General features: G+C 66.3%; 54 protein-coding genes and 1 tRNA gene (2 of these 55 cut by a window edge). 34 read left to right on the top strand and 21 right to left on the bottom strand.

From position 1 onward, the window contains the following. Positions 1-49: the final stretch of an HP1242/YdcH family protein gene (locus PSA7680_RS02435; RefSeq protein WP_085867140.1), read on the top strand. The gene continues 194 nt to the left of window position 1, outside the view; the window shows 49 of its 243 coding nt (coding positions 195-243); its start codon lies beyond the left edge, outside the window; the stop codon is at positions 47-49. Between the two features lie 155 nt (positions 50-204). On the opposite strand, the gene PSA7680_RS02430 is transcribed toward PSA7680_RS02435, so the two are convergent. After that, entirely contained in the window at positions 205-1,608 is a 1,404-nt protein-coding gene (locus tag PSA7680_RS02430) for a helix-turn-helix domain-containing protein (protein WP_085867063.1), read from the bottom strand. Between the two features lie 67 nt (positions 1,609-1,675). Beyond that, positions 1,676-2,890, bottom strand: a complete 1,215-nt coding sequence (locus PSA7680_RS02425) for a multidrug effflux MFS transporter (RefSeq protein WP_085867062.1) — start codon at positions 2,888-2,890, stop codon at positions 1,676-1,678. Positions 2,891-3,107: 217 nt separating this feature from the next. Here PSA7680_RS02425 and PSA7680_RS02420 point away from each other — a divergent pair, with 217 nt between their 5' ends. The 6 genes from PSA7680_RS02420 to PSA7680_RS02400 all read left to right on the top strand — a co-directional run bounded on the left by PSA7680_RS02420 (position 3,108) and on the right by PSA7680_RS02400 (position 8,503). Continuing rightward, positions 3,108-4,640, top strand: a complete 1,533-nt coding sequence (locus PSA7680_RS02420; protein ID WP_085867061.1) for an acyl-CoA carboxylase subunit beta — start codon at positions 3,108-3,110, stop codon at positions 4,638-4,640. Between the two features lie 10 nt (positions 4,641-4,650). Continuing rightward, positions 4,651-5,013: a hypothetical protein gene (locus tag PSA7680_RS02415; protein WP_085867060.1), complete on the top strand. Its 363-nt coding sequence runs from the start codon at positions 4,651-4,653 to the stop codon at positions 5,011-5,013. Between the two features lie 36 nt (positions 5,014-5,049). Next, a complete protein-coding gene (locus tag PSA7680_RS02410; protein WP_275936509.1) occupies positions 5,050-5,460 on the top strand; it encodes a DUF6497 family protein in 411 nt (136 codons plus the stop codon). Positions 5,461-5,641: 181 nt separating this feature from the next. Then, the gene (locus tag PSA7680_RS19055) at positions 5,642-5,776 is read left to right on the top strand and encodes a hypothetical protein (protein ID WP_275936508.1); all 135 of its coding nucleotides are present in this window, start codon (positions 5,642-5,644) and stop codon (positions 5,774-5,776) included. 48 nt (positions 5,777-5,824) lie between these two features. Further along, positions 5,825-6,184 (top strand): hypothetical protein, encoded by a 360-nt coding sequence (locus PSA7680_RS02405; protein WP_085867059.1) that lies wholly within the window; start codon positions 5,825-5,827, stop codon positions 6,182-6,184. A gap of 288 nt (positions 6,185-6,472) precedes the next feature. Further along, the gene (locus PSA7680_RS02400; RefSeq protein ID WP_085867058.1) at positions 6,473-8,503 is read left to right on the top strand and encodes an acetyl-CoA carboxylase biotin carboxylase subunit; all 2,031 of its coding nucleotides are present in this window, start codon (positions 6,473-6,475) and stop codon (positions 8,501-8,503) included. 19 nt (positions 8,504-8,522) lie between these two features. On the opposite strand, the gene PSA7680_RS02395 is transcribed toward PSA7680_RS02400, so the two are convergent. Continuing rightward, positions 8,523-8,987 (bottom strand): DUF4174 domain-containing protein, encoded by a 465-nt coding sequence (locus tag PSA7680_RS02395; RefSeq protein WP_085867057.1) that lies wholly within the window; start codon positions 8,985-8,987, stop codon positions 8,523-8,525. A gap of 136 nt (positions 8,988-9,123) precedes the next feature. Between PSA7680_RS02395 and scpA the strand changes: the two genes are divergently transcribed. Continuing rightward, a complete protein-coding gene (scpA, locus tag PSA7680_RS02390; RefSeq protein ID WP_085867056.1) occupies positions 9,124-11,256 on the top strand; it encodes a methylmalonyl-CoA mutase in 2,133 nt (710 codons plus the stop codon). 111 nt (positions 11,257-11,367) lie between these two features. Here the strand turns inward: scpA and PSA7680_RS02385 are convergent, their stop codons facing one another. Next, the gene (locus tag PSA7680_RS02385) at positions 11,368-13,908 is read right to left on the bottom strand and encodes a PAS domain-containing hybrid sensor histidine kinase/response regulator (protein WP_176244064.1); all 2,541 of its coding nucleotides are present in this window, start codon (positions 13,906-13,908) and stop codon (positions 11,368-11,370) included. Positions 13,909-13,964: 56 nt separating this feature from the next. After that, positions 13,965-14,495 (bottom strand): putative pterin-binding protein, encoded by a 531-nt coding sequence (locus tag PSA7680_RS02380; RefSeq protein ID WP_245824416.1) that lies wholly within the window; start codon positions 14,493-14,495, stop codon positions 13,965-13,967. 187 nt (positions 14,496-14,682) lie between these two features. Here PSA7680_RS02380 and PSA7680_RS02375 point away from each other — a divergent pair, with 187 nt between their 5' ends. From PSA7680_RS02375 to PSA7680_RS02315, 13 genes are all read left to right on the top strand, one after another. After that, positions 14,683-15,303 carry a response regulator transcription factor gene (locus PSA7680_RS02375; RefSeq protein ID WP_176244063.1) on the top strand — a complete coding sequence of 207 codons (621 nt, stop codon included), beginning with the start codon at positions 14,683-14,685 and terminating at the stop codon, positions 15,301-15,303. Positions 15,304-15,396: 93 nt separating this feature from the next. Then, a tRNA-Arg gene (locus PSA7680_RS02370) sits at positions 15,397-15,473 on the top strand. A 392-nt stretch (positions 15,474-15,865) separates the two neighbouring features. Then, positions 15,866-17,041, top strand: coding sequence for a substrate-binding domain-containing protein (locus PSA7680_RS02365; RefSeq protein WP_085867053.1), 1,176 nt, complete (start codon positions 15,866-15,868; stop codon positions 17,039-17,041). 75 nt (positions 17,042-17,116) lie between these two features. After that, on the top strand, positions 17,117-17,881 hold the full coding sequence (locus tag PSA7680_RS02360) for an ABC transporter ATP-binding protein (protein ID WP_085867052.1): 765 nt from the start codon (positions 17,117-17,119) through the stop codon (positions 17,879-17,881). Further along, a complete protein-coding gene (locus PSA7680_RS02355; RefSeq protein WP_085867051.1) occupies positions 17,874-18,596 on the top strand; it encodes an ABC transporter ATP-binding protein in 723 nt (240 codons plus the stop codon). The genes PSA7680_RS02360 and PSA7680_RS02355 overlap by 8 nt, the downstream gene beginning before the upstream one ends. Then, a complete protein-coding gene (locus PSA7680_RS02350; protein WP_085867050.1) occupies positions 18,596-19,627 on the top strand; it encodes a branched-chain amino acid ABC transporter permease in 1,032 nt (343 codons plus the stop codon). Before PSA7680_RS02355 ends, PSA7680_RS02350 begins: the two co-directional genes overlap by 1 nt. 1 nt (position 19,628) lies before the next feature. Beyond that, positions 19,629-20,687, top strand: a complete 1,059-nt coding sequence (locus PSA7680_RS02345) for a branched-chain amino acid ABC transporter permease (protein ID WP_085867049.1) — start codon at positions 19,629-19,631, stop codon at positions 20,685-20,687. Beyond that, entirely contained in the window at positions 20,684-21,469 is a 786-nt protein-coding gene (locus tag PSA7680_RS02340) for an alpha/beta fold hydrolase (RefSeq protein WP_085867048.1), read from the top strand. The genes PSA7680_RS02345 and PSA7680_RS02340 overlap by 4 nt, the downstream gene beginning before the upstream one ends. After that, positions 21,466-22,062, top strand: coding sequence for a TetR/AcrR family transcriptional regulator (locus tag PSA7680_RS02335; protein WP_085867047.1), 597 nt, complete (start codon positions 21,466-21,468; stop codon positions 22,060-22,062). The genes PSA7680_RS02340 and PSA7680_RS02335 overlap by 4 nt, the downstream gene beginning before the upstream one ends. Then, positions 22,059-22,838 (top strand): enoyl-CoA hydratase/isomerase family protein, encoded by a 780-nt coding sequence (locus tag PSA7680_RS02330; RefSeq protein ID WP_085867046.1) that lies wholly within the window; start codon positions 22,059-22,061, stop codon positions 22,836-22,838. Before PSA7680_RS02335 ends, PSA7680_RS02330 begins: the two co-directional genes overlap by 4 nt. After that, positions 22,831-24,321 carry an AMP-binding protein gene (locus PSA7680_RS02325; protein WP_085867045.1) on the top strand — a complete coding sequence of 497 codons (1,491 nt, stop codon included), beginning with the start codon at positions 22,831-22,833 and terminating at the stop codon, positions 24,319-24,321. Before PSA7680_RS02330 ends, PSA7680_RS02325 begins: the two co-directional genes overlap by 8 nt. Continuing rightward, a complete protein-coding gene (locus tag PSA7680_RS02320) occupies positions 24,314-24,670 on the top strand; it encodes a MaoC/PaaZ C-terminal domain-containing protein (RefSeq protein WP_085867044.1) in 357 nt (118 codons plus the stop codon). Before PSA7680_RS02325 ends, PSA7680_RS02320 begins: the two co-directional genes overlap by 8 nt. Then, a complete protein-coding gene (locus PSA7680_RS02315; RefSeq protein WP_085867043.1) occupies positions 24,664-25,038 on the top strand; it encodes a hotdog family protein in 375 nt (124 codons plus the stop codon). Before PSA7680_RS02320 ends, PSA7680_RS02315 begins: the two co-directional genes overlap by 7 nt. Before the next feature lie 237 nt (positions 25,039-25,275). On the opposite strand, the gene PSA7680_RS02310 is transcribed toward PSA7680_RS02315, so the two are convergent. From PSA7680_RS02310 to PSA7680_RS02300, 3 genes are all read right to left on the bottom strand, one after another. Continuing rightward, positions 25,276-26,898, bottom strand: coding sequence for a L,D-transpeptidase family protein (locus PSA7680_RS02310; protein WP_085867042.1), 1,623 nt, complete (start codon positions 26,896-26,898; stop codon positions 25,276-25,278). A gap of 526 nt (positions 26,899-27,424) precedes the next feature. Beyond that, the gene (locus PSA7680_RS02305) at positions 27,425-28,015 is read right to left on the bottom strand and encodes a L,D-transpeptidase (RefSeq protein ID WP_085867041.1); all 591 of its coding nucleotides are present in this window, start codon (positions 28,013-28,015) and stop codon (positions 27,425-27,427) included. Positions 28,016-28,109: 94 nt separating this feature from the next. Beyond that, the gene (locus tag PSA7680_RS02300) at positions 28,110-28,778 is read right to left on the bottom strand and encodes a TIGR02466 family protein (RefSeq protein WP_176244062.1); all 669 of its coding nucleotides are present in this window, start codon (positions 28,776-28,778) and stop codon (positions 28,110-28,112) included. 177 nt (positions 28,779-28,955) lie between these two features. On the opposite strand from PSA7680_RS02300, the gene PSA7680_RS02295 reads away from it, so the two are divergent. After that, positions 28,956-29,378 (top strand): hypothetical protein, encoded by a 423-nt coding sequence (locus tag PSA7680_RS02295; RefSeq protein ID WP_085867039.1) that lies wholly within the window; start codon positions 28,956-28,958, stop codon positions 29,376-29,378. Positions 29,379-29,432: 54 nt separating this feature from the next. On the opposite strand, the gene ettA is transcribed toward PSA7680_RS02295, so the two are convergent. Beyond that, positions 29,433-31,088 carry an energy-dependent translational throttle protein EttA gene (gene ettA, locus PSA7680_RS02290; protein ID WP_085867038.1) on the bottom strand — a complete coding sequence of 552 codons (1,656 nt, stop codon included), beginning with the start codon at positions 31,086-31,088 and terminating at the stop codon, positions 29,433-29,435. 175 nt (positions 31,089-31,263) lie between these two features. On the opposite strand from ettA, the gene PSA7680_RS02285 reads away from it, so the two are divergent. Continuing rightward, complete coding sequence (locus PSA7680_RS02285) at positions 31,264-31,863, top strand: nicotinate-nucleotide adenylyltransferase (RefSeq protein ID WP_085867037.1); 600 nt, start codon at positions 31,264-31,266, stop codon at positions 31,861-31,863. Here the strand turns inward: PSA7680_RS02285 and PSA7680_RS02280 are convergent. After that, complete coding sequence (locus PSA7680_RS02280; RefSeq protein WP_085867036.1) at positions 31,829-32,689, bottom strand: DMT family transporter; 861 nt, start codon at positions 32,687-32,689, stop codon at positions 31,829-31,831. The two genes, PSA7680_RS02285 and PSA7680_RS02280, sit on opposite strands and share 35 nt — an antisense overlap. Before the next feature lie 86 nt (positions 32,690-32,775). Between PSA7680_RS02280 and dacB the strand changes: the two genes are divergently transcribed. Together dacB and PSA7680_RS02270 are read left to right on the top strand one after the other, a co-directional pair. Further along, complete coding sequence (gene dacB / locus PSA7680_RS02275; protein ID WP_085867035.1) at positions 32,776-34,266, top strand: D-alanyl-D-alanine carboxypeptidase/D-alanyl-D-alanine endopeptidase; 1,491 nt, start codon at positions 32,776-32,778, stop codon at positions 34,264-34,266. 109 nt (positions 34,267-34,375) lie between these two features. Continuing rightward, positions 34,376-34,696, top strand: a complete 321-nt coding sequence (locus tag PSA7680_RS02270; RefSeq protein ID WP_085867034.1) for an antibiotic biosynthesis monooxygenase family protein — start codon at positions 34,376-34,378, stop codon at positions 34,694-34,696. Positions 34,697-34,765: 69 nt separating this feature from the next. Here PSA7680_RS02270 and PSA7680_RS02265 read toward each other — a convergent pair whose 3' ends face one another. The 4 genes from PSA7680_RS02265 to PSA7680_RS02250 all read right to left on the bottom strand — a co-directional run bounded on the left by PSA7680_RS02265 (position 34,766) and on the right by PSA7680_RS02250 (position 38,327). Then, positions 34,766-35,416, bottom strand: coding sequence for a DUF3299 domain-containing protein (locus PSA7680_RS02265; RefSeq protein ID WP_085867033.1), 651 nt, complete (start codon positions 35,414-35,416; stop codon positions 34,766-34,768). A gap of 87 nt (positions 35,417-35,503) precedes the next feature. Next, the gene (locus PSA7680_RS18670; protein WP_085867032.1) at positions 35,504-37,123 is read right to left on the bottom strand and encodes an ABC transporter permease; all 1,620 of its coding nucleotides are present in this window, start codon (positions 37,121-37,123) and stop codon (positions 35,504-35,506) included. Continuing rightward, entirely contained in the window at positions 37,120-37,821 is a 702-nt protein-coding gene (locus tag PSA7680_RS02255; protein WP_085867031.1) for an ABC transporter ATP-binding protein, read from the bottom strand. The genes PSA7680_RS18670 and PSA7680_RS02255 overlap by 4 nt, the downstream gene beginning before the upstream one ends. A gap of 128 nt (positions 37,822-37,949) precedes the next feature. Beyond that, positions 37,950-38,327: a tellurite resistance TerB family protein gene (locus PSA7680_RS02250; RefSeq protein WP_085867137.1), complete on the bottom strand. Its 378-nt coding sequence runs from the start codon at positions 38,325-38,327 to the stop codon at positions 37,950-37,952. A gap of 231 nt (positions 38,328-38,558) precedes the next feature. Here PSA7680_RS02250 and PSA7680_RS02245 point away from each other — a divergent pair, with 231 nt between their 5' ends. The 4 genes from PSA7680_RS02245 to PSA7680_RS02230 all read left to right on the top strand — a co-directional run bounded on the left by PSA7680_RS02245 (position 38,559) and on the right by PSA7680_RS02230 (position 43,107). Then, positions 38,559-39,452, top strand: coding sequence for an NAD(P)-dependent oxidoreductase (locus PSA7680_RS02245; RefSeq protein ID WP_370738522.1), 894 nt, complete (start codon positions 38,559-38,561; stop codon positions 39,450-39,452). Between the two features lie 9 nt (positions 39,453-39,461). Beyond that, the gene (locus PSA7680_RS02240; protein WP_085867029.1) at positions 39,462-40,325 is read left to right on the top strand and encodes a sugar phosphate isomerase/epimerase family protein; all 864 of its coding nucleotides are present in this window, start codon (positions 39,462-39,464) and stop codon (positions 40,323-40,325) included. Further along, on the top strand, positions 40,322-41,359 hold the full coding sequence (locus PSA7680_RS02235; protein ID WP_085867028.1) for a Gfo/Idh/MocA family protein: 1,038 nt from the start codon (positions 40,322-40,324) through the stop codon (positions 41,357-41,359). Before PSA7680_RS02240 ends, PSA7680_RS02235 begins: the two co-directional genes overlap by 4 nt. Before the next feature lie 104 nt (positions 41,360-41,463). Further along, a complete protein-coding gene (locus PSA7680_RS02230; RefSeq protein WP_085867027.1) occupies positions 41,464-43,107 on the top strand; it encodes a lysine--tRNA ligase in 1,644 nt (547 codons plus the stop codon). A 376-nt stretch (positions 43,108-43,483) separates the two neighbouring features. On the opposite strand, the gene PSA7680_RS02225 is transcribed toward PSA7680_RS02230, so the two are convergent. The 6 genes from PSA7680_RS02225 to PSA7680_RS02200 form a co-directional block, all read right to left on the bottom strand. Beyond that, positions 43,484-44,479 (bottom strand): ABC transporter ATP-binding protein, encoded by a 996-nt coding sequence (locus PSA7680_RS02225; protein WP_085867026.1) that lies wholly within the window; start codon positions 44,477-44,479, stop codon positions 43,484-43,486. Position 44,480: 1 nt separating this feature from the next. After that, positions 44,481-45,509 (bottom strand): Gfo/Idh/MocA family protein, encoded by a 1,029-nt coding sequence (locus tag PSA7680_RS02220; RefSeq protein ID WP_085867025.1) that lies wholly within the window; start codon positions 45,507-45,509, stop codon positions 44,481-44,483. 235 nt (positions 45,510-45,744) lie between these two features. Further along, positions 45,745-46,584, bottom strand: coding sequence for a carbohydrate ABC transporter permease (locus PSA7680_RS02215; protein WP_085867024.1), 840 nt, complete (start codon positions 46,582-46,584; stop codon positions 45,745-45,747). A gap of 12 nt (positions 46,585-46,596) precedes the next feature. Then, entirely contained in the window at positions 46,597-47,505 is a 909-nt protein-coding gene (locus tag PSA7680_RS02210; protein ID WP_085867023.1) for a carbohydrate ABC transporter permease, read from the bottom strand. A gap of 74 nt (positions 47,506-47,579) precedes the next feature. Further along, a complete protein-coding gene (locus PSA7680_RS02205) occupies positions 47,580-48,833 on the bottom strand; it encodes an ABC transporter substrate-binding protein (protein ID WP_085867022.1) in 1,254 nt (417 codons plus the stop codon). Between the two features lie 22 nt (positions 48,834-48,855). Beyond that, complete coding sequence (locus PSA7680_RS02200) at positions 48,856-49,761, bottom strand: N-acetylmuramic acid 6-phosphate etherase (RefSeq protein WP_085867021.1); 906 nt, start codon at positions 49,759-49,761, stop codon at positions 48,856-48,858. 170 nt (positions 49,762-49,931) lie between these two features. Here PSA7680_RS02200 and PSA7680_RS02195 point away from each other — a divergent pair, with 170 nt between their 5' ends. The 4 genes from PSA7680_RS02195 to nagA are packed head-to-tail and all read left to right on the top strand — an operon-like array spanning position 49,932 to position 53,741. Continuing rightward, complete coding sequence (locus PSA7680_RS02195) at positions 49,932-50,804, top strand: glucosamine kinase nucleotide-binding domain-containing protein (protein ID WP_085867020.1); 873 nt, start codon at positions 49,932-49,934, stop codon at positions 50,802-50,804. Next, complete coding sequence (locus PSA7680_RS02190; protein ID WP_085867019.1) at positions 50,801-51,571, top strand: GntR family transcriptional regulator; 771 nt, start codon at positions 50,801-50,803, stop codon at positions 51,569-51,571. Before PSA7680_RS02195 ends, PSA7680_RS02190 begins: the two co-directional genes overlap by 4 nt. After that, positions 51,568-52,599 (top strand): SIS domain-containing protein, encoded by a 1,032-nt coding sequence (locus PSA7680_RS02185; protein WP_085867018.1) that lies wholly within the window; start codon positions 51,568-51,570, stop codon positions 52,597-52,599. The genes PSA7680_RS02190 and PSA7680_RS02185 overlap by 4 nt, the downstream gene beginning before the upstream one ends. After that, positions 52,599-53,741 (top strand): N-acetylglucosamine-6-phosphate deacetylase, encoded by a 1,143-nt coding sequence (gene nagA, locus PSA7680_RS02180; RefSeq protein ID WP_217808312.1) that lies wholly within the window; start codon positions 52,599-52,601, stop codon positions 53,739-53,741. The genes PSA7680_RS02185 and nagA overlap by 1 nt, the downstream gene beginning before the upstream one ends. Before the next feature lie 36 nt (positions 53,742-53,777). On the opposite strand, the gene PSA7680_RS02175 is transcribed toward nagA, so the two are convergent. Continuing rightward, positions 53,778-54,212, bottom strand: coding sequence for a MarR family winged helix-turn-helix transcriptional regulator (locus PSA7680_RS02175; protein WP_085867016.1), 435 nt, complete (start codon positions 54,210-54,212; stop codon positions 53,778-53,780). A gap of 74 nt (positions 54,213-54,286) precedes the next feature. On the opposite strand from PSA7680_RS02175, the gene hmgA reads away from it, so the two are divergent. Further along, positions 54,287-55,156, top strand: partial view of a homogentisate 1,2-dioxygenase gene (gene hmgA / locus PSA7680_RS02170; protein WP_085867015.1) — the 5' portion only. Its footprint extends 483 nt past the window's final position; 870 of the gene's 1,353 nt are visible here — the first part of the coding sequence; the start codon lies at positions 54,287-54,289; the stop codon falls past the right edge of the window.

Genomic DNA, 55,156 nt, shown 5'->3' with positions numbered 1-55,156 from the left:
CATGGCCCTGAAGGACGAGATCTGGAAAATGCTCAGCGCGGTGGACTGAGACGCCGGGAGGACGTTGAGCATTTGGGCGCTGCGGGAGGTTTAGTCCTTTCCTCCCGCGGCGCTTTTGATTCGGGGTGGCTGCTTCGGGGCGGGCTGCGCGCGGACGCGGGGGCGCCGCCCCCGCACCCCCGAGGTATTTGGGGCGAGAGGAAATCAGCCGTCGATGCGGTAGGGCAGCAGGCCGCGCTGGGTGAAATCCACCCGCAGCTTGCGCTCCAGCGGCGGCACGGAGCGCTGGTGGCAGTCGGGGCGCTCGCAGATGCGGCAGGAGATGCCGATCGGCTCGAAGGCGGCGGCGCGGGTGGTGTCCAGATCGTCGGCGTAGACGAGGCTGCCGGCGTGTTTCACCTCGCAGCCCAGGCCGATGGCGAAGCGGCGCACGGGGGAATCGTAGGAGCCGCCGGATTTGCTGATCGCGCGGGCGAGGCAGAAGTAGCGCACGCCGTCGGGTGTTTCGGCCAGCTGGCGCAGGAACTGGCCGGGGGTTTCGAAGGCGCGGTGGACGTTCCACAGCGGGCAGGCACCGCCGAAGCGGGCGAACTGCAGCAGGGTGGCCGAATGGCGCTTGGTGATGGTTCCGGCCTGATCGACCACCACGAAGAAGAAGGGGATGCCCTTGGCGCCGGGGCGTTGCAGAGTGGAGAGCCGGTGGCTGACCTGCTCCAGCGAGGCGCCGAACATATGGGCGAGGCGTTCGAGATCGTGGCGGGTGTCCTGGGCGGCGGCCAGGAAGGCGCCGTAGGGCAGCAGCGCCGCGCCGGCGAAATAGTTCGCCATGCCGATCTTGGCGATCTCGCGCGCGGTTTCGCTCTGGAACCGGGCGAGATCCAGCGTGGCTTCCAGCAGATCCTCCTGGGTGAGAAGGGCCAGCTGGTGCAGCAGCTGGAAGCGCCGGGTGGGGCCTGAAGCGCGGGCGGAGAGGGTGATCGTGCGGCTCTGCGGATCGTAGCCGCGGATGTCGCCGCTGTCGGCGAGGGTGACGGATATTCCGCGCTCGGCGAGGGCCTCGCGGGCGCGGACCTCCGGATCCTGCCGCTCGCCGTCGGGGCAGGCGAAGCGTTCGGCGGCGCGGTCCACGGCGTCGATGTAGTTGTCGCAGTAGTGGAAGAAATCGCGCACCTCCTCCCAGGGGGAGGGCTGCACGCGGGCGTCCTCGCGCCCAAGGGCTTCGTCCAGCGAGGCGAGCCGTTCATGGGTCTGGCGGTAGGCGCGGTGCAGCTCGAGGAAGGCACGGGCGAGGGCCGGGGCGTTGGAGGCCACGAGCCGCAGGTCGGCGAGCGGCGGGGCGCTGTCGGCGAAGACGGGATCGGCGATCGCCTCGCGCATGTCGGTGACGATGCGTTCGGCATCGCCGGTGGAGAGTTCCGTGACGTCGAAGCCGAATTCCTGCGCCAGCGCCAGCACCACGCCGGTGGAGACCGGGCGGTTGTTGTTCTCCATCTGGTTGAGGTAGGGCAGGGAGACGCCCAGCTTCTCGGCGAAGGCCTTCTGGGTGAGGCCGAGGCGGGATCGCGTCTCGCGCAGTTTCACGCCGGCATAGAGTTTCTGGGTGGCCATGGGGCGCCTTTGCAGATTTGCGTTGCTCGCATCTAACCTTTGCAAAGCGCGCGGTGCAAGGGGCGGATCAGGCGATGACCTGCTGGCTGCGGCGCATGACGTAGAGGGTGCAGGCCACGGCCATGACGGAGGTGGCGAACATGATCCACAGCAGCGGCAGGGCGCCGCTTCCGGGGCTGAGCAGGGCGCCGGCGAGGGCGGAGAGGGCGGCGCCGCCGCCGATCATGATCGCGCCGCCGAGGCCCGAGGCCGTGCCGGCGATATGCGGGCGCACCGAAAGCATGCCCGAGGTCGCGTTGGGCAGCACCAGCCCGTTGCCGATGCCGACGAAGGTCATGAAGCCGAAGAACACGAGGGCGGAGCCGAGGCCGGCGGAGAAGAGCACCAGCGAAAGCCCCATGCCGAAGGCGGTGAAGAGCGTGCCCCAGAGGATCATCCGGTTGATCCCGAAGCGCACCGAGAACCGGCCGGAGCAGTAGTTGCCGGCGAGATAGCCGATGGCGGGCGCGCCGAAGTAGACGCCGAGGACGGCGGGCGACAGGCCGAACACGTCACTGCCGACGAAGGGGGTGCCGCCGAGGTAGGCGAAGAAGCTGCCGGAGGAGAAGGCGGCGGCAAGGCTGTAGCCCCAGAAGCGGGGGGAGGACAGAAGCTCGGGGTATTCCGAGAACTGCCTGCGGAAGCCGGCGTCCTTGGCGGTGGAGGTCTCGGCGAGATCGGTGAATGTCAGCCAGAGCACGAAGAGCCCGCAGAGCAGCAGCAGCCAGAAGTTCGCCTGCCAGCCGAAGGCGGTGTCGAGCACGCCGCCGATGGCCGGGCCGATCATCGGAATGATGGACATCCCCATGGTGACGTAGCCGATCATCGAGGCGGCTTCTTCCTGGGGGACCATGTCGCGCACGATCGCGCGGGAGAGCACCATGCCCGCCACCACCACGGCCTGCGCCATGCGGAAGGCGAGGAAGATCTCGACGGTGGGGGCGATGATGCAGCCGAGCGTGAAGAGGCAGAAGAGCGCCATGCTGCCCAGGATCACCGGGCGCCGGCCGAGGAAATCCGAAATCGGCCCCACGATGACCTGCAGCAGCGCGTTCACCCCGAGGTAGAGCGCAACCGAAAGTTGCATCAACCGATACTCGGTGTCGAAATGCGCCGTCATGTTCGGCAGCGACGGCAGGAAGATGTTCATCGACAGCGCGGAGATCCCAGCCAGCAGGATGAGCGTGAAGATCGTGGGCGGTGTCTTTCGGTCCAGGAAGCGGACCGTTGGTCTGGATGTCATCGGGGCGGCTATCTCGGGCTGTTGATATACCCACTGCAATTTGAGCGTGTGTTTGTCAAACGCCAATCGGGGCACGGGGCGGCTCCCGTGCATTTGTTTGCAGGTTTGCAATTTGATGGAGCATCGTTGGGAATAATTTGCAAATATTCGGTATTTTGCTTCCCTCGCCGGGGGCGGCGGCGGTATTTTCGGGGCGAATTCACCTTGGGGGGATCCGATGAAGGACATTCTGAGCGAACTGGAAGAGCGCCGCGAACAGGCGCGCATGGGCGGCGGGCAGCGCCGCATCGATGCGCAGCACAAGAAGGGCAAGCTCACCGCGCGTGAACGGATCGAGCTGCTGCTCGACGAGGGGTCCTTCGAGGAGTTCGACATGTTCGTCGCCCACCGCTGCACCGATTTCGGCATGGAGGCCGAGCGGCCCGCGGGCGACGGCGTCGTGACGGGCTGGGGCACGATCAACGGCCGGATGGTCTACGTCTTCTCGCAGGATTTCACCGTCTTCGGCGGCTCGCTCTCGGAGACCCACGCCCAGAAGATCTGCAAGATCATGGACATGGCGATGCAGAACGGCGCGCCGGTGATCGGGCTCAACGATTCCGGCGGCGCGCGCATCCAGGAGGGCGTGGCCTCGCTCGCTGGGTATGCCGAGGTGTTCCAGCGCAACATCATGGCCTCGGGCGTGGTGCCGCAGATCAGCGTCATCATGGGGCCCTGCGCCGGTGGGGCCGTCTACTCGCCCGCGATGACGGATTTCATCTTCATGGTGAAGGACACCTCCTACATGTTCGTCACCGGCCCGGACGTGGTGAAGACCGTCACCAACGAGGTGGTCACCGCCGAGGAGCTGGGCGGGGCCTCCACCCACACCAAGAAATCCTCTGTCGCCGATGGCGCCTTCGAAAACGACGTCGAGGCGCTGGCCGAGGTGCGGCGGTTGGTGGATTTTCTCCCCCTGAACAACCGCGAGAAACCGCCGGTGCGCCCGTTCTTCGATGATCCGGCGCGGGTGGAAACCTCGCTCGACACCCTGATCCCGGAAAACCCCAACACGCCCTACGACATGAAGGAACTGATCCTGAAGGTCGCCGATGAGGGGGATTTCTACGAGATCCAGGAAGACTACGCGAAAAACATGATCACGGGGTTCATCCGCTTGGAAGGTTCGACTGTCGGGGTCGTGGCCAACCAGCCGATGGTACTGGCGGGCTGCCTGGATATTGACAGCTCTCGAAAGGCAGCCCGCTTCGTACGCTTCTGTGACGCATTCGAAATCCCGATCCTGACCCTGGTGGACGTGCCGGGCTTCCTGCCGGGCACCAGCCAGGAATACGGCGGCGTGATCAAGCATGGCGCCAAGCTGCTCTTTGCCTACGGCGAGGCCACGGTGCCGAAGGTCACCGTCATCACCCGCAAGGCCTATGGCGGCGCCTACGACGTGATGGCCTCCAAGCACCTGCGCGGCGATTTCAACTACGCCTGGCCCACCGCCGAGATCGCGGTGATGGGCGCCAAGGGCGCAACCGAGATCCTCTACCGCTCCGAATTGGGCGAGCCCGAGAAGATCGCGGCGCGCACCAAGGATTACGAGGATCGCTTCGCCAACCCCTTCGTGGCCGCGGAGAGGGGCTTCATCGACGAGGTGATCCAGCCCCAGTCGACCCGCCGCCGCGTGGCCCGCGCGTTCGCATCGCTGCGCAACAAGCAGCTGTCGAACCCGTGGAAGAAGCACGACAACATCCCGCTGTAGGGCTCCGGGCATGGCGGGCAGCTGGCATATCCTGCGCGAGGAGGGGCGGACGACGATCGCCCGCCGCCTGCCGCCGCGCTTCGACATCGCGGCGCGCACCGATCTGCCGTGCGCGCGCCATGGCCGGCTTGCCATGCAGATCCGGCAGGATCTCTGGCGCTGCCTGCGCAACCTGCGCGGCTTCTCCCCCGTGGTTTCGGTTCAGGATACCGCCGAGGGCGTGCGGGTGACGGCCGGCGGGCAGGTCGATGCCCGCAGCTTTCCGCGCGCTCAGGCGGAGGCGCGCATAGCCGAACTCTTGGCCTCCGCGCCGCTTCGTGCAAGGTGGTCGGCACATGCCCAACCCCTGCCGAAGGAGACGCGCGATGCCTGATCTTGTCCAGAACCGACGCCGCCGGAGGGCCTTGCCATGAGGCCGACGCTCCGCACCGCTTTCTCCGCCCTGGCCCTCGCGGCGCTGCTGGCACCGGCCGTGAGCTCGGAAGCCATCGCCGTGCCCTCGGGGCAGCCCGTCACCTTCCACGACATGATCTGGGGCGAGCCCGGCCCGGCCGGGCTGACGATGCGGTTTCGCTTCATCGCGCCGCTGATCGCTGACGGTGAGGCGCAGGTCGGGTTCGACGAGGCCGAGGCCGACATGGCGTTTCTCTGCGAATCCTACGCCCTCCCGCGGCTGGCGGACCAGGGGCCGGGCGTGAGCCAGATCATCATCTCGCTCTCCGATCGCCCCGTGCCCTTCGGCGAGATGGCCCCGGATGTGGTGCAGTTCTTCGAGGCCTACCGGCCCGAAGGCTCCAGCTGCGTATGGGATGGCTTCTGATGGTCGGGATCGTGACGATACGGGCGGCCTGGCCGCAGGGCGCGGCCACGAAAGCCTATGGCGATGGCGCGATCCGGGGTATCCTTGCCGCAGGCCACGGCCCCGTGGCCGATGTTTCTGCGGCCGGACAGGGCGCCTTTGCGCCACTTCGCTCCGCTCGCGCAATCGATAGGAGAAAGCCATGTTCCCTCGCGCATCCGCCCTGCTGGCGCTCGGCCTGTTCACCCTGCTCGCGGCCTGCGGCGGCAAGGAAGAGGAAGTCGTCTACATCGAGCCCGAGCCGATCTCGCAAGAGCCCAGCTACACCAAATACTGACACCGCACGGCAGCTTCCGGCCGCCCTGCGCAACGCGGAGGGCCGGCCATGCTGAAGCATCGCGGTTTCCCCAGCCGGCTGCCCGGCACCGACTACCAGTTCACCATCCGCCGCGCCAACCCGAAGGGCGCGACGCCCCTCGTGGCGCGTGAGCGCTACGCCGACAGGCGCCCGGCCGACCGCCGCGCCGACGAAGGCTTCATGTGGGCGCTCTGGGAGCATTTCGGCGAAGAGGAATTCGAACGCGGCAATCTCGATGCCGGGCGGCTGTCGTGGCTCTTCGGCCGCGAGGTCGTGGCCGTCGAGGACCCGTTCGACCCGGTGAGCTACGAAGCCTTGCTGCGCATCGACGTGGAGCAGATGCGCCGCTCCTTCCCCGATGTCTACAACGGGACGTATTCGGCATGATGTCGCGCGGGGGGCACGGATTTGAGCGGATTTCGGCCCAGCCTGACGCTGCGGCAGGCAAAGGCTTTGATCGGCGTGCCCGTCCGTGCTCCACTCGCTCCGCGGGTGGCGATCTCAGCACTGTGCCATCCCGCGTATGTCAATACCGTTACCCTTCCCCTTCTCGGTGGTCTGCAGGCGTTTGCCCGCAGGCCACTCTTTTCCATGCGCATCCCCCGCGTGCCGCATGGGCGATCCGGCGTGCGCGCGAATGCGCCCAGCCATCCCTCTGGAAGACAAAGGCCCACCATGTTTGAAAAGATCCTGATCGCCAACCGGGGCGAAATCGCCTGCCGCGTCATCAAGACGGCCCGCAAGATGGGCATCAAGACGGTCGCCGTCTATTCCGACGCCGACAGGCAGGCGCTGCACGTGAAGATGGCGGACGAGGCGGTGCACATCGGCCCGGCGCCGGCGAACCAATCCTACATCGTGATCGACAAGATCATGGACGCCATCCGCCAGACCGGCGCGCAGGCGGTGCATCCGGGCTATGGGTTCCTGTCTGAAAACAAGCTCTTCGCCGAGGCGCTGGCCAAGGAAGGCGTGGCCTTCATCGGGCCGCCCGCCGGCGCCATCGAAGCCATGGGCGACAAGATCACCTCCAAGAAGATCGCGCAGGAGGCGGGTGTCTCCACGGTGCCGGGCTACATGGGGCTGATCGAGGATGCCGAGGAGGCGGTGAAGATCTCCAACCAGATCGGCTACCCGGTGATGATCAAGGCCTCCGCCGGGGGCGGCGGCAAGGGGATGCGGATTGCGTGGAACGACACCGAGGCCCGAGAGGGCTTCCAATCCTCCAAGAACGAGGCCGCCAATTCCTTCGGCGACGACCGCATCTTCATCGAGAAATTCGTCACCCAGCCGCGTCACATCGAGATCCAGGTGCTCTGCGACGGCCACGGCAACGGCATCTACCTGGGCGAGCGCGAATGCTCGATCCAGCGCCGCAACCAGAAAGTGGTGGAGGAGGCGCCGTCGCCCTTCCTCGACGAGGCCACCCGCAAGGCCATGGGCGAGCAGGCGGTGGCGCTGGCCAAGGCCGTGGATTACGCCTCCGCCGGCACGGTGGAGTTCATCGTGGACGGGGAGAAGAACTTCTACTTCCTCGAAATGAACACCCGTCTGCAGGTGGAGCACCCGGTCACCGAGCTGATCACCGGCGTGGACCTCGTGGAGCAGATGATCCGCGTGGCCAACGGCGAGAAACTCTCGCTGACGCAGGAGGACGTGAAGCTCACCGGCTGGGCCATCGAGAACCGGCTCTACGCCGAGGATCCCTACCGCAACTTCCTGCCCTCCATCGGCCGGCTCACCACATACCGCCCGCCCGCGGAAACCGCCGCCTACACGCCGGGCACCGCGCCGGGCGCGGCCGGGGACGTGGTGGTGCGCAATGACACCGGCGTCTACGAGGGCGGCGAGATCAGCATGTATTACGATCCGATGATCGCCAAGCTCTGCACCTGGGCCCCCACGCGCGACGCCGCCATCGCCGCGATGCGCGTGGCGCTGGACAGTTTCGAGGTGGAGGGCATCGGCCACAACCTGCCGTTCCTCTCCGCCGTGATGGACCATCCGCGTTTCATCTCCGGCGAGATGACGACGGCCTTCATCGCCGAGGAATACCCGGACGGCTTCGAGGGCGTGACCCTGCCCGAGGCCGAGCTGAAGAAGATCGCCGCCTCCGCCGCCGCCATGTATCGCGTCGCCGAGATCCGCCGCACCCGCGTGTCGGGCCGGATGGACAACCACGAGCGCACCGTGGGCACCGAATGGGTGGTGAGCCTTCAGGGCCAGAGCTTCCCGCTCTCCATCGCCGCCGATCCGGAGGGCTCCACGGTGACCTTCGAGGATGGCACCCGCCACCGCGTGGCCTCGGACTGGACACCGGGCAAGAGCCTTGCACGCATCGATCTGGACGGCGCGCCGCTGGTGCTGAAGGTGAACAAGATCACCTCGGGCTTCCGGCTGCGCAGCCGCGGCGCGGACCTGAAGGTGCACGTGCGCACCCCGCGCCAGGCGGAACTGGCCGCCCTGATGCCCGAGAAACTGCCGCCGGATACCTCCAAGATGCTGCTCTGCCCGATGCCGGGCTTGATCGTGCAGGTCAATGTCGAGGTGGGCGACGAGGTTCAGGAAGGCCAGGCGCTCTGCACGGTGGAGGCGATGAAGATGGAGAACATCCTGCGCGCCGAGAAGAAGGCGGTGGTGTCCAAGATCAATGCCGGCCCGGGCGACAGCCTGGCGGTGGACGACGTGATCATGGAGTTCGAATGAGCCTCGCCCTGCGCAGCCCCTACGAGCCGCGGCGTTCGCGGATCTCCTGCACCCGGTCGGGCATCTTGTCGATCGTGCGGGTGATCTCGCGCACCGTCCAGGGCTGGGGTTTGCGCAGGGCCACGCGCCCGTCCTTGCCGATGAGCGTCATCATGAAGCCGCGCGGGCGCAGCTTGGTGCGGATGGCCGAGGCCGCCGCGGGGTCGGTGTCGGTGATCACCACCACGTCGCGCTCCGCCAGCATCGGCCATTCGGCGCGCAGGTATTCCATCTGCTGGTGGAAGCGGGGGTCGGCGTCGGTGTCGGCAAAAACGACGATCGGCCGGGACACCCAAAGAAACGCATCCAGTTCGGCGTCCTGCGCGTCGATCACCGCGAACTCCGGCACCATCGCGGGCACGGTCGCCGTGGCCTCCTGCGCCGATGCGGGGGCGTTGGAACTCAAGATCAGCCCAGCCAGTGCCAGGGCAACAAACTGCTTCATGCGGCCTCCTGTGCCTCACGATATATGCGCTGCATGGGCAAAATCCACGGGCAAAGCGCCTGTAATCACGAAATTTTTGCCGCCCCTCCCGGTGGCGCCGGCGGCGCTGGCCGCCTGATCGAATGAGGATGGACTCATGACCGACCCCAAGAAAACCTGGGAAACGCTGGCCGAGAAGGAACTGCGCGGCCGCCCGTTGGAGGATCTGACCTGGCGGACGCCGGAAGGCATCGCGGTGAAGCCCGTCTACACCGAAGAAGATACCGAGGGCCTCGATCACATGGGCGGGATGCCCGGCGTGCCGCCCTTCACCCGCGGCCCGCGTGCCACGATGTACACCGGCCGGCCCTGGACCATCCGCCAATACGCCGGCTTCTCCACGGCCGAGGAATCCAACGCCTTCTACCGCCGCGCGCTGGATGCCGGGCAGCAGGGGGTTTCGGTGGCCTTCGATCTCGCCACGCACCGCGGCTATGATTCCGATCACGAGCGCGTGGTGGGCGACGTGGGCAAGGCGGGCGTGGCCATCGATTCCGTCGAGGACATGAAGATCCTCTTCGACGGCATCCCGCTCGACAAGATCTCCGTCTCCATGACGATGAACGGCGCCGTGATCCCGATCCTCGCCAACTTCATCGTCACCGGCGAAGAGCAGGGGGTGGACCGCGCGCTGCTCTCGGGCACCATCCAGAACGACATCCTCAAGGAGTTCATGGTCCGCAACACCTACATCTATCCGCCCGAGCCTTCGATGCGGATCATCGCGGACATCATCGAATACACCAGCCAGGAGATGCCGAAGTTCAACTCGATCTCGATTTCCGGCTACCACATGCAGGAAGCGGGCGCGAACCTCGTGCAGGAACTGGCCTTCACGCTGGCCGACGGGCGCGAATACGTGCGCGCGGCGCTGGCGCGCGGGCTCGACGTGGACGCCTTCGCCGGGCGGCTGTCGTTCTTCTTCGCCATCGGCATGAACTTCTTCATGGAGGCGGCCAAGCTGCGCGCGGCGCGCTTCCTGTGGCACCGCATCATGAGCGAGTTCAACCCGAAGAAGCCGGGCTCGCTGATGCTGCGCACCCATTGCCAGACCTCCGGCGTCAGCCTGCAGGAGCAGGACCCCTACAACAACATCGTGCGCACCGCCTACGAGGCGATGAGCGCGGTGCTCGGCGGCACGCAATCGCTGCACACCAACGCCTTCGACGAGGCCATCGCGCTGCCCACGGATTTCTCCGCCCGCATCGCGCGCAACACCCAGCTGATCCTGCAGAACGAGACCGGCGTGACCAATGTCGTCGATCCTCTGGCGGGCTCCTACTACGTCGAGAAACTCACCAGCGACCTGGCCGAGGAGGCCTGGAAGCTGATCGAGGAGATCGAGGAGATGGGCGGCATGACGAAGGCAGTGGCCAGCGGCATGCCCAAGCTGCGCATCGAGGAGGCCGCCGCCCGCCGCCAGGCCGCCGTGGACCGCGGCGACGAGGTGATCGTCGGGGTCAACAAGTTCCGGCTCGAGAAGGAAGATCCGATCGACATCCTCGACGTGGACAACGTCGCCGTGCGCAAGGCCCAGATTGCCCGGCTCGAAAAGATCCGCGCCACCCGCGATCAGGCCGCCTGCGACGCGGCGCTCGCGGCGCTGGAAGAGGGCGCGCGCTCTGGCGAAGGCAACCTGCTGGCGCTCGCGGTGGAAGCCGCCCGTGCCCGCGCAACCGTGGGAGAGATCAGCATGGCCATGGAAAAGGTCTTCGGCCGCCACCGCGCCGAAGTGAAAACGCTCGCCGGCGTCTACGGCGCGGCCTACGAGGGCGACGAGGGCTTCGCGGCCATCCAGAAATCGGTTGAGGCATTCGCCGAGGCCGAGGGGCGCCGCCCGCGGATGCTGGTGGTGAAGATGGGCCAGGACGGCCACGACCGCGGCGCCAAGGTGATCGCCACGGCCTTCGCCGACATCGGCTTCGACGTGGACGTGGGGCCGCTGTTCCAGACGCCCGAGGAAGCCGCGCAGGACGCGGTGGACAACGACGTGCACATCGTCGGGATCTCCTCGCAGGCGGCCGGCCACAAGACGCTGGCGCCCAAGCTGATCGAGGCGCTGAAGGCGCAGGGGGCGGACGACATCATCGTGATCTGCGGGGGCGTGATCCCGCAGCAGGACTACGCCTTCCTGAAGGAGGCCGGCGTGAAGGCGATCTTCGGCCCCGGCACCAACATTCCGCAGGCGGCGCAGGAAATCCTCGACCTGATCCGGAACGCGCGCGGCTGATCTTTCCCCGGATCACCCGGCGCACCCACGCCCGCTGGCAAGAGGAGGCCGGCGGGCGTTTTTTATTGGCACGGGCGGCGGCGGCCTTCCCCTAGGCCGAGGCACCGGAGCCTAGAAACCGTCGTCCAGCAGCAGGCCGATCTCGGCATAGGCGGCGGTGGTGTCCTGCCAGACGGCGGACACTTCGGCGAGGGCCTCGGCGTAGTCGCCGGCGTGGCCCTCCTTCGCCGCGCCCTCGGCCACGAGGAGCGCATGGCGGAACCGCAGCGCACCGAAGCTGCCGGCCGATCCGGCCAGCCGGTGCAGCATCGGGGCGATCTCGGGGGAGGGGGCCTCGGGCAGATCGGCCAGCACCGCCTGCGTTTCCTCCGCAAACCGCAGGAAGGTGCCCATCAGCGTTTCCTCTCCCAGCATCTGCAGCAGCTCTTCGATCGCCTGGGCGTTCACCAGCGTGTCGGCCGGATCCTCGTCATCCTCGCCCTGCGCCGGGCCGGAACTGCCGAGCAGGGCGTGGATGTCGGCGCGGCGCACGGGTTTCACCAGAACGTCCTGCATCCCGGCTTCGAGGAAGCTGGCGATGTCTTCCGGCTGGGCGTGGGCCGTCAGGCCGAAGATCGGCGCCTCCGCCGAAGCGCCTCCCGAGCGGATGCGGCGCGTGGCCGTCATGCCGTCGAGCTGCGGCATGCCGATGTCCATGAAGATCGCGTCAAAGCGCTTCTCCTGCGCCATCTGGACGCCCTCCAGCCCGTCGGCGGCCTCCGTCACATGGGCGCCGGTGCTTTCAATGAACTCGCGTGCGATCATGCGGTTGATGGCGTTGTCCTCCACCACCAGCACCTCCAGCGCGGCGCCGTCCACCGGGGCGGGCAGGGGCGAGAGGCTCGCGGCCTGCACCGGGCCGCTGGCGTCCTGCGCACCGCGCTCGAAGGGTAGATCGACCCAGAAGGTGCTGCCCTTGCCCAGCTCGGACTCGACGCCGATCTCGCCACCCAGCGCCTGCGCCAGGCGGCGGGCGATCGACAGCCCGAGCCCGGTGCCGCTGGATTCGCGCTGGAAGGCCGGGTCGAGGGTGACGAAATCCTCGAAGATGCGCGCGAGATCCTCGGCGGCGATGCCTTCGCCGGTGTCCTGCACCCAGAAGCGCAGCCGCAGGGTCTCGCCCTCCTGCGCGCGGGGCTCGCAGCCCAGCGTGATGGTGCCGTTGCGGGTGAATTTCGCCGCGTTGCCCAACAGGTTCAGCAGGATCTGGTTCAGCCGGCCGCGATCTCCGGTGACGGGGCCTTCGGGCGGGGTCGGCGTGGCGAGGACGAGCCGGTTGCCGCTGGCTTCAACGAGCGGCTCGTTGGCCGCCGCGACCGCCTGCAGGAACTGCGCCGGGCTGAAGGTCTCGCGGGCGGGGGTGAAGGTGCCGCTCTCCAGCTTCGAGATCTGGAGCACGTCGTTCACATGGGCGAGGAGCTGCTGGCTGGTGGTGCGCGCCACGCCGATGTAGCGCTTCTGTTTCGGGGTGAGGCGCGGCTCGTCGAGGATCTCCAGCGCCGCCATCAGCCCGTTGAGCGGCGTGCGCATCTCGTGGCTCATCACCGCGATGAATTCGGATTTCGCCTTCTCGGCCTTCACCGCGCGGTCCAGCGCTTCCTTGCGGGCGTCCTCGGCGCGGCGGCGCTCGGAGATGTCGCGCAGGAAGCACACGAAGAACTGGCCGCGCGGGCCGGTGGCCGCCGCCAGCGTGGCCTCCGCCGGGAACAGGCTGCCGTCGGTGCGCCGGGCGGTCAGCTCCACCAGCCCGCCGGGGCCGGCGCGGCCCTCGCTGCGGGCCTTCAGCGTTTCGCGGAAGGTGGCGGCCTGATCTTCGGGCAGCAGCGCCTCGGGCATGGGCTCGCCGAGCCGCGCCGCCACGTCCTCGCCGAAAATGCGCTCCGCGCCGCCGGCCACCTCCATGAGGGCGAAATCGGTATCCATCACCAGAACGGCATCCTGCGAGGCGCCCACGGTGGCCTGGAGCCTCTCGCGGGCCTGCGCGTTGTCCCGCGCGAGCGCGGCGGCGCGCTGGTAGACGCGCAGCAGCACGACGACGATGAGCGCAAGCGCAAGCACCAGAACAACGGCCAGCGTGCTCGTCAGCAGCACGAGGCGGCGTACTTCCTCGCGCCGCTCCTCGGCGGCCTCCGCGAAGATGATGAGCGCCTTCTGCGCCAGGTCACGGGTCTCGGGGTAGGCGGCCTGCACCTCGTCGCGCAGCCGGTTCAGCGCGCCGGCCAGCACCGCGTCGGGGCTGTCGATCAGGGGCAGAAGACCGTTGAGGAAGGCGAGCATCTCCTGCACGCCCTGCTCCAGCGGATCGCCGAGCTCGGGCTCCAGGCTCTGGCGCCGGATTCCCACGATGTCGGCGCGGGAGAAGAGGATGTCGAACCGCGTGCGGACGTCGTCGAGATCGGGGTAGGGCGAACGGGCGGCCTTCGCGAGCGCTTCGAGCAGCCGCAGGTGCTCGACCTCGAGCTGGGCGTAGATGTATTGCGCGTTCTCGTTGGGCGCGCGCTCGAGCCTGTCGAGCTGCACGCGCGTTTCATAGCCGAGAAAGGCAAGGAGGCCGATCCCGGCCAGCAGAAACAGCGTTAGAAGGGCGTATCGGGCCCCCTGCCACCGTGTCAAAGGTCCCGCCGCTTCGCCCATGTTTCCGCCCTCTTTGGTTGTGTCGGGCGTTTCCCCTAGTTTGTCACTTCGAGGCGGTCAAGCTGCCAGATGCTGCGCGAATAGATCACCTCGCTCTGCAGTTCCTTGCTGCTGTCGTAGGGGTAGATCACCCACAGCGGCCCCTTGTTGCGGACCGGCATTTCCTCGCCGTTCCGGTGGTAGGCGACGATGGGGTAGGAGTCGGTCAGGGAGTCCACCGGGATCTCGATCGTGTAGTCGTTGATCGCGCTGGCCTTGATGGTGGTGCCCTGTGCATCGAGTTCGTCGAGCAGCGTCTTGAGCGCCACGCCGGTGTAAGTGTCGGCGGTGTCTGTCCAGATCGTGGTGGTGGTGAATTCCTGCTTTTCCATCTCCATGAGCATGGCGAGATCGAAGCGCGCGGCGCCCTCGGCGTTGGTCGTGCCGATCGCGCCCGACACCGTGAGGATGACTTCCCCGCCCGGTTCAGGGAGTTCCCCCGCCCAGGCGGAAGCCGCGGCCATGACGGCAACCACGCCGCCCAGCACATGCGTGCGCAAACCCGTTTTCTGCAAAGCCGACATCATCTCTGCGAACCTCCTTCTCGATCAAAGCGTCGCCCGATGCTTAATCCATTCCCCGACTCGGCTCGCCGAGGCAAGAGTGTAGAGCCCTATCCGAATGTATAGGATTTCCTGCGCCTCACGTCTGGCCGGATGGCTGTGAATGGGGTTTTATGGGGCCAGTGCCTTTGGCCTCATTTGGAGAATCGTATTGAAGATCCTCGTTGCGGATGATCACGACCTCGTGCTGGACATGATGCGCATGCTGCTCACCTCCGAGCCGGGCGTCGAGGTGGCTACCGCGGGGGATCTGGACGGCGCCCTCACGGTGTTGGACGCCGAGGGCGAATTCGATCTGGTGCTGCTGGATTTCAACATGCCGGGCATGGACGGGCTGGACGGGCTCGCGCGGGCGCTGGCCGCCGGCCGGGGCACGCCCGTGGCGCTGATGAGCGGCGTCGCCAGCCGGGCCGTGGCGCAGGCCGCGCTCGATGCGGGAGCGGCCGGATTCCTGCCCAAGACGATGACGGCGAAATCCCTGATGAACGCGGCGCGCTTCATGGCCTCGGGCGAGAAATACGCCCCGGTGGATTTCATGACGGCGGAGCCGGGCGGGGTGGAGGATCTGCCCGAGATGGCGCGCAGCCTTACGGAGCGCGAAATGGAGGTGCTCGGGGGGGGCTGCCGGGGGCTCTCGAACAAGGAGATCGCGCTGGAGCTGGAGCTTCAGGAAGTCACCGTGAAGCTGCACATGAAGACGCTGTGCCGAAAGCTCGACGCGCGCAACCGCACCCATGCGGCGATGATCGCCCGCACCGCCGGCCTGTTCTGATCTTTCCCCGCGCGGACGGGCGCAAAACCGCCGCTTTGCCCCAGAAATCCCCTTGCCAAGCCCGCGGCCGTTTCGCAAAAGGGCAAGGCGTGCGGTCCCTTAGCTCAACTGGATAGAGCAGCTGACTTCTAATCAGCAGGTTGAGGGTTCGAGTCCTTCAGGGATCGCCAAAACCCCCTTCTTGACGTTCGACATCCAAAGTCCGTTTTTGCGACAGCAGGCGATTTTGAATGGCTGAGGTTCCAAGACGACCCGCCGCCGTTGCATGAGCCGAGCGGCGTCTGAAGACCTTCCCGCGCGGCCTCCGTCGGCAGCGCCTGGCGGCATCAAGGCGTGACGGGGCCAGGCTGATGGCCATCCGCTCCGCGGAGCCTTCGATCGTTCTGGTTCACAGCAAGCCGTGCTGCGTCGGACTGGGCGGTTCCCCATGAGGGGACGTGTTGCCTTTCGAAGCGGTTCCAACGAGTTCTGCGCAACCTGCTGGCCCCTCCGTGAACTAACTTCTTTACATGAATGATGATTCATGTTTCATTTTTTTCGGAGAAAAACGGGAGGAGCCTTTATGTTGCGCATGCTTGCACTAACCGCTGTCGGCGCGTTAATTTCGTCAACGGCGATTGCGGAAATAAGAATTGCCCATGTCTACGGCAAAACCGGGCCTTTTGAGGCCTATGCAGCCCAGTCCCACAATGGTCTGAAGCTGGGGTTGGAATACGCCACGGATGGCACGATGGAGATCGATGGGGAGAAGATCGTCATCATCGAGAAAGACACGCAGTTGAAGCCGGACATTGGCCGCGCGCAACTGGAAGAGGCTTACGGCGACGATGACGCCCACATTGCAGTTGGCCCGGTCAGCTCCGGTGTTGCCCTGGCGATGCTGCCCGTTGCCGAGGAATACGAGCGCGTGTTGATCGTGGAGCCCGCGGTGGCGGATTCGATCACCGGAGAAAACTGGAACCGATACATCTTCCGCACCGGCCGCAACTCCTCTCAGGATGCGATTGCGAACGCTGTTGCTCTGGGCGGCGAGAACGTGACGGTTGCAACCTTGGCGCAGGATTACGCGTTTGGTCGCGATGGCGTAGCGGCTTTCAAGGAGGCCTTGGAAGGCACGGGTGCGACGCTGGCACATGAGGAATACGTGCCGACTGACACAACGGATTTCACCGCTGCCGCAGAACGCATCTTCAATGCGCTGGCTGATGTCGAAGGAGAGAAGAAGTTGTTCATCATCTGGGCTGGTGGTGGCAATCCGATGAGCAAGATCAACGCGATGGAGCCCGGCCGGTTTGGTATCGAGATCGCCACGGGAGGAAACATCCTTGCAGCGCTCAAGGCCTACAAGGAACTGCCCGGAATGGAAGGCGCTACCTACTACTACTACGAGATCCCGAAAAATCCGGTGAATGACTGGCTTGTGAAAACGCATTTCGAGCGTTTCGACAGCCCGCCGGATTTCTTTACGGCCGGTGGCATGGCGGCTGGTATCGCAATCGTTGAAGCGATCAAGAAGGCCGGGGGCGCGGAAGACACCGAAGCGTTGATTGCGGCGATGGAGGGGCTCACTTGGGAAACCCCCAAAGGCACGATGATGTTCCGCCCGGAAGATCATCAGGCAATGCAATCCATGTACCATTTCCGCACCGAAATTCAGGACGGCAAGGACTATGGTGTGCCGGTTCTGGTCCGTGAGATCGGCATGGACGAGATGGACATTCCCATTCGCAATCAATGATCCGCGACCTCAGTCGGTCGCATGAAACCGGGGCGGTTGGCTTCTTGCCGCCCCGGGGCATCAGGACTTCATCCAATGACCCAGATACTCTTGGAAACTGACGCACTCACCGTGCGGTTTGGTGGGCATGTGGCCGTAGATGCGGTGACCTGCCGATTTCCGGCCGGAGAGCTGACGGCAATCGTCGGGCCCAACGGCGCAGGAAAGACGACATACTTCAACCTGATCTCGGGTCAGATTGCGGCGACCGCAGGAAAAGTGATCCTGAACGGACAGGACATCACCCGCCTCGGTGTCGCCGAGCGCTGCCGGCGAGGCCTGGGGCGCGCCTTTCAGCTGACCAACCTCTTTCCCGGCCTTTCGGTTCTTGAAAACCTTCGGCTGGTGATCCAATCGCGCAAGCACCAAGGCTTCGGGCTGTTTTCGATGGCGGACAGCCACAGCGAACTGACGGCGGAAGCCAGCGGCATTCTGGAGCGGGTGCGCCTCGATACGCAGAAAGACCAACTGGTGTCCGAACTGTCGCATGGCGATCAGAGGAAGCTGGAGGTTGCCATGCTTATCGGCCTCGATCCGCTGGTATACATGTTCGACGAACCGACCGCAGGCATGAGCGTGGACGAGGCGCCTGTGATCCTGGACCTGATTGCGGAGATCAAGGCCAATACCAGCAGAACCGTGCTGCTTGTCGAGCACAAGCTCGACGTGATCCGAACCCTGGCCGACCGCATTATCGTTTTGCACAATGGCGCCCTGGCCGCCGACGGCCCACCCGCCGAAGTCATGGCCTCTTCCGTGGTGCAGGAGGCTTACATGGGTAAGGAACTGGATCATGTCTGACCCGATCCTGACACTGAAAGCCGTCCATACCGACATCGCGCAGTACCACATCTTGCAGGGTGTCGACTTTGAGGTGCCCCGTGGCGAGGTGACGATGCTTCTCGGCCGCAACGGCGTCGGCAAGACCACCACGCTGAAGACGATCATGGGGCAATGGACCGCGAAATCGGGCGAGATACTCTATGACGGTCAGGACCTGAAGCGCCTGCCGGTTTCCGCTCGCGCCCGCGCCGGCATCGGCTTCGTGCCCGAGGACATGGGCATCTTCAGCGATCTGACCGTCGAAGAAAACATGGTACTGGGTGCCACTTCCGGCCCGCTCGACCCGCAACGGAAAGAGTGGCTGCTGGCCGCTTTTCCGGCGCTGGGGACTTTCTGGAACAGCGAAGCGGGAAACCTGTCGGGGGGGCAAAAGCAGATGCTCTCCATTGCCCGTGCCATGGCCGAAGACCGCGAACTGTATCTGATCGATGAGCCCACCAAGGGGCTGGCGCCAGCCATCATTGCGACCATGGCAAACGCCCTGCGCGAGCTGAAGGCACAGGGCCGTTCGATCCTTCTGGTGGAACAGAATTTTTTAGTCGCCAAAGCCCTGGGAGACAGCGCGGTCGTCATGGATGACGGGCGCGTAATCTGGACAGGGGCCATGGCGGAACTTGCAAGCAACAAAGACCTTCAGGAAAACCTGATGGGTTTGAGCATGGAGGCGCACTGATGACCGCCGCTCCCGATCACAGACCAACCTTCGCGGACGTGTCGCTGGGCGAGCGTCTGGGCAAGGCGATGCCCTTTCTGTTGATTCCGATCCTCGTCGTGCTTGGGTTCTTCGCGATCGGCGCTCCTTCATCCTGGCTGACCTTGACGGTGTCGGGCCTCGCCATGGGCATGATGATCTTCATCATGGCGTCGGGGCTTACGCTGGTGTTCGGCCTGATGGATGTCATCAACTTTGGCCACGGTGCATTCGTCTCCGTCGGGGCCTTCATCGGAATCTCGGTCCTGATTGCGCTTGGCGACTGGACCGGCGCGACCTCACTGCTGCTCAACATGTCGGCGGTTTTTCTTGCCGTCGCGGCTGCCATGACCGTGACCGGTGCCTTGGGCTGGGTGTTCGAAAGAGTGATCGTCAAACCCGTCTACGGCGCGCACCTCAAGCAGATCCTTGTCACCGTTGGCGGCCTGATCGTGATCGAACAGCTGATCCATGTGATCTGGGGGCCGGACGAGATCTTCATCAACCGCCCCGAGATGCTGAAAGGCGCGATTACATTCGCAGGCGCCGCGATGGAAAAATACCGCCTTCTCGCCGTGGGGATCGGAGCTGTTCTGTTCATTGCCATGCGCATGATCCTGCGCCGCACCAAGATCGGGTTGATCGTCCGGGCAGGGGTCGAAAACGGCCCGATGGTCGAAGCGCTGGGATACCGGCTGCGCGTGGTCTTCATCGGTGTTTTTGTCGCCGGCTCAGCGCTTGCCGGTTTGGGCGGCGTGATGTGGGGCCTGTATCAGGAAGTGATCACGGCGGGCATGGGCGAACGGATGATGGTCCTTGTTTTCATCGTGGCAATCATCGGGGGGCTCGGCTCGGTCGAGGGCGCTTTCATCGGGGCGCTCCTGGTCGGGCTCTTGCAGAACTACGTGGCATTCCTTGAACCCAAACTGGCGCTTGTGTCCAACATCGCGCTGATGACCGCAATCCTGATGTGGCGGCCACAAGGCATGCTGCCTGTCGTGAAGGCCAAGTGAAATGATCGTACGTCTGATATCCGGCGACACGCCCCGTTCTCCCGTTCTGACGGCGCTGCTGCTGCTGATCCTGATATGCCTGGCCGGAGCGCCGTTCATTTTTGAAGGCGTCCGTGCCTTGGACACCGCTGCCCGGATCTGCATCTTCATCGTGCTGGTTGCAGGCTATGACCTGCTGCTTGGCTACACCGGGATCGTGAGTTTTGCCCATACGATGTTTTTCGGCATGGGGGCCTATGGTGTCGCGCTTGCGTCCACACATATGGGGCGCGGGTTTGATGCTCTGCTGGTGGGCTCGGTGCTGGGCGCTTTGGCGGCGATCGTCCTGGCGCTGCTGATCGGTCTGTTCAGCCTCAGAGTGCGGGCGATATTCTTTGCGATGATCACGCTTGCCGTTGCCTCTGCGGTCGCGGTTCTCGTGTCACAGTTTTCCGACATCACCGGTGGTGAGGACGGGCTGACCTACAAGATCCCGCGCGTTCTGACCTCCGCCAACAGGATGGGCGAGGTGATGGGCGTCAAGTTCACCGGGAAAACCCTGAACTACTACCTTATCTTCTTCAGCTCGCTGGTGCTGTTCCTGCTCCTGCTGCGCATCGTGAATTCTCCGTTTGGCCGTGTCCTGCAAGCCATCCGCGAGAACGACTTTCGAGCCGAGGCAATCGGCTACAGGGTCGTATGGTATCGCACTGCCGCAACCTGCATGTCGGCGGCCACCGCTGCGCTTGCCGGAAGCCTGTTTGCAATCTGGCTGCGGTATGTCGGACCGGACACGACGCTCAGCTTTGAGATCATGCTCGACATTCTCCTGATGGTCGTCATCGGCGGCATGGGGACGATGTATGGAGCGGTGCTGGGGACGGTGCTCTTTGTACTTGCTCAAACCTATCTGCAAAATCTCATGGGCGCCGCGTCTCATGCCACGGAAGGTTTGCCGTTGATCCCGGATCTTCTGGATCCCGACCGTTGGCTGATGTGGCTGGGCATCCTGTTTGTTCTCAGCGTCTATTTCTTCCCGACCGGCATCGTCGGTCGCCTGCGCGGGCAGCAGTCCACATGAGCGTTCCGCTTGTTTTCTTGCACGGTTGGGCCATGAGTGGCGCGGTTTTTGATGGGGTGAAAACACTGCTCGGGCCGGGGTTCGACTGTCATGCACCCGATTTGCCGGGGCATGGCTCCCGGGAATTGGATGAACCGAGCCTTGCACGTTGTGTCGAGGTTGTGAGCGGTATCGTCAACCAGATGGATCATCCCGTTCTGGTCGGCTGGTCCATGGGGGCCGCCATTGCCTGGCAGTATCTCCTGCAGGAAGGCAGCCGGAACCTGAGCGGGCTGGTTACCATCGACATGAGCCCGCGATTGCTGCCTGACGATCAGTGGGCGTTTGGATTGGGTGGCCAGAATACCGAGGCCGTTCTGTCCACGTCCTCGAAGATCGAGTTTCAATGGCGCGGCATGGTCGACAACATTCTGCACAACATGTACGCGCCCAACGCTGCCGAGGAGGCGAATGAGGCCAAGATGAGAGCGCTACTGTTGAGGCAGGACCCCGCAGCGCTGCGCCCGATCTGGGACGAACTTGTTGCAATGGATGCGCGGCAGAGCATCGCCGCGATCGATATTCCGTACCTGGTCTGCGCGGGGGCGAAGAGCAGGCTGTATGATCCGGACGTGGCCTATTGGATCGAGCGGCATTCACCCATGGCCGAGGTGCAGATTTTCCGGAACTCCGGGCATTCTCCGCATCTCGAAGAGCCAGAAGCCTTTTGCGATGCCATCCGGCGGTTTGTCACGACACTGGAAAGCACCAACGCTGAGAGCAGGAGGACACCAACGCAATGACGAGATCCTCTGCGCCCCGACCAAAAACCAAACGCGGGGTCGAGCGCCGTGCAAAGCTCCTTGCGGCTGCCGAGCAGGTGATCGGTGAAAAGGGGTTTGCAGCCGCTTCCATCGCCGACATCACACGTGCCGCGGACACGGCACTCGGCACGTTCTACATCTATTTTCCCAGCAAGGAAGCACTGTTTCGCGAACTGGTCGAGGACATGGGCCGTGCCACGAGAACCCAGGCGACCGAGCAGATCGCGGGCGCTCCAAACCGGTTGGAAGCCGAGCGTGCCGGGCTAGAGGCCTATTTGCGCGTGGTCCGTGACCGGCCGTTGCAATACCGCATTGTCGAAGAGGCACGGTTCGTTGATCCCGAAGCCTACCGCACCTACTACACGGAGTTTGGAAAGGCCTACGCCGATCAGTTGGAGCAAGCCGCGCTGAAGGGCGAGATTTCTCAAGGCGACGCCGAGGTCAGAGCCTGGGCCCTGATGGGAATTGCGAAGGCATTGGGCGAGCGCTACGTGCTCTGGGACGACAACGTCGAAATCGACCGCGTCGTTGCCGAGGCGCACAAGTTGATCTGCAACGGTTTGGCCCCATGAGCAGGTTGGTGGCCTGGCATATGGAAGACCTGCCAAACTCCGAGCCCTGCTGTGTGATCCGCCTGCAAGCGCCCCGCGCGAATGCTCTGGAGCCCGGCATCCTGGACGAACTGCACCGTGCATGCGATGCGCTGGCGCAATCGGATGTGGCAAAAGCACTGATCACGGGCGGGCCCAATTTCTCGACCGGTGGGGATGTCGGGCGGTTTGCCGAGGCGGCACGGGCTGGGCAAGGTGAAAGCTATGCTGCAAAGGTCGTATCCGCACTGCAGGCGCTGGTTTTGCGCATGGTCGAGATGCCGGTCGTTCTGGCCTCGGCCGTGCGCGGTGCGGCAACGGGCGGGTCAGCCGGGATCGTGTTTGCCTCCGATCTTGTGGTTGCAGCGCCAGATGCCTTTGTTCAGCCCTACTATGGGGTGGTGGGTTTTGCACCGGATGGCGGATGGACTGCCCTTCTCCCGGAGTTGATCGGCGGCGCGAACGCAAAGGGTTGGATAATGGCCAACCATCGGCAGGGCGCAGAGCGGCTTGAAAGCCTTGGGCTTGTTCAGGCGGTTGATCCAAATCCCGAAGCGCGTGCCGCGAAGCTTCTGGCCCAGATCGAAACCGGCACCGCGCTGGCAACGAAATCCCTGTTCTGGGACGACAGGCGCCGGGCGGTCGTCAAAACACGGCTTGAGGCTGAGACCGAGTCTTTCAAAGCCCTGATCGGACGCCCGGAAACTCTGACCAGGATGCAGGAATTTCTTCAGCCAAGGGATGAAAGAGATGTTTGACCAGATCCCTGACATGGCCGCGAAAAGGGCGGAGCTTTCTCCCAATGGCCTAGCGTTTCATGACACCTCGTCGGCGCGCGATTGGAGCTTTGGCCAGATCAACGATGCGGCCAATGCTGTTGCGGCCGGTCTTTCTGGCCTCGGTCTTTCCGAGGGCGACCGAGTTGCCATCCTGTGCCAGAATTCCGCCGAGTTCTTCATCACCCTCTTTGCCTGCCAAAAGACAGGCATCATTCTCTGCCCCCTGAACTGGCGTCAGCCCGCGCCGGAGCTTGTCGAAACCCTGCAGCAGGTTGGCGTCTCGATCCTGCTTGCGGACGCCGGATTCCAAGAGGTTGCGGCCGAAACGGCAAAAGGGGTCAACGTACCGCTCCTGACGATTGAAGACGATCTTGCGGCATGGATCGCGCGAGGGGGCCCCAAGTTGGCGGCCCCGATCCCTTCTGATCGGCCCTGGTATCTGCTCTTCACGTCCGGGACGACGGGATTGCCCAAGTCCGTCATCCAAACCGCAGGTATGGCATGGGCAAACACCATAAACATCGGGCAAGCCATCGACATCGCATCGACCGACCGCTCCGCGTGTTTCCTGCCTTTGTTCCACACGGCGGGGATCAACCTGTACACGCTGCCCATCTTCTTGTCCGGCGGTTCATCGACGATCTTTCCAAAGTTCGATTTGGACGCCATACGCGACCTGATCGCGTCGGGTCAGATCAACCAGTTCTTCGCCGTGCCAGCGGTGTACCAGGCGTTGTCGCTTGCTCCCTGGATCGATGAACTCGACTGGCACGGCATCCGTTGCGGCTGTGGCGGCGCCCCCCTATCGGAACCACTGATCCGCTTCTTTGCAGATCGCGGTGTGAAAGTTCTGAACGGCATGGGCATGACCGAAACCGGCCCGACTGTCTTTCTGATGGACCCGGCCCATGCCGAGCAGAAGATCGGTTCCGTCGGCAAGCCGCAGATTCTGACGCAAGTTCGATTGAGCGGAGTGCCCGATGGCGAGGAGGGAGTTGGCGAGTTGCACATCAAAGGCCCCGGTGTGACGCCGGGCTATTTCGGCAACCCGGATGCCACGGCAAGCACCTTCACCGAAGACGGGTGGCTAAGAACCGGAGACGTCGCGCGCCGCGACAAGGACGGGTACTACTACATCGTCGACCGCATCAAGGACATGTACATCTCGGGCGGTGAAAACGTCTATCCGGCTGAAGTGGAAAGGGTTTTGCATTCCCATCCCGCCGTTCTCGAAGCTGCCGTGATCGGTGTGCCCGACGACAGATGGGGAGAGGTCGGCGCCGCGTTCATTCTGTTGCGACCGGAACGAACGCTTGATGCCGAAGATCTGCGTTCATGGTGCCGCGAACGTATGGCCGGCTACAAAGCTCCCGCATATGTAAGAGTTGTCGCGGATTTTCCACGCACCGCGGCCGGCAAGATTCGCAAGCCCGACCTGGTCGAGGCCTTCTGTCATGATTGACCTTCAGGAGCGCTGGATGCCGACGCAGGATGACTTCGACGCCTTTGCGCGCGTTTCCGGTGATGACAACGCGATCCACGTGGACCCGGACTTCTGCGCCAACACGACGTTCGGCCGGACGGTGTCTCACGGCATGCTGCTCTACGCCAAACTCTGGGGCATGCTGAAGAAACACGACCCATCCCTCACCACGTCTTCACAGAGTCTCATGTTTCCAAATCCGGCATTTGCCGGCGAAGCGCTGGATCTGTCCGTCAAGCAGGAGGCGCACGGGCGCCTGAAGATGCGTGCCGTGCGGGTTGCCGACGGCGCGGAATGCTTGATCGGGGAGGCCGAAATCCGATGCTGAAAGTTGGACAATCCGCTCAAATCGCCCGGCGCTACACCGAAGAAGACATACGCGCCTTCTCGTCTCTGGCGGGTTACGAAGCCGAAGGCGTCCCGGAGCCGCTGCTCGCTGCTTTGTTTTCCTACCTGCTTGGCGTCGAACTTCCGGGGTCAGGCACCAACTATCTGAAACAAGTCCTGAAGTTCCACGCTGCGGCACCACTGGACACGGTCCTGACGGCGGAAGTCTCGATTACCAATCTCCGCCCCGAAAAACAGCTGGTGGATCTCTGGGCCAAATGTACGACCCCCGACGGCGCGGTGGTCTGCGAAGGCCGGAGCTTGGTAAAAGCCAAGGATGTGGCTGGAGCCTTTCACGAACAGACATAGATCTGCAGCGCCCCCAAGATCAAAGCCGTTCTAGCCGCTCAGGGATGAGCGGCTGTTTTCTTGAGAATATCGAAGAAAACGAAGGGTTTGGGAGCGTCGGAAGGCGGATGTGCGGAGACGCGGCAGGGCATCCCGCGCTCAAGAAATTGTCGCGGCACAACAACGAGTTGTTAATTCCAAGAACGGGCTTTGGATGCCGAACGTCACCTCGTCCTCATGGTGCCCGCCATATCCGCTTCAACTGCCGTAACCGGCGTTCAGCGCGGCCAGAACCGCCGCGTCTCGGCCGTAGATGTCTTCGCGGAACTGCATCTTCCCGTTCTCCATCCATGCCGTCCAGTAGGTCAGCATCACCGGCATCGGCTCGGGCAGGTCCACGCGGGTCGTCCTGCCGCTGGCCAGGATGGCCTGCATCTTTTCCGCGCTCCAGTCCGGCGCGCCCTCCATCAGCAGCATGGCGAACTCGAAAGGCTCTTCGAGGCGCACGCAGCCAGAGGAAAGATTGCGCTCGGCGCGGTCGAAGAGGCTCTTGTCGTTGGTGTCGTGCAGGTAGACGGCATATTTGTTGGGGAACATGAATTTCACCCTGCCAAGGGCGTTGTCGTCGCCGGGCTGCTGCACCAGCGTCACCGCTGGCGTGCCGGACCAGTCCACCGAGTAGGGGTCGATCGTGGCGCCCTCGCTGTTGCGCACGATGTAGTTGTTGCGTGCGAGGTAGCCCACGTCGGCGCGGATCTTCTCCAGCTTGTCCTTCCGGAAGATGGAGGCCGGCACCGTCCAGGTGGGGTTGAACTCCATGTAGCTGATCCTGTCCTGGAACACCGGCGTCTTGCGGTAGGCGCTGCCGGTGATGGAGCGGGTCGTCCAGACGGTCTTGCCGTCGCGGATCAGGTAGGTGCGGGCGCCGGCGATGTTCACCAGCACCGCGTCGGGCGCGGCGGTGCGGGCGAGCCAGCGCATCCGTTCCAGGCTCAGCCGGATCTGGTCCACCCGTTCGGAGGCGGTGCGGTTGAGCGCGGTGAACGTCTTGGGGCCGAGCACGCCGTCGGCATCCAGCCCGTTGCGCCGCTGGAACTCCATCACCGCCGCCTGCAGGCCCGCGTCATAGGTGAGGCTTTCGTCCTGCGGGCCGAAGTAATCGCCTTCGATGGCGAGGCGGCGGCGCAGCAGCGGCACGCGGGGGTCGATCTCGCCGGGTTTCAGGACGGTCTCCGCCGGCACGCTGGGCCAGCCCCCGGCGGCTTCGAGATCGCGGTAGCGCGCGAGCGCCTCGACGAGCTGCGTATACTGCGGGTTGCGGATGGCCAGCCGCTCCATCAGGGCGCCGAACCCCGGCCCGGCGAGGGCTGCGTTCAACACCTCGGCCGGATCGGCTTCGATCACCGGACGGTTGAAGTTCCAGCCGCTGTCCAGCGTCTCCGCATCGACCTTTCCGAACACCATGTGGTGGATCAGCCGGGCGGCCGCATCGCTGGCGGCGATCTCGAAGGCGGCCTTGTCGGCATCCGAGCCCGCACGCGCCGCCTCGTAGAGCGACAGGAGCGCGGGCAGGTGGAAATCCGCCGGGCGGAAGCCCTGCGCCAACCCGCCGCCGAGGGCGTTCAGCAGGGCGCGGGCGTCTTCTTCCCCGAGCCAGGCGGGTGCGTTGCCGCGCGCTCCGTAGAACCGGGCGAGGAAGGCCCCGGAAACGATCGGCAGCCCGCGGACCTGCACCGTGCGCCCGTCCTGCAGCGCGGCGGTGAGCTCGCCGATGTCCTGCGCCACGTCGGCGGAAGCGGCGCGGGGCAGGGCGAGCACGGACAGGGCAATCGTGGCAATCAGGCGTCTTGCCAGCAGGGCGGCGCGGCCGGAACGGATCATGGGGGCTGCTCTCTTCTTGTGCTTTTGCTGTGCTTGCGGCGAGTTGAACAAGCCCGCGCTGGGGTGTCAATTCCCCAGCGGGGCGGGCGGTATCCCGATGCCCCTCCTATCCGAAAGCATAGGAAAGCCTATCCGTTCGCCCGATAGCACATATGCTTCGGCGAGATTGCATGGAAAGCCAAGCTCGCCGAAGGCGAGACCAGTGTGATGGCAGCGTTGCCTGGGGATGATAGAAGCGGCGCGCCACACGAACATGCAAGGCAAGAGCCCGCGCCAATTCCACCAGGGGAAGCCGCATTCAATAGCGGCGGAAGGGGACGGCTCCGTTGAAGGCCCTCACGGGCAGACAGCGTCTTTGCCAGCCCGCGCTTGCGGGAAATGCATGGCCGGCGAAACCTCTGCCGGCCCCGGGTCTGGGGGAGCTGCGCAATCAGCTCCCCCGTTTTCTTTTCTCGGGAACTGGCTTTGCACGGGATCTGGTTTGGCGGGCGCGGATGGCGTGGCGCGCGCAGCGGCGGCGGGCGCGTCAGAGCACGGTGACGGTGGTGCCCACCGGCACGCGGTCATAGAGGTGGATCACGTGCGAATTGAGCATCCGGATGCAGCCGTTGGAGACCGAGCGGCCGATCGAGCTTGGCTGGGTGGTGCCGTGGATCGCGTAGTAGGTGTTCACACCGTTCTGGAACAGGTAGAGCGCGCGTGCGCCCAGCGGGTTGCCGGGGCCGCCGGGCTGGACGTAGTCGCTGTCGGCAAACCTCGCATAGGTGCGCGGCTCGCGCTCGATCATCTCCTGCGTCGGCCGCCAGGTTGGCCATTCCTTCTTCACGTCGATGGTGGCGGTGCCGTGGAAGGCCAGCCCGGCCCGGCCGACGCCCACCCCGTAGCGCACCGCCTTGCCCGGCTCCACGACGTGGTAGAGGAAATGGGTCTGCGGCACGATCAGGATCTGCCCCGGGGCATATTCCTTCTTGATCTTCACGTATTGGGGCTTGAACTGCTCGGGCAGTTCGAAAGGCGTCTTCGCCGCGGTGCCCTGTGCCCGTGCGGGCGCGGCCAGCGCCGTTGCAAGGGTGGCCGATCCGGCCAGGGCGGCGGAAATGAATTTGCGTCTCTGCATCTTTGGATACTCATACAAACAACAGGTTATGGCGGAATGTTGAGGTATCGTACCTGCCGCTGTCAATGCGCAGCGCAGCGAAGGGAGGCGGGCATCAGGCGGCGGGCGGCCCGGAAAGCGGCTGCTGGCTCAGGTTGAAGCTGGTCACCACGCGCTCCGCCGCGCCGCCCCGGGCGCGGCTCAGGTTGGGCTTCACGCCGTGCTGCAGCCAGCTTGGAAACATCAGCATCCGGCCTGCGACCGGGGGGACGCTCACGTGATGCCTCAGCGCTTCCGGGCGCGGGCCTTCGTGCAGCAGGGGCTGCATCATCGCCTCGGTGCGCGGGTCGGTGAAGGTGATGTCCCCGCTGCCCTCGGGCGCCTGCACGTAATAGGCGCCGCTCCAGTGGCTGCCGGGGTGGACATGGGTCTGGTTGTAGCTGCCGGGCGCGTTGACGATGGCCCACATGCCGGTGATGGCGAGGCGATGGCGCGTGCTGTAGCCGTTGCGCCGGGAGATCTCGGCCGCGAAAGCGTCGATATGGGTCACGAGCGGAGCAAAGGCGGGCTGCCGGTGCAGGCCCAGCTGGCTGTGCCAGCCGCCGAGCGCGCGCAGGTTGGAGCGTTCGATCCCCGTGCGGTCGGCCTCGAACAGATCCTTGATGGCGAACAGAAGCGCGGCGTTCAGGGCGGCGCTTTCGGAGGCAGGCAGTTGCCGGGAAAACAGCTGCGTCGCAAACAGCGCCCCTTCCTCGATCTCCGTCTCCGATCCCATGCCGGCCATGGCGTGGCCCCCCTTGTTCTCACCGCAGTTGAACATCCGAAGCCGTGGAGGCGCAAGGCGGGAAGCGGGGCGCGCAAACCGGCGAAGAAGGCCGAGGGGGCAAATTCCTTACCGTAAGGTAAATTTCATGCTAGGGTGCGGGCCATAATTTCTTTTGAATTTCTGACGAGGACCATTATGGCACTGGAATTTCCCAAGCGGCTGCTGTGCAGCACCGCTGCCGCCGCCCTGATCTCTCCGGGCATCGCGCTGGCCGATCCGACGGCCTCCATCAACCTGTCATGGGTGTTCGGTGAGGGCGTGGCCATCGGCGTGAAGGCCTTCTCCAACGATGAATCCGGCGAAGCCGCCGCGACCATCGGGCTGGACTACCTGTTTTCCGCCCAGCAACTCCGGCCCAACGTCGGCGTGGCCTACATCGACGACGATTTCTTCATCGGCGCCGATATCGGAATGCTGAACACCGATTGGTCGAGCTTCAACTTCGGCATCGGCGTCGGCCCGGTGGACAGCCAGAACGGCGCGCCCTCCGGCCCCGGTGGCCCCGGCGGCAGCGATCCGGGGGAAGGCTCGCCCGGCGATGCCACTGCACTGCGCTGATCCAGCCGCTCCGAAACATGAAAAAGGCGGGCCTTGGCCCGCCTTTTCAGTCCGTCAGCGCGTGAACTTCTTGTGCTTGAGCCGCTTGGGCTCCAGCGCATCCGGGCCAAGCCGGCGCTTCTTGTCTTCCTCGTAATCTTCGAAGTTGCCTTCGAACCACTCCACGTGGGCATCGCCTTCGAAGGCGAGGATGTGGGTGCAGATCCGGTCGAGGAAGAAGCGGTCGTGCGAGATGACCACGGCGCATCCGGCGAAATCCACCAGCGCGTCTTCCAGTGCCCGCAGGGTCTCGACGTCCAGATCGTTGGTCGGTTCGTCGAGCAGCAGCACGTTGCCGCCGGAGCGCAGCAGGCGCGCCATGTGCACGCGGTTGCGCTCCCCGCCCGAGAGCAGCGAGACCTTCTTCTGCTGGGTCGAGCCCTTGAAGTTGAAGGCCGAGCAATAGGCTCGGGCGTTCACTTCGGCGTCGCCCAGCTGGATCACGTCCAGCCCGTCGGCGATGGCCTCCCATACGGTGGCGTCATCGTCCAGCTCGTCGCGGGTCTGGTCCACGTAGGAGAGCTGCACCGTGTCGCCGTAGGTGATGCTGCCCTCGTCGGGCTGTTCCTGGCCGGTGAGCATGCGGAAGAGGGTGGTCTTGCCGGCGCCGTTGGGGCCGATCACGCCGACGATGCCGCCCGGCGGCAGCGAGAAGCTGAGGTTCTCGATCAGCAGCTTGTCGCCCATGGCCTTCTTCAGCCCCTCGACCTCGATCACCTTGGAGCCGAGGCGCGGCCCGTTGGGGATGATGATCTGCGCGCGCGAAAGCTTCTCGCGCTCGGACTGGTTGGCCAGTTCGTTGTAGGCGTTGATCCGGGCCTTGGACTTGGCCTGGCGGGCCTTGGGCGAGGCGCGCATCCATTCCAGCTCGCGCTCCAGCGTCTTCTGCTTGGATTTGTCCTCGCGGGCTTCCTGCTCCAGCCGCTTGGCCTTCTGCTCCAGCCAGCTGGAGTAGTTGCCCTCGTAGGGAATGCCGCGGCCGCGGTCCAGTTCGAGGATCCAGCCGGTGATGTCATCGAGGAAGTAGCGGTCGTGGGTGACGATCAGGATGGTGCCCTTGTAGTCGATCAGGTGCTGTTGCAGCCAGGCGATCGTCTCGGCGTCCAGATGGTTGGTCGGCTCGTCGAGCAGCAGCATGTCGGGCGCTTCCAGCAGCAGCTTGCACAGCGCCACGCGGCGTTTCTCGCCGCCGGAGAGGGTGGTGACGTCGGCATCGTCCGGCGGGCAGCGCAGGGCTTCCATCGAAACGTCGATCTGCGCGTCGAGATCCCAGAGGTTCTGGGCGTCGATCTCGTCCTGCAGCTTGGCCATCTCCTCCGCGGTCTCGTCGGAGTAGTTCATCGCCAGCTCGTTGTAGCGGTCAAGGATGGCCTTCTTCTCGGCCACGCCCAGCATCACGTTGCCGCGCACGTCCAGCGAGGGGTCCAGTTCCGGCTCCTGCGGCAGGTAGCCGACCTTGGCGCCCTCGGCCGCCCAGGCCTCGCCGGTGAAGTCCTTGTCCAGCCCTGCCATGATCTTCAGCAGGGTGGATTTGCCGGCGCCGTTGACGCCGACGACGCCGATCTTCACGCCCGGCAGGAAGCTCAGGCGGATGTTTTCAAAGCATTTCTTGCCACCGGGGTATGTCTTGGAGACACCGTCCATGTGGTAGACGTATTGATAGGCTGCCATCTGGGGCCCTTTCGCTTCGGAATTCGCGGATTTGGCGTGCTTTTTAGGGGCGCGGGCGGCGCGGGACAATGGCAAAATCGCCCGGCGGCCCGGATGAGGCCCTGCTGCGGGCGTGGCGCTCTGGACATTCCCCGGGCCCGCCGCCTAGGGTGCGCGCCAGCGAGAAGGGGCGAAGATGCGCACAGGGTTTCCCATGGCCGGACGGGGCCAGAAGATCGGCCTGCTGGGAGGATCGTTCGATCCGCCCCATGCCGGGCACCTGCACATCACCCGCGCGGCGCTCACGCGGTTCGGGCTCGATCAGGTCTGGTGGCTGGTGTCGCCGGGCAACCCGCTGAAGGCGCGCGGCCCGGCGCCGCTGGAGAAACGGCTCGCCGCCTGCCGGGCGCTGGTGGATCATCCGCGCATCCGGGTCACGGATTTCGAGGCCCGCGTCGGCACACGCTACACCGCCGAAACCCTGACCGCCCTGTTCCGGCACTACCCCGGCGTGCGCTTCACCTGGCTGATGGGGGCCGACAACCTCGCCTCCTTCCACCGCTGGGACCGCTGGAGCACGATCATGGCGAGCCTGCCCGTGGGGGTGATCGCCCGCCCGGGAGATCGGATCTCGGCACGGCTGTCGCCGGCGGCCAACCGGTTCCGCACCGCGCAGCTGCGGGGCCGCGAAAGCCACCGCCTGCCCATGGCGCCGCCGCCGGCCTGGTGCTTCATCAACGTGCCGATGGTGGATCTCTCCTCTACCGCGATCCGGGCGCAGGGGGCGTGGGCGTGAGCCGCGGCCAGAGGCCGGCGAGGCCCGAGGCCACCAGCAGCGCCAGCCCTGCAAGGGCCACGGCATCGGGCAGATCGCCGAACACGGCCAGCCCGAGCCCCGTCGCGGCGACGAGCTGGAAATAGACGAAGGGCGCCATCCGCGTGGCCGGCGCCATGCGGTAGACGACCACCAGGAGCAGGTTTCCGGCCATGCTCGCCAGGGCGGAAAGCAGGGCCAGCGCGGCCACCGGCGCCGTGGCCTGCGGCAGGTGGGAAAGCCCGGCGGGTGCGAGCACGAGTGCGCCCACCAGAAGCTGGGAAAACAGCAGCCCGCGGGGCCGCGCCACGCCCGCCAGCCAGCGGCTCGCGGTCAGGAAGGCGCCGTAGAAGCAGCCCGCCAGCACCGCGAAACCGAGCCCCGGCGTCATGCCGAAACCGGGTTTGACGACCATCAGCACCCCGAGAAAGCCGAGCCCCAGCAGGGCGATGCGCGCGGCTTCGGGCCGTTCCTTCAGAAGCCAGACCGACAACCCGTAGGAAATCACGGGGCCGATGAAGAAGGCGCCGAAAACATTGGGCAGCGGCTCCGTCGACAGGGCGGTGAGGATCGCGCAGATCCCGCCCACGATCAGCATCCCGCGCAGCCAGATGCGCCCGTCGGCCATCAGGCGGGGGCGGAAGGTAGAGCCGAGGAAGGGCAGCATCGCCAGCGCACCGATCGCGAAACGGCTCCACGCCACGAACCACGGGCTCACCCCGTGGCGGGTGATCAGCAGCTTGCCTGCCGTGTCTCCCAGCGGGATCAGCGACATGGCGAGAAGCATCAGGAGGGCGGCGCGGATCATGAGCCGGACGCTAGCGGTGCGCCTGCGCAATGAAAAGTGATAATCCCGTGCTTGCAGCGCTGCCGGGGCTCGCGTTTACTCGGCTCATGAGCAGGCAGTTTTCCCGGCGTTTCTTCCTCGGCGCGGCCCTTTCCGGCGCCGCGACGCAGGCCCTCGGCAATGCGCCCGTCACCTCCCTGCGGCCGCTGCCGCGCGGAGCGAAGCCGGGCGCGGGGCTGGTGCCTTCGGCCGATGCGCTGATCCGCGCCGCGAAACTGGGCGGCGACGTCGGCTTCCTTGTGATGGACAGCGCCACCGGCGAGGTTCTGGACGTGCACAACCCGCTCCTGGCCCTGCCTCCGGCGAGCGTCGCGAAATCGCTGACGGCGCTCTACGCGCTGGATGCGCTGGGCGCGGAGCACCGTTTCCGCACCCGCCTTCTGGCGACGGGGCCGCTGGAGGGGGGCGTGCTGCGCGGCGATCTCATTCTCGCCGGTGGCGGCGATCCGGTGCTGGGCACCGACGATCTGGGCGATCTGGTGGCGGCCCTGCAGGCGGCCGGGGTCACCCGCCTTGAGGGCGCTTTCCGCGTCTATGCCGGCGCGCTGCCCTTCGTGCACCATATCGATGACGGCCAGCCCGATCACCTCGGGTACAACCCGGCGATCTGCGGCCTGAACCTGAATTTCAACCGTGTCCATTTCGAGTGGAAACGCGCCGGCGGCGGCTACGACGTCACGATGGACGCCCGCGCCAAGCGCTTCAACCCGGCGGTTTCCATCGCCAAGATGCGCGTGGTGGACCGCCGCCTGCCGATCTACACCTATGCCGCGCAGGGCGGGGAGGATCACTGGACGGTGGCGCGCGGGGCGCTGGGCAACGGCGGGGCGCGGTGGCTGCCGGTGCGCAACCCGGCGATGTATGCCGGCGAAGTGTTCCGCACCATCGCCGCCGCCCAGGGGCTGAGCCTGCCGGAAGCCGGGCAGGTGGAAACGCTTCCGGCCGGGGCGCGGCCGCTGGCCGAGCACAGCGGCGCGCCGCTGCCCGAGGTGCTGCGCGGCATGCTGAAATATTCCACCAACATCACCGCCGAGGCCGCGGGGCTGGCGGCCAGCGGCGCGCTCGGTCCGCAGCCGGCGGGGCTTGCCGAGAGCGCGGCGCGGATGTCGGGCTGGCTGGCCGAGCGGCTGGGCGTGCAGCACGCGCGGATGGTGGATCACTCCGGGCTCGGCGATCGCTCCCGCATTTCCGCGCGCGACATGGTGAAGGCGATGCAGAACGCCCCTGCGGGCCAGCTGCGCCCGATGCTCAAGCCCATCCCCGTGCGCAACGAGAAGAACGAGATCATCAAGGGCCACCCGGTGAAGATCGCGGCGAAGACGGGCACGCTCAACTTCGTCTCCGCGCTTGCGGGCTACGCCACCACCCCGGGGGGGCGGGATCTGACCTTCGCCATCTTCACCGCCGATCTGGACAGGCGCGCTGCGCTGCCGCCGGAGGCGCGCGAACGCCCCGAAGGCGGGCGCGCCTGGGCGCGGCGCTCCCGGCGCCTGCAACAGCGGCTCATCCTGCGCTGGGCCAGCCTCTACGATGCCTAGGCGCCGCGCCGGCGCCCGCGCACCCTTGGCCGGCTGCGCTTTGCCCTAGGCGGGCGCGGCGAAAGCTGCCAAGCTTGCAGCATCAAGATCCAGCGAGGGAGGAGGCCCCATGCCCAAGATCGCCGCCGGCGCAGAGCTGCAAACCGTCATCACCACGTTCGACGTGACGCCCGGATCCTGTCAGGATCTGCTCGATCATCTCCAGGATGCCTATGAAAACGTGATCCGCCACCAGCCCGGTTTCATCGCGGCCGGGCTGCACGTGAACGATGCGCAGACGCGGATCGCCAATTATTCGCAGTGGCGGCGGCGGGAGGATTTCCAGGCGATGCTGCGCACCGAGGAGATGCGCAAGCGCAACCGGGTGATCAACGATCTGTGCAGGAGTTTCGAGCCGGTCATGTATGACGTGATGCACACCTACGACTAGCATCGCGGGCGTTTGGGTCGCGGCGGGGCAGGGGGCCTCGCCGCGCCACCGCTCTGCTCCGCCCGGCGCCTATTCGTAGGGTTCGACCTTCAGCGCATCGATGCGGTAGGCGACGTCCACGCTCGCCTGGCCGTCCACGAGGTTGACCTCCTGCCGGGAGGATTGGCCGAGCATCGGGCCGGTGATCCAGACGGGGGTGTAGAGCCCGGTGATCTCGATCCCTTCCGGATAGCTCACGTAGACGACCTGGTTGGGTGCCGGCGGCGGGGTGTGGATGCAGGCCCCCACGGTGGGCACCAGCAGGAATTCCGTCGTCTTGCGGCCGTCCAGCTGGAGCGGCAGCATGTAGCCGGGCATCCGCACCGTCTTGCCGATCAGGCTTTCGTTCACGCCCTCGTAGGCCTGGCGCCGCTTTTCCCGCACCACGTCGCGCATGCTGAAGAGGTAGGCGATGTCGAGCCCCTGCGCGGTGAGGCGCGCGCGGGCTTCCTCGACCTGTGCCGGGTAGTCTTCGAACTCGGCGAATTTCTCGGGGTCCTGCTCGTAGTCGTAGATGAAGCGCAGATCGGCGAGATCCTCGTAGGTCAGTTCGAGAAAGGGATCCTCGTAGGGCTCCATCACCGGGAGCAGCCCGTCCCAGTAGACGGTTTCGCTCTCGGTGGCCGCGACGGGGGCGGCCAGCATGAGCGACAGGCCCGCGGCGATCAGAATGCGTTTCACTCGGTCTCTTCCTTCTTCCTCGGCTCCGGGCTACCGGACCCGATGCCACGGGGGATGCCCCCCCCCCCGGGGGCGGAGTTCACCCCGTCACAGGCGCGGCGTCAACCCGTCCGCCAGCGTGGCCCTGTAGGTGCGCCATGCCGGCGGCAGGCTCGCGATCAGCGCGGCGCCGAGCACGGCGGCCACGAGAGCCAGCTCGCGGCCGGAAAAGGCCCAGCCCATGCGCAGGCCGAACTGCTGCGCCAGCATCGGCGCGGCCACCGCCTGCAAAGCGTAGAGCAGAAGGATGCCGGCGCAAATTCCCAAGGTCGTGATCAGCAGCGCTTCGCCGAGGATCAGGCGCATGATCATGCCCGGCGTGGCGCCCACGGCGCGCAGGATCGCGAACTCGCGCCGGCGCCCCTCCAGCGTGGCCGCCAGCATCACGACGAGCCCGATCAGCCCGGCCGCCACCACCGCCCAGGACATCAGGCGCAGCGTGTCTTCGGCCACGCCGGTGATCTGCCAAAGGCCCTGGAGCGACACGGCGGGCATAACGGCGGTCAGCGGCGCGCCGGCGTATTCGTTGATGCGCCGCTGCACCGACAGAACGGCCGTCGGCGAAGTCAGCCCGACGAAGGCCGCGTTCACCGCGCCCGGCTCATGATCGTGATGATGGTGGGCCTCGTCCGAGTGCTCCGCGTCGGCGTGCTCCGCCTCGGAATGTCCCTCATGCGCGTGCTCGTCGGCGTGTCCGGTTTCGCCGTGCGCGTGTGCCTCTTGCTCGGCTTCGGCGTGGTCCGCGTGGTCGTGGTCATCCTCGGCATGGTCCGCATGCGCGTGGTCTTCCGCGTGCCCGGTTTCGCCGTTCGCATGTGAGTCATTGCTGGTTTCGGCGTGGTCGGCGTGGTCGTGGTCGTCCTCGGCATGGTCCTCATGCGCGTGCTCTTCGGCGTGCCCGGTTTCGCCGTGCGCGTGTGCGTCATGCTCGGCTTCGGCGTGGTCTTGGCCTTCCTTTGCCGGGGCGCCGAGATCCGAAGCGGGGGCGCGGGGCGCGGCTTCCGCGAATGGATCGGCTGCTTCCGGCACCGCGCCATAGCCTTCGTGGATCCGGTCGAAGCCCTCCAGCGGCACGAAGACCATGCGGTCCACCGGGGTGCCCGTGGCTGCGAGGATGCCGGTGATTGTGAAGGGGGCATCGTCGTGCACGTCGAAGGAGACATCGCCCGCCCCGTGGGCGTTCACGATCACGGTGCCCAGCCCGTAGCCGAGTTGCGCGGCGACATCGGCGCCCACGACCGCCTCGTCGGGCGCGTCGAACACCGTGCCCTGCGCCATGCGCAGGGGCTGGCGGTTTCCGTATCGGAAGTGGTCGAAATAGGCGGCCTCGGTGCCGATCACCGGGTGGCCCTTGTGGTTGTCCCCCTGCGAGATCGGCACGGCCCAGGCCACTTCGGGCATGGTGTGGATGGCTTCGAAGGCCTCCCAGTCCAGCGTGTTGCTGGTGGAGCCGATGCCGAAGACGGTGGCGAGCAGGATCTGGAGATCGTTGCCGCGGGCGGCGATGATCAGATCGGTCCCCGAGACGGCATTGGTGAAGCCGTCGCGGGCCTGCTGGCGCAGGCGTTCGATGCCCAGCAGCAGCGCCACCGAGAGCGCGATGGCCAGAACGGTGAGCAGGAGCGTGAAGCGGCGGTTGAGCAGGGAGCGGTAGGCCAGGGCGATCATGCGGCGGCCCTCCCGGCGGCGAGATCACGGAATTCGACGGCCCGGTCGAAGCGGCCGGCGAGGCGGGGATCGTGGCTCACGAAGAGCAGCGTGCTGCCGGCTTCGGCGCATTCGGCCAGCAGCAGGTCGATGAATTCGGCCTTCACCTCCTCGTCCAGCGCCGACGTCGGCTCGTCCGCCAGCACGACGGGCGGGCGGCCCAGAAGGGCGCGGGCGGCCGCCACGCGCTGCTGCTGCCCCACGCTCAGGCGCGCCACCGGGGCGGCGAGAAGCTCCGGGGCATCCATGCGCAGATGGGCGAGCAGGCGAAGCGCTTCGTCCTTGGCCTGCGCCCCCAGGGCGGCGTGGCGGCGTTCGGAGAAGCGCACCGCCAGCAATACGTTGTCCAGCACCGAGAGATAGGGCAGCAGGTTGAACATCTGGAAGATCACGCCCATGCGGTCCGCCCGGAAGCGATCCCGCGCGGGGGCGCTCAGGCTGCCCAGATCGGTGCCGTCCACACGCACGGTGCCGCCCTGCGCCTGAAGCACCCCGGCCACGAGGCCGAGGAAGGTGGATTTGCCGCAGCCCGAAGGCCCGTGCAGGAAGGCGGTCTCGCCCGCGTCGAGGTGGAAGCTTGCGATGTCCAACACGCCGGTGCCGGGCGCGGCCGCCGTTCGGGGCGCCCAGCTGAAGGTTGCGTTTTCGACGTCGATCATGATCTGCTATCCCGGTGCTTCGCTTCGCTGTGCGTCGCAAGAAGTAACGTTATTACATAACAGTCAAGCGAAAACGGACGGCAGCTCCGGGAAAGCCGGCGGATCGGCGGCTTTCGCCGCCGAAACGATCACCCGTTCAGCGTCATGTGGCGGGCGCGTGCGCCGCGCTCGATGGCGGCGGCGTGGAGCCGGTCGATGTTCAGCTCGTAGCGGATCTCTTCCAGCAGGCGCAGCTCCGGCCCGTGCAGGGTGCCGTCCGCCGCGGCCACGTCGCAGGCCATCGCATAGGCGGTTTCGAAGAGCTGCTCGGGCAGGTTCTCGCGCACGAGACCGAAGAGCGCGTCCAGCCCGTCTTCCTCTTCCAGAAGATCGAAGACGATGTTGCTGACGGTGCTCATCCTGTCCTGGTCGTAGTTCTGGAACACGGGGAAATGGTTCACGATCCGCTGGATCGTCACCAGCTCGCTCGTGCGCACCACCTCGTCGGAGGCGGATTCGGCGATCATGATGGCGACGAGGCAATCCTGCGGGGTCAGGGTGGGGGGCACTTGGGACACGAAGGTTTCTCCACGAGTGTTGACTGGCCGGCAGGATAGTGGCCACGGCCGAGAAGGGCCAGAGGGCAATGCGCCCCGGTTTGCGCGCCGGGCGGCCGACGTGCGTGCAATGTCGGGAAAATGCCTGTCACGCCGGCTGCGGGGCGCTAAGGTGGGGCCGGGACGCAGGGAGGAGAGACGATCATGAAGACAGCAGGGGTCATCGGCCTAGGAGACATGGGCAGCGGTCTGGCGAAGAATCTGATCGCGGCGGGCTTTGCCACCACGGGCTACGATCTGAGCGCTGCGCGCTGCGCGGCACTCGCGGAGATGGGCGGCGCGGCGGCGGAGTCCGTCGCCGCCGTGGGGGCCGCGTCTGACGCGGTGTTCGTGATGGTGATGAACGGCGATCAGGCCCGCGAGGTGATCCTCGGGCAGGGCGGGCTCGTGGACAGCATGGCGCCCGGCGGGGCCGTGATCCTGTCGGCCACGATCAGGCCGCGGGAAGCGCGCGAGATCGGGGCGGCGATGGCGGGCACGGGTCTGCACCTGATCGACACGCCGGTGTCGGGCGGCTTTCCCGGCGCGCAGAACGGCACGCTCACGATGATGGCCGCCGCGCCCGCGGAGGTGCTGGACCGTTTCGCGCCGGTCATGGAGGCCGTCTCGGCGGTGATCCACCGCGTCGGGGAGGCGCCGGGGCAGGGGCAGACCGTCAAGGCCGTGCTGCAATCGCTGATCGGCTCGATCTTCTCGGCCACCTTCGAGGCGGCGGTTCTGGCGGCCAGAGCCGGCGTGGCGGGCGAAACGCTCTTCAACGTCGTCTCCACCTCGTCGGCGGGCTGCGGCTGCGCCAACACCGCGCTGGAAAACATCATCGACCGCAAGTTTGCCGGCACCGGCTCCGGCATCGGCACGATGCACAAGGATCTGACGATCTCGATGGATCTCGGACAGGAGCTGGAGGTGCCGCTGCACACGGCGGCGGCCGCGATGCAGATCTTCCACGCCGGGAAATCTCGGTTTCCCGAAGGCGACAACTGGGCCTGCGCGCGCATGATCGAAGAGATCGTGGGCGCCGAGCTGCACCGGTAGGAGGGAGCGATGGATCTTGGCGTGATCTGTGACGGCATCAGCCGCGACCTCTCCCATGCGCTCGACGTGATGGACGAATTCGGCCTCACCCATGCCGAGCTGCAATTCGTCGGCGAGAAGGAAGTGGGCGATCACAGCCCACGGGAAGTGGCGGAGATCGACAGGCTCCTGCGTGACAGGGGCAAGCCCGTCAGTTGCCTGTCGCGCCACGTCTTCGCGGGGGTGACGGTGGCCAACCGGCCCGGTGACGCGCTGCATCGGGCCCATATGGAGGCGCTGAAGCGGGTGATCGACATGGCCCATGTCCTCGGCGCGCCGCTGGTGCGGATCATGACGCCCAGGAAGGAGCAGATCCTCTGGGGCGCGCATGGGGCCGAGGTCTGGAACGTGGCCAGGGGCGCCTGGGAGGCCTGCCTGCCGCTGATCGCACCGGCCTGCGAGATGGCGCGCGATGCGGGGGTGACGCTGGTGGTGGAAACCGGCAACGGCACCATGGTCAATTCCAACCACACCGCCCGCCGCCTGATCGACGATCTCGGCGCGCAGGACGTGTTGAAGGTGCTCTGGGATCCGGCCAACAACTGCTGGTGCCACGAACGCGCCTGGCCAGATGGCTACGAGGAGGTGAGGGGCGGCTATCTCGGGCATGTGCACATCAAGGACGTGCAGGTGGATACGCCGCGCGCCCATCTCGAAGTGCGCCCGATGGGGCAGGGGCAGCTTGCCGACCAATTCGCCCCGATCGCGCAGGCGCTGAGGGCGGATGGCTACAGCGGCGTCATCTCCTTCGAGAGCGTCTACCACCCCGGCAACGGGGATTTCGAGGCGGGCTTCCGCCAGTGCATCGGCCCCTTCAAGGACATCTTCGCATGAACTCACCACGCATTCTCGTCGTCGGCGCCGGCCTGATCGGCCAACGTCATATCGCGATGTTGCAGGCGCGCGGCTGGCTGGCCGCCATCGCGGACCCGGCCCCCGCGGCGCGGGGCGTGGCCGAGGCCGCCGCCGTGCCGCTCTTCGACGATCTGGAGGCCGCGCTCGACGGGGTGAAGCCCGACGGCGTTCTGCTGGCCTCCCCCAACCAGCTGCACGTGGCACAGGCGCTGGCCTGCGTGGCGCGGGGCATTCCGGTGCTGGTGGAAAAGCCGATCGCGGACCGGGTGGAGGATGCGCGGCGGCTCGTCGATGCGGCGCGCACGGCGCAGGTGCCGATCCTCGTGGGGCACCACCGCCGCCACAACCCGCTCATCGCGGCGGCCAAGGCCGCCATCGAGGCAGGCCGGCTGGGGCGCATCGTGGCGGTGAACGCCCTGTTCTGGCTCTACAAACCCGACGCCTATTTCGCGCCCGACTGGCGGCGGCAGGAGGGGGCGGGGCCCGTCTTCATCAACCTGATCCACGATCTGGATCTTCTGCGCCATCTCTGCGGCGAGGTGGCGGCGGTCCAGGCGGTGGAAAGCAGCGCGGTGCGCGGCTTTGCTGTAGAGGATACGGCGGCGATGCTGCTGGAGTTCGAAAGCGGCGCGCTGGGCACGGTGTCGATCTCGGATTGCGCCGTCTCGCCGTGGAGCTGGGAATTCGCCGCCGGCGAGAACCCGGCCTACCCGAAGACCGACGTGCCGGCCTACACCATCGCGGGCACCCACGGTGCGCTCTCGGTGCCCGATCTCGGGCTCTGGCATCACCCCGAAGAACGCAGCTGGTGGGCGCCCATCCGCCGCGAGGCGCTGCCTTCGGCGCAGCGCGATCCGCTGGAGGCGCAACTCGATCATTTCGCCGCGGTGATCGCCGGCCGGGCCGAGCCGCTGGTGAGCGGCGAAGAGGGGCTGCGCACCCTGCAGGTTCTGGAAGCGGTGAAGCGGGCGGCGCGGGAGGGACGCCGCGTCGTGCTGTCCGGGGCGGCGTGAATTTCACCGCGCCCCATGCAGGCCCGTGTTGACCTTGCGCGGCCCGAAGCATAGGACACCTGCGTTGCGGCATGGGGCCGCGACGCAAAGGAAAAGCTAGCACGATGTCTGATCTTCGCGAGACTGCAATGAGTTCGAAAGCCTGGCCCTTCGAGGAAGCGCGCCGGGTGCTCAAACGCTACAGGAAGCAGCCCCCCGAGAAGGGCTACGTGCTGTTCGAAACCGGCTACGGCCCCTCGGGCCTGCCCCACATCGGCACCTTCGGCGAGGTCGCCCGCACCACGATGATCCGCAATGCCTTCGAGGTGATCAGCGACATCCCGACGAAGCTCATCTGCTTCTCCGACGATCTGGACGGGATGCGCAAGGTGCCGGGCAACGTGCCCAACCAGGAGATGCTGCAGGAGCACCTCCAGAAGCCGCTGACCTCGGTGCCCGATCCCTTCGGCGAATACGAAAGCTTCGGCCACCACAACAACGCCATGCTGCGGCGGTTCCTCGATACTTTCGGGTTCGACTACGAATTCTATTCGGCCACGGAATTCTACCGTTCCGGCGCTTTCGACGAGATCCTGAAACGCGCCTGCGAGAAGTATGACGCCATCATGGAGGTCATGCTGAAATCCCTGCGCGAGGAGCGCCGCCAGACCTATTCCATCTTCCTGCCGATCCACCCGGAGACCGGCCGCGTGCTCTACGTGCCGATGAAGAAGGTGGATGCGGAAAACCACACGATCACCTTCGACGACGAAGACGGCCGGGAGTGGACGCTGCCCGTCACCGGTGGCAACGTGAAGCTGCAGTGGAAGCCAGATTTCGGCGCGCGCTGGGCGGCGCTTGAAGTCGATTTCGAGATGTACGGCAAGGATCACTCCACCAACACGCCGATCTACGACAGCATCTGCCGCATCCTCGGCTGGCCGGCGCCGGAGCATTTCACCTACGAGTTGTTCCTCGACGAGAACGGCCAGAAGATCTCCAAATCCTCGGGCAACGGCGTGTCGATCGACGAATGGCTGACCTATGCCTCCACCGAGAGCCTGGCCTACTTCATGTACCAGAAGCCGAAAACGGCCAAGCGGATGCATTTCGACGTGATCCCGAAGGCGGTGGACGAGTATCACCAGCAGCTGCGCGCCTACCACGGGCAGGATCTGAAGGCGCAGCTGAACAACCCGGTGTGGCACATCCACGCCGGCGACGTGCCGCAGTCGGACATGGTGGTGCCCTTCTCGATGCTGCTCAACCTCGCGTCGGTCTCCGGCGCCGAGGACAAGGACAAGCTCTGGGGCTTCATCCAGCGCTATGCGCCTGAGGCCAGCCCCGAGGCCAACCCGCAGATGGATCAGGCCGCGGGCTTTGCCGTGCGCTACTACAATGATTTCGTGAAGCCGGCGAAGGTCTACCGTGCGCCCACCGATCAGGAGCGCGCCGCGCTCGCCGATCTGGTGGCCGCGCTGAAGGACGTGGACGTGGCCAAGGCGATGATCGAGAAGAAGAACGCCGCCATGGGGCAGGAGGCCGATCTGTCGGGCTTCGGCCTCGAGGATGCGGACGATCTGCAATCGCTCGTCTTCGCGGTGGGCAAGAACCACGGGTTCGAGAACCTGCGCGAGTGGTTCGGCGCGCTCTACGAGGTGCTGCTGGGCGCCAGCCAGGGCCCGCGCTTCGGCGGCTTCATCGCGCTTTACGGCGTGGAGGAAAGCATCGCGCTGATCGAAAGCGCGCTGGCGGGTGAGCTGGCCTGATAGGGGCCAGAAAGTAATTTGGGAGAGGCGGCACTTCGAGGCCGCCTTTTTCTTCTAAGCCCGGGGCGTGCAGCGGCCCGGGCAGCGCCGACCCGCCCCGTCAAACCAGAGGTTTGCCTGCGGCCAAACAGGCGGCGCTTTCGCGCCACCCCGCGGGCCTTTGCTGCCCTCCGATGTATCGACAAGCTTCAGAATGAACAAGGCCCGGCGCTCCCCCAGTGCCGGGCCTTGCTGTCTGGCTTCGGGGCCAATCCGCCGGACAGATTGGCTTCGGCTATCTCGTCTGGTTGGATAGCACGATGAGGGCGGCCCCCCGCCCGAGGGGGCGGTCGGGGGCTGCCCGACGTGCCGCCGGGCGTAACATCTAGGCTGTTTTCTACCGCACGCGCTGGCCTTCCGCGTCGAAGTAATAGGCCTTCTCCGGCGCGAAGCCGAGGCCGATGGTCTCGTCCACCGCCACGTTGCTCTGCCCGAACAGACGCACCGTCAGAGTCAGCCCGTCGGCATCCACGATCAGGTTGGTATCGCCGCCGAGGTGCTCCACGTGGGTCACGCGGCCTTTCAGTTGGCCTTCTGCACTGAGCGTGATGTCTTCCGGGCGGATGCCCAGCGTGCGCGGATCGCCGTCCGTCACCCGCGCGGCGGGCAGGAAGTTCATCGACGGCGCGCCGAGGAAGCCGGCGACGAACTGGTTGGCCGGATCGTTGTAGAGCTCCATCGGCGAGCCGATCTGCTCCACGCGGCCGTCGCGCAGCACCACGATCTTGTCGGCGAGCGTCATCGCCTCGGTCTGGTCGTGGGTGACGTAGATCATCGAGGCCGAAAGCTGGCGGTGCAGGTTGGCGATCTCGATGCGGGTGTTCATGCGCAGCGCGGCATCGAGGTTGGAGAGCGGCTCGTCGAACAGGAAGAGCTTGGGCTGGCGCACGATGGCGCGGCCGATGGCCACCCGTTGGCGCTGGCCGCCCGACAGCTCTGAAGGCCGCCGGTCGAGGTAGGCGCCCAGATCCAGCATCCGGCTGGCCTCCTGCACGCGGGCCTCGATCTCATCCTTGGCGACCTTCGCCTGCTTCAGCGCCAGCGCCATGTTTCCGCGCACCGTAAGATGTGGGTAGAGCGCGTAGGACTGGAACACCATGGCGATGCCGCGCTTGGCGGGAGGCGTGGTGTTGACCTGCTCCCCGGCGATGTTGATCTCGCCGGAGGTGGCATCTTCCAGCCCCGCGATGACGCGCAGCAGGGTGGACTTGCCGCAGCCCGAGGGGCCGACGAAGACGACGAACTCGCCGTCTTCCACGTCGAGGTTGATGTCTTTGAGCACCTCCACGGGGCCGAAGGATTTGCAGACGTTGGTGAGGGAGAGGGCGGTCATGTCAGGCCTCTTTCAGATCGATGGGTTGGCCGGAGCGAATGCTTTCGTCGGCGGCAAGGCAGATGCGCAGCGATTGCACGGCATCCTGCATGTGGCGGGTGAGATCGATGTCCTCAGTGATGGCGCGCAGCATGTAGGCCTGCTCGGCGTCGCACAGCTGCTGGTGGCCGGGCTCGTCGGGCATCTCGATGGTGCGGTCGCCTTGGACGGTGTGCACGAGCAGCCCGCCGACCCTGGTATGGCCGTCGATGTCGCTGCTGGCGCCCTTGTTGCCATCGGTGATGGAAACGGAGCCGTTGGGCGAGACGATATCCTTCACGAAGAAGGCGGTTTCGCTCATCATGGGGCCCCAGCCGGCTTCGTACCAGCCGACGGAGCCGTCATCAAAAATGACCTGGAACTGGCCGTAGTTGTACATGTCGGGCGCGATCTCATCGGAGAGCCGCAGCCCCATGCCGTGCACGCGCAGCGGCTTGGCGTCGGTGATCTGGCACATGACGTCCACGTAATGCACGCCGCAGTCCACGATGGGGCTGGTCGTCTGCATCAGCGCCTTGTGGGTCTCCCATTCGGCACCCGTCGATTGCTGGTTCAGGTTCAGGCGGAACACGTAGGGCCCGCCGAGCCCGCGTGCCTCTTCGATGAGCCGCACCCAGGAGGGATGATGGCGCAGGATGTAGCCGACGACGAGCTTGCGCCCCGTCGCCTTGGCGCAGGCCACCACGCGCTCGGCATCGGCCACGGTTGTGGCGAGCGGCTTCTCCACGAAGACATGCGCCCCGGCCTCCATCGCCGCGCAGGCGTAGGCGGCATGGCTGTCGGAATAGGTGGCGATGACGACGAGATCGGGCTTGGTGGCCGCGAGCGCCGCGTGGAAATCGCTGAACGCCGGGTAGGCGGAAAGATCGGGGTGATCCACGCGGCCCGAGCGGTTCACGAGGCCGACGATCTCGGCCTTCGGGTGATGATGGTGGGCCAGTGCGTGGGAGAGCCCCATGTTGCCAAGCCCTGCGATGAGAACGCGTGTCATGGGCGGGCTCCTTGGAGGCTGTGGACACCGCCCGGCGCGCTTGCGAGCCGGGCAGCGCCCGTCCGCCCCCCCGGGCGGGCGCTATGCGCTCCCCCGACGGACGGGCAATGCCCTGTGTTGGATGCCATCGCCCGGTCCGCTTGAGGTCCGGGCAGCCCCCGTCCGCCCCCACGGGCGGGGGCTCTACCCCCACCCGCGGCCGGTGGCAGCCCTCTGTTCGAGATCCGTTCCAGCCTCATTTCACCGCCCCCGAGGTGATGCCGCGAATGAGCTGGCGCGAGAAGATAACGTAGAGGATCAGCACCGGCAGGATCGCCATGGAGAGCGCGGAGAGCACCGCGTTCCAATCGGTCACGAATTGCCCGATGAACACCTGCGAGCCGAGGGTGAGCGTCTTGGTTTCCTCTGCCGGGGCCAGGATCAGCGGGAACCACAGGTCGTTCCAGATCGGGATCATGTTGAACACCGCCACCGTCGCCATCGCCGGGCGCACCAGCGGCAGCACGAGGCGGAAGAAGATGGTGTATTCGCTCAGGCCGTCGATGCGGCCGGCGTTCTTCAGATCGTCCGACACCTGCCGCATGAACTCGCTCAGGATGAAGACGGCCAGCGGCAGCCCCTGCGCGGTATAGACGAGGATCAGCGCCCAGAGCGTGTTCACCAGCCCGGTGGCGACCATCATTTCAAGAATGGCCACGGTGCCGATGCGGATCGGGATCATGATCCCGAGCGCCAGGTAGAGCCCCATCCAGAGGTTGCCCTTGAAGCGATATTCGGCCAGCGCGAAGGCGGCCATGGCACCGAAGAGCAGAACGAAGAACAGCGAGGCCACCGTCACGATCAGCGAGTTCTGGAAGTAGAGGAAGAAATCCCCCTGCTTCATCACCGTCTGGTAGCCGATCAGGCTGAAGGTATCGGCATCGGGCAGGGCGAGGGGCTCGCGGAAGATGGCCTTTCGCGTCTTGAAGGAGTTGATGAGGATCACGAAGACGGGGAAGAGGGCAATGATCGTGTAGAGGATCAGCGCGCCGTGCATCGCGAAGAGGTTGATCGGGTTGGTGCGGGCCTTGTGCATGGTCTCAGGTCCTCACAGCTGGTAGCGGCGCAGGCGGGTCTGGATCCCGAAGAGGTAGATGCAGACGCCCACGAGGATGATGGCGAACATGGCCCCGGCGATGGCGGACCCCATGTGCGGATCGCCCAGCTGCAGCTGGAAGCCGAAGAAGGTGCGATACATGAAGGTGCCGAGGATGTCGGTCGAGAAATCCGGCCCCGCCAGCGCGCCCTGCGCGGCGTAGATCAGGTCAAAGGCGTTGAAGTTGCCCACGAAGGTCAGGATCGAGATGATCCCGATGGAGGGCAGGATCAGCGGCAGCTTGATCTTCCAGAAGGCGGCCATGCCGGTGATGCCGTCGATCTCGCCGGCTTCAAGGATCTCTTCCGGGATCGACAGCAGCGCGGCGTAGATCAGCATCATCGGGATGCCGACGAACTGCCAGACGGAGATCAGCGCCAGCGTGGTGAGCGCGTATTCCTCTTTGCCGAGCCACGGCGCGAAGAGCGATTTCAGGCCGACCGCATCCAGCATGCTGGGTGCGATGCCCCAGATCGGCGAGAGGATCAGCTTCCAGGCGAAACCGACGATCACGAAGCTCAGGATCGTGGGGATGAAGATGGCGGAGCGGTAGAGCGCGGCGAACCGCAGGCGCGGGTGGCTCAGGATCGCCGCCAGGGCGATGCCGATCGGGTTCTGCACCAGCATGTGGATCAGGAAGAACCAGAAGTTGTTGCCGAGCGCGTTCCAGAACGCCTCGGACCAGATCGGATCGCCGAACAGCGTGCGAAAGTTCTGCAAGCCCACGAACACGCGGGCCTGGTCCACCTCGCTGTAGAGGGCGAGGCGCAGCGTGTTGAACAGCGGAAAGATCATCACGGCGGTGTAGACGAGCACGGCCGGAGCCAGGAACACCACGATGTGCCAGCGGATGCGGGGCATGTTGGGAAAACCTCCTTGTAGGTGCCCGGGCGCGCAGGTGCGCGCGCCCGGAGCGGATGCAGCAACGGGAGGGGTTACTGCTGCGGTGCGTACCAGGAGGCGAGGCCTTCCTGGAGTTTCTGGCCCAGTTCTTCCGGCGTCGCGGTGCCCTTGATGGCGGCCACGGAGGCGCCCCAGGTCTCGTTCTCGAGGTTCGGGGTCCCGCGGGAGAGGATCTGGTAGGTGGAGCGGATGGTGCTTTCGCACTCGCTGCGCCAGCTCACGAACTCCTGCGCCAGCGGATCTTCCATCGGCACGTCGAAGTTCGACAGCGAGAAGAAGCCCGGCAGGGCGTTGGCGTAGATGTTGGCGAACTCCTCGGAGCCGACCCACTCAAGGAAGGTCTTGGCCGCTTCCATGTTGGGGGAGGCGGCGTTCAGGCCGATGGCGATGTCGGTGTGGTCGGAGATGTAGCAGGTGTCGCCGGCGTTCTTCACCGGCGGCTTGAAGGCGCCCATCTCGAAAGCGGCCAGCGCGTTGAAGCCGGTGATCTCCCAGGAGCCGGCCGGGTAGATGGCGGCGCGGCCCAGCGTGAAGAGGTTCTGGCTGTCGGGGTAGGTCTGGGCTTCGTAGCCGTCGCCCAGGTAGGCGCCCCACCTGGCCAGCGTCGCGTAGGGCGCGACCCAGGCTTCGTCGGTCAGCTTCTGCTCGCCCTTGATCAGCGCCAGGCGGCCTTCCTCGCCCTTCCAGTAGTTCGGGCCGATGTTGTTGTAGCCCATGGTGGCGGCTTCCCACTGGTCATTGGTGCCCATGGCCATCGGGATGTAGGTGCCGTCTTCCTTGATCGCGTCCAGCACGGCGAAGAATTCGTCTTCGGTTTCCGGAACCTCGAGGCCCAGCTCGGCGAAGGCATCCTTGTTGTAGATGAAGCCGTGGATCACCGAGGCCATCGGCACGCAGAAGGTGGCGGAGCCGTCGTCGGTCTGCCAGGCGGATTTGGCCACGTCGGAGAAGTTGGCCATGGCGGCGAGATCGGAGAGATCGACGAGGTGCCCGGCTTCATAGAGCGCGAGCGAGGCGTCGAAGGGTCGGCAGGTGATCAGATCGCCGGCGGAGCCCGCATCGAGCTTGGAGTTCAGCACCGCGTTGTATTCCGCCGGGGCGGACGGCGTGAACTTCACCTTGATGCCGGGGTTGGCGGCCTCGAAGGCGGGGATGATCTTTTCCTGCCACAGGGCGAGATCGTCGTTGCGCCAGCTTTCGATGGTGATCGTGGTGTCCTGCGCGGCGGCGGCGCCGGCGAGGCAGGTGCTGGCCATCAGGGCCAGCAGGGCGTTTCTGGTTTTCATCGTATCCTCCAGGTTGGGTTGGTCAGGCCGGTGTGTCCGGCGTTTCGAATTGAGCGAAGGCGCGGCGCAGGACGCCACCCGCGGCGGCAAGGCGCGCCTCGGCATCGGCAAGGTCGTTGGCGCCTCGCGCGATCAGGATGGCCGGCTTCACCGCGCCCTGCGCGGCGGTCAGGGCCGCGCGGGCGGCCTCCGGCGAGACTTGTGCGGCTGCTGCGACGATGCCCTCGGCGCGTGCGCGCAGCTTGATGTTGGTGGCCTGCACGTTGACCATCAGCCCGTCGTGGACGTGGCCGAGTTCGATGGCCATCAGAGTCGAGAGCGTGTTGAGCGCGATCTTCTGGGCGGTGCCGGCCCCCATGCGGGTGGCCCCGGCCACGGGTTCGGGCGGAGTCGGCAGGTGGATCGGGTGGCTGGCCAGCGCCAGCAGCGGCGCGTCGGCGTTGTTGGCGATGGCGATCACCGCCGCGCCCCGATCGCGGGCCGTTTCGGCGGCGGCGCATGTATAGGGGGTGCGCCCGGAGGCGGCGAGGGCGATCACGCAATCGGCTGGGCCGGCGAGCGCGCCCGCGGCGGCGCCGGCCTCTGCGTCATCCTCGGTGCCGCCCGGCATGGAACTGTTCTGCGGCACGCCGCCGGCCATGTGGATGCGCACCTGCGCGGGGTCGATCCCGAAGGTGCCCTCCAGTTCCAGCGCATCGGCCAGCGCCATCAGCGCGGAGGAGCCGGCGGCCACGTAGTGCAGCGTGCCGCCGCCGCGGATCGTGCGGGCCATCGCGCGGGCGGCGGGCGGCAGGGCGGGGGCGCAGGCCGTCGCGGCCGCGGCGGCCTCGGCCTGGGCGCGGTAGAGAAAGGCGGCCGCCTCGACGGGATCGCGTTGATCCAGCCCTGCCGATGCGGCGTGCCGTTTCTCCGTGGTCTGCGCTGCCATGCGATTCTCCTCCCAGATTTCCGTTAGGATACCTTTTAGATACCATTTGTCTACCATTTTGTGATCCGGTCCCATTTCTGGCTTGTTTTGAAAGGGAAATTGGGTGTTTTGGTGAATTTGGTATCTAAAAGGTATTTAAATTGGCGGAAAGGTATCGTATCAACGTCCGTATGAAGCACGACTCGCACATCATTGCCGTGGACGGCGGCGGCACCCGGTGCCGGTTCCTCATCGAGGGGCATGGCGCGCGCCATGCCGTCGAACTGGGCTCGGCCAATGTGACCACCGGTTTCGATGCGGCCATGGATGTGCTGCGCGAGGGCCTCGCCGCCCTGGGGGCGGCCGCCGGCCTGTCGGGCGCGGATCTGCGCAGGGTGCCGGCCTTCGTCGGCCTTGCCGGCGTGAAGGGGGCGGGCATGGCGCAGCGGGTGGCGGCGGCGCTGCCGCTCGCCTATGTGCGCGTCGATGAAGACCGCCCCGCGGCCATCCGTGGCGCGCTGGGCGCGCGCATCGGCGCCGTCGCCCATTGCGGCACCGGCTCCTTCCTGGGGCGGCAGGCGCCCGACGGCCTGCGGGTGCTCGGCGGCTGGGGGGCGGTTCTGGGCGATGAGGCCAGCGCCTACTGGGTGGGCCGGCAGTTGCTCGCCGCCGCGGTGAACGCCGAGGACGGCGTGGTGGAGCGCAGCGCCGTGATCTCCGGGCTTTCGGATCAATTCAGCGGCCCGCAGGACATCGTGAGCTTCGCCTTCGAGGCGCCGCCGCGCGAGGTGGCCGCGCTGGCCCGCCGGGTGACGGCCGCGGCGGAGGGCGGCGATCCGGTGGCGCGTGCCATCATGGCGGAGGGCGCCGCCTACCTCATGCGCAGCCTTGCCCACCTCGGCTGGAAAGCCGGGGAGCCGCTCTGTTTTACCGGTGGGATCGGCCCGCATTACACGGCATATCTCCCCGAAGCGGCGCGCGCCTGTGTCGTGGCGCCCGCGGGCAGCACGATGGACGGCGCCCTCGCGCTGGCCCGGGATTTCAGCAAGGAATTGGCCCCATGACGATCACCGAATTTCTCAACCCGCAGGATTGGCTCGGGCAGGGCACCGGCCCGCGCTACGTGCAACTGCGCCGGCGGCTGGAAGAGGCGATCGAGCAGGGCATCCTCGCGCCCAACGCCTCGCTGCCGCCGGAGCGCGAACTGGCCGAACTGACGGGGCTTTCCCGCGTGACGGTGCGCAAGGCGATCCAGGAGCTGGTGGCCAAGGGCGCGATCGTGCAGCGGCAGGGCTCCGGCTCCTTCGTGCGCGATGCCTCGCCGCGGGTCGAGCAATCGCTCTCCGCGCTCACCTCCTTCTCCGAGGACATGCAGCGGCGCGGGCTGGAGACGCGCTCCACCTGGCTGGAGCGCGGCGTGTTCATGCCTTCGCCCGAGGAAATGGTGGCGCTGGGGCTGGGGGCCGATGAATCGGTGGCCCGCATCGCCCGGATCCGGGAGGCCGGCGGCAAGCCGATGGCCATCGAACGCGCGGCGCTGCCCACCGACATCCTGTCGAACCCGCTTCTGGTGACAACCTCGCTCTACGAGGTGCTGGAAGCGGAGGGTCTGCGCCCGGTGCGCGCCATCCAGAAGATCTCGGCCATCAACCTCGACGAGGATGACGCGGCCCTGCTGGACGTGGAGCCGGGCGTCGCCGGGCTGAGCATCCAGCGTACCTCCTACCTGGCCAGCGGCCGGGTGGCCGAATTCACACGATCCACCTACCGCGGCGATGCCTACGATTTCGTGGCCGAGCTGCGGCTTTCCAACGCGAAGGACAAGAGATGAACGCACAGACCACGCAGATGCGCCGCGAGATCGAAGAGATCCCGGCGGCCGTCGAGCGCCTGCTGAGCGAAGGGCAGGGTGGCATCGCCGCCGCCGCCGAAGCGATCCGCGCGGCCGATCCGGCCTTCCTCGTCTCCGTGGCGCGGGGCTCCTCCGATCACGCCTGCACCTACCTGAAATACGCCGGCGAGCTGCTTCTGGGCCTGCCCATGGCCTCCGTCGGCCCCTCGGTGGCCTCCGTCTACGGCGCCGAGCTGAAGCTGGCCCGCGCCGCCTGCATCTCGGTGTCGCAATCGGGCAAGAGCCCCGACATCGTGGAGATGACGCGCAGCGCCCGCGCCGGCGGCGCCTATGCCGTGGCCATCACCAACGATCTCGCCTCGCCGCTGGCGCAGACGGCCAATGCCCCGCTGGGCATCTGTGCCGGGCCGGAGCTTTCGGTGGCCGCCACCAAGACCTTCGTCACCTCGCTCGTCAGCGGGCTTTGGCTGCTGGCCGAATGGAAGCAGGACAAGGCGCTGCTCGATGCCATCCGCGCGCTGCCCGCGCAACTCGATGCCGCCACGCGCTGCGACTGGAGCCCGGCCGTCGAGGCGATCACCGGCTCTTCGCTCTATACGCTGGGCCGCGGGCCGTCCTGGGCGATCTCCAACGAGGCGGCGCTGAAGTTCAAGGAAACCTGCCAGATCCACGCCGAGAGCTATTCTTCCGCAGAGGTGCTGCACGGGCCGGTCTCCATCGTCGATCAGGATTTCCCGGTGATCGGCTTTGCCGCCGCCGATGCCGCCGAGGGCGCGCTGGTGGACGTGGCCGCGCAGATCGCGGGCAAGGGCGCGCAGGTCTTCGTGACCTCCGACAAGGCCCATGGCGGCGCGCGGGTGCTCCCGCACGAGCGCACCGGCCACTGGCTCCTTGATCCGATCGCGCTGATCGTCTCCTTCTACGCGATGGTGGAGCAGGTCGCCGCCACGCGCGGCATCAACCCGGACGCCCCGCGCCACCTCAAGAAAGTGACGGAAACGGTCTGATGGCGAAACGCACCCTCTACCGCGGCGGCGCGCTGTTCGACGGCGCGCGCCTCCTGCCCGAGGCCGGGCTTCTGCTGGACGACGCCGGCCGGGTGCTCGCGCTCGGCAACGGGGCGTTCGAAGCCGAGGCCGACGCCTCGGTGGAGCTTGGCGGGGACATCCTCTGCCCCGGCTTCGTGGATCTCCAGGTCAACGGCGGTGGCGGGGTGATGTTCAACGATGCGCCCACGGTCGAGACGCTCGCGACCATCGCCGAGGCCCACATCGGGCTCGGCACCGCGGCGATCCTGCCCACGCTGATCACCGATACCGCCGAGCAGACGCGGGCCGCCATCGCGGCGGCGGTCGCGGCGGTGGAGGCCGGCGTGCCCGGTATCGCCGGGCTGCATCTGGAAGGGCCGCATCTCTCGGTGGCGCGCAAGGGCGCCCATTCGGCCGGCCTGATCCGTCCGATGGAGGAAGCGGATCTCGCCGCGCTGCTGGCCGCCGCCGAGGCGCTGCCTGCACTCATGATCACCGTGGCCCCTGAGAACACCACGCCCGAGCAGGTGCGCGCGCTTGCGCAGGCCGGTGCCATCGTTTCGCTCGGCCACACAGACGCCGACTACGATACAGCCATGGCCTACCAGCAGGCCGGGGCTGCCTGCGTGACGCATCTGTTCAACGCCATGAGCCAGCTTGGCAACCGCGCGCCCGGCGTCGTGGGGGCCGCGCTCGACAACGGCGGGCTCGCCGCCGGGCTGATCGCCGACGGCATCCACGTGCACCGGGCCGCGATCCGCGCCGCCTGGGGCGCCAAGCAGGGCCCGGCGCCGATCTTCCTGGTGACGGATGCCATGGCCCCGGCGGGCACCGACCAGCGGAGCTTCACCCTGAACGGCCGCGAGATCCGCCGCGAAGGCGGGCGGCTGACGCTGGCCGACGGCACTCTGGCGGGGGCGGATCTCGATCTCGTCACGGCGCTGGGCGTGTTGCACCGCGAAGTTGGCGTGCCGCTGGAGGATGCTTTGCGCGCGGCCACCTCCGCCCCGGCGGACGTGGCCGGGCTTTCGCATCTTGGCCGGGTTCAGGTGGGCGAGCGCGCGCCGCTGCTGCGGATTGCCGGCGATCTGTCGGGCTGCGGCTGGGTGGTACGCCCTTGAACGCACGTTCAGGCGGGGCGGCCGCCAACCCGCCCGCTATCCGGCGAGCGCCTTGAGCGCGCGGCGCAGGGCCTCGGCATCCTCCGGCGGCAGCCGCGCGAGCAGGGCGGCATCGTAGCGCCGGGCTTCCTCCACCAGATCACGGTAGACGCGCGCGCCCGCCGGCGTGAGCGCCAGATGCTCCAGCCGCCGGTCGGCGTCGTCCCTTTCCCGTTTCAGGTAGCGCTTTTGTTCCAGCGCCTTCACCGCGCGGCTGATCTTCGTCTTGTGGGTGCGGGCGCGGGCGACGATCTCTTTCGCGGGCATGGAGCCGTAGCGCCCGAGGTGGAAGAGCACCCGCCACTCGCTGCGCAGGATGCCGTAGCGGCCCTTGTAGATCTTCTGGAAGCCCAGCCCGCAGGCCTCGGCGGATTGGTTCAGCAGGTAGGGCAGGAAATCCTGCAGGTCGAAGGCGGTGTCTTTCTCTGTCATGGCGGCAGATTGAGGCTTGTTGGTTACATTTTCAACCAATACCTCTCGGCCGACCCATGGCAAGGAGGTGCAAGATGACAGCCGAGTCCCCCCGCAAGATCGTGCAGGCGCTGCGTGAGAACGGCGCCCATCCCGGCTACATGCCCGGCTTCGCCAACGATCATGAAACCGAAGCGCTGCCCGGTGCCCTGCCGCAGGGCATGAACAGCCCCCAGAAATGCGAATACGGCCTCTACGCCGAGCAACTTTCCGGCACCGCCTTCACCGCCAACCCGCCCGAGCGCACCTGGTGCTACCGCATCCGACCCTCGGTGAAGCACTCCACCCGCTACACGCGCATCGACGTGCCCTACTGGAAGAGCGCGCCCCACGTGCTGCCCGACGTGGCGAGCCTCGGGCAGTATCGCTGGAGCCCGGTCGAGGCGGGGGATGTGCCGCTGAACTGGATCACGGGCATGCGCACCATGACGACGGCGGGCGACGTGAACACGCAGGTGGGCATGGCCAGCCACATCTACCTCGTGACCGAAAGCATGGTGGACGACTACTTCTTCTCCGCCGACAGCGAACTGCTCGTCGTGCCCCAGCAGGGCCGCCTGCGCTTTCACACCGAGCTGGGCATCATCGATCTGGAACCCAAGGAGATCGCCATCCTGCCGCGCGGGCTCGTCTACCGCGTGGAGCTTCTGGAGGGGCCGGCGCGGGGCTTCGTCTGCGAGAACTACGGCCAGAAGTTCGAACTGCCCGCCCGTGGCCCGATCGGCGCCAACTGCCTTGCCAACCCCCGCGATTTCAAGGCGCCCGTGGCGGCCTTCGAGGATCGCGAGGTGCCCTCCACCATCACGGTGAAATGGTGCGGCCAGTTCCACCGCACCGAGATCGGCCAGAGCCCGCTGGACGTGGTGGCCTGGCACGGCAACTACGCGCCCTACAAATACGATCTG

The sequence above is a fragment of the Pseudoruegeria aquimaris genome (assembly GCF_900172235.1).
Classification (GTDB): domain Bacteria; phylum Pseudomonadota; class Alphaproteobacteria; order Rhodobacterales; family Rhodobacteraceae; genus Pseudoruegeria; species Pseudoruegeria aquimaris.
This window is presented reverse-complemented; position numbering and strand designations above follow the sequence as displayed.

What these genes read in the sequence shown, in the direction of transcription:
- PSA7680_RS02430 (WP_085867063.1), bottom strand. Translation starts at nt 1,608, where the DNA reads ATGGCCACCCAGAAACTCTATGCCGGCGTGAAACTGCGCGAGACGCGA.
- PSA7680_RS02425 (WP_085867062.1), bottom strand. Translation starts at nt 2,890, where the DNA reads ATGACATCCAGACCAACGGTCCGCTTCCTGGACCGAAAGACACCGCCC.
- PSA7680_RS02420 (WP_085867061.1), top strand. Translation starts at nt 3,108, where the DNA reads ATGAAGGACATTCTGAGCGAACTGGAAGAGCGCCGCGAACAGGCGCGC.
- PSA7680_RS02415 (WP_085867060.1), top strand. Translation starts at nt 4,651, where the DNA reads ATGGCGGGCAGCTGGCATATCCTGCGCGAGGAGGGGCGGACGACGATC.
- PSA7680_RS02410 (WP_275936509.1), top strand. Translation starts at nt 5,050, where the DNA reads ATGAGGCCGACGCTCCGCACCGCTTTCTCCGCCCTGGCCCTCGCGGCG.
- PSA7680_RS19055 (WP_275936508.1), top strand. Translation starts at nt 5,642, where the DNA reads ATGTTCCCTCGCGCATCCGCCCTGCTGGCGCTCGGCCTGTTCACCCTG.
- PSA7680_RS02405 (WP_085867059.1), top strand. Translation starts at nt 5,825, where the DNA reads ATGCTGAAGCATCGCGGTTTCCCCAGCCGGCTGCCCGGCACCGACTAC.
- PSA7680_RS02400 (WP_085867058.1), top strand. Translation starts at nt 6,473, where the DNA reads ATGTTTGAAAAGATCCTGATCGCCAACCGGGGCGAAATCGCCTGCCGC.
- PSA7680_RS02395 (WP_085867057.1), bottom strand. Translation starts at nt 8,987, where the DNA reads ATGAAGCAGTTTGTTGCCCTGGCACTGGCTGGGCTGATCTTGAGTTCC.
- scpA (WP_085867056.1), top strand. Translation starts at nt 9,124, where the DNA reads ATGACCGACCCCAAGAAAACCTGGGAAACGCTGGCCGAGAAGGAACTG.
- PSA7680_RS02380 (WP_245824416.1), bottom strand. Translation starts at nt 14,495, where the DNA reads ATGATGTCGGCTTTGCAGAAAACGGGTTTGCGCACGCATGTGCTGGGC.
- PSA7680_RS02365 (WP_085867053.1), top strand. Translation starts at nt 15,866, where the DNA reads ATGTTGCGCATGCTTGCACTAACCGCTGTCGGCGCGTTAATTTCGTCA.
- PSA7680_RS02360 (WP_085867052.1), top strand. Translation starts at nt 17,117, where the DNA reads ATGACCCAGATACTCTTGGAAACTGACGCACTCACCGTGCGGTTTGGT.
- PSA7680_RS02355 (WP_085867051.1), top strand. Translation starts at nt 17,874, where the DNA reads ATGTCTGACCCGATCCTGACACTGAAAGCCGTCCATACCGACATCGCG.
- PSA7680_RS02350 (WP_085867050.1), top strand. Translation starts at nt 18,596, where the DNA reads ATGACCGCCGCTCCCGATCACAGACCAACCTTCGCGGACGTGTCGCTG.
- PSA7680_RS02345 (WP_085867049.1), top strand. Translation starts at nt 19,629, where the DNA reads ATGATCGTACGTCTGATATCCGGCGACACGCCCCGTTCTCCCGTTCTG.
- PSA7680_RS02340 (WP_085867048.1), top strand. Translation starts at nt 20,684, where the DNA reads ATGAGCGTTCCGCTTGTTTTCTTGCACGGTTGGGCCATGAGTGGCGCG.
- PSA7680_RS02335 (WP_085867047.1), top strand. Translation starts at nt 21,466, where the DNA reads ATGACGAGATCCTCTGCGCCCCGACCAAAAACCAAACGCGGGGTCGAG.
- PSA7680_RS02330 (WP_085867046.1), top strand. Translation starts at nt 22,059, where the DNA reads ATGAGCAGGTTGGTGGCCTGGCATATGGAAGACCTGCCAAACTCCGAG.
- PSA7680_RS02325 (WP_085867045.1), top strand. Translation starts at nt 22,831, where the DNA reads ATGTTTGACCAGATCCCTGACATGGCCGCGAAAAGGGCGGAGCTTTCT.
- PSA7680_RS02320 (WP_085867044.1), top strand. Translation starts at nt 24,314, where the DNA reads ATGATTGACCTTCAGGAGCGCTGGATGCCGACGCAGGATGACTTCGAC.
- PSA7680_RS02315 (WP_085867043.1), top strand. Translation starts at nt 24,664, where the DNA reads ATGCTGAAAGTTGGACAATCCGCTCAAATCGCCCGGCGCTACACCGAA.
- PSA7680_RS02310 (WP_085867042.1), bottom strand. Translation starts at nt 26,898, where the DNA reads ATGATCCGTTCCGGCCGCGCCGCCCTGCTGGCAAGACGCCTGATTGCC.
- PSA7680_RS02305 (WP_085867041.1), bottom strand. Translation starts at nt 28,015, where the DNA reads ATGCAGAGACGCAAATTCATTTCCGCCGCCCTGGCCGGATCGGCCACC.
- PSA7680_RS02300 (WP_176244062.1), bottom strand. Translation starts at nt 28,778, where the DNA reads ATGGCCGGCATGGGATCGGAGACGGAGATCGAGGAAGGGGCGCTGTTT.
- PSA7680_RS02295 (WP_085867039.1), top strand. Translation starts at nt 28,956, where the DNA reads ATGGCACTGGAATTTCCCAAGCGGCTGCTGTGCAGCACCGCTGCCGCC.
- ettA (WP_085867038.1), bottom strand. Translation starts at nt 31,088, where the DNA reads ATGGCAGCCTATCAATACGTCTACCACATGGACGGTGTCTCCAAGACA.
- PSA7680_RS02285 (WP_085867037.1), top strand. Translation starts at nt 31,264, where the DNA reads ATGCGCACAGGGTTTCCCATGGCCGGACGGGGCCAGAAGATCGGCCTG.
- PSA7680_RS02280 (WP_085867036.1), bottom strand. Translation starts at nt 32,689, where the DNA reads ATGATCCGCGCCGCCCTCCTGATGCTTCTCGCCATGTCGCTGATCCCG.
- dacB (WP_085867035.1), top strand. Translation starts at nt 32,776, where the DNA reads ATGAGCAGGCAGTTTTCCCGGCGTTTCTTCCTCGGCGCGGCCCTTTCC.
- PSA7680_RS02270 (WP_085867034.1), top strand. Translation starts at nt 34,376, where the DNA reads ATGCCCAAGATCGCCGCCGGCGCAGAGCTGCAAACCGTCATCACCACG.
- PSA7680_RS18670 (WP_085867032.1), bottom strand. Translation starts at nt 37,123, where the DNA reads ATGATCGCCCTGGCCTACCGCTCCCTGCTCAACCGCCGCTTCACGCTC.
- PSA7680_RS02255 (WP_085867031.1), bottom strand. Translation starts at nt 37,821, where the DNA reads ATGATCGACGTCGAAAACGCAACCTTCAGCTGGGCGCCCCGAACGGCG.
- PSA7680_RS02250 (WP_085867137.1), bottom strand. Translation starts at nt 38,327, where the DNA reads ATGATCGCCGAATCCGCCTCCGACGAGGTGGTGCGCACGAGCGAGCTG.
- PSA7680_RS02240 (WP_085867029.1), top strand. Translation starts at nt 39,462, where the DNA reads ATGGATCTTGGCGTGATCTGTGACGGCATCAGCCGCGACCTCTCCCAT.
- PSA7680_RS02235 (WP_085867028.1), top strand. Translation starts at nt 40,322, where the DNA reads ATGAACTCACCACGCATTCTCGTCGTCGGCGCCGGCCTGATCGGCCAA.
- PSA7680_RS02230 (WP_085867027.1), top strand. Translation starts at nt 41,464, where the DNA reads ATGTCTGATCTTCGCGAGACTGCAATGAGTTCGAAAGCCTGGCCCTTC.
- PSA7680_RS02225 (WP_085867026.1), bottom strand. Translation starts at nt 44,479, where the DNA reads ATGACCGCCCTCTCCCTCACCAACGTCTGCAAATCCTTCGGCCCCGTG.
- PSA7680_RS02220 (WP_085867025.1), bottom strand. Translation starts at nt 45,509, where the DNA reads ATGACACGCGTTCTCATCGCAGGGCTTGGCAACATGGGGCTCTCCCAC.
- PSA7680_RS02215 (WP_085867024.1), bottom strand. Translation starts at nt 46,584, where the DNA reads ATGCACAAGGCCCGCACCAACCCGATCAACCTCTTCGCGATGCACGGC.
- PSA7680_RS02210 (WP_085867023.1), bottom strand. Translation starts at nt 47,505, where the DNA reads ATGCCCCGCATCCGCTGGCACATCGTGGTGTTCCTGGCTCCGGCCGTG.
- PSA7680_RS02205 (WP_085867022.1), bottom strand. Translation starts at nt 48,833, where the DNA reads ATGAAAACCAGAAACGCCCTGCTGGCCCTGATGGCCAGCACCTGCCTC.
- PSA7680_RS02200 (WP_085867021.1), bottom strand. Translation starts at nt 49,761, where the DNA reads ATGGCAGCGCAGACCACGGAGAAACGGCACGCCGCATCGGCAGGGCTG.
- PSA7680_RS02195 (WP_085867020.1), top strand. Translation starts at nt 49,932, where the DNA reads ATGAAGCACGACTCGCACATCATTGCCGTGGACGGCGGCGGCACCCGG.
- PSA7680_RS02190 (WP_085867019.1), top strand. Translation starts at nt 50,801, where the DNA reads ATGACGATCACCGAATTTCTCAACCCGCAGGATTGGCTCGGGCAGGGC.
- PSA7680_RS02185 (WP_085867018.1), top strand. Translation starts at nt 51,568, where the DNA reads ATGAACGCACAGACCACGCAGATGCGCCGCGAGATCGAAGAGATCCCG.
- nagA (WP_217808312.1), top strand. Translation starts at nt 52,599, where the DNA reads ATGGCGAAACGCACCCTCTACCGCGGCGGCGCGCTGTTCGACGGCGCG.
- PSA7680_RS02175 (WP_085867016.1), bottom strand. Translation starts at nt 54,212, where the DNA reads ATGACAGAGAAAGACACCGCCTTCGACCTGCAGGATTTCCTGCCCTAC.